Origin of the sequence: Synechococcus sp. R55.4 (genome assembly GCF_047461935.1) — a bacterium.
Taxonomy (GTDB): domain Bacteria; phylum Cyanobacteriota; class Cyanobacteriia; order Thermostichales; family Thermostichaceae; genus Thermostichus.
This window is the reverse complement of sequence record NZ_JANSIF010000003.1, coordinates 57672-107168: the sequence shown is the minus strand read 5'-3', so window position 1 is coordinate 107168 and position 49497 is coordinate 57672. Positions and strand designations below refer to the sequence as shown.

The following is a 49497-nucleotide window of genomic DNA, read 5'->3' as shown; positions in this document are numbered from 1 at the left end:
ATCCAAAGAACTGCTTCAATAAACTGTTTGCAGTTTGCTTCTTTCCCAATGTTAACTCTCTCTTCTGTCTGTAAAAAAGCCAATATCTTCTGCCATTTGTTTTCATCTAAAAAAACCAACTTCATCCTCTTTCCTCTATAAATTACTCTCTCTATCCTAACATAAGATCAACACGACCTAGATCCCAACCCGTTCCATAGCTCTATGGCATTGGGCGCAAAAGTGGAGTAAGACAAGAGCAGGTTCCTTGGCGTGCCAATGGGAACTTTTGGGGAGCGAGAGTGCCCTCCTTGGGTTTGCAGAAATACAGCAGTTCGATCCCTGATGAGCGTTGGGTGTGAGGAGTAGGAGTGAGCGTGAACATGGTGCGACAGTGGGTGAGCGCAGTACTCTGCGTGGTGGGTGGATCGTTGATGTCGGGGCTGTTGTCCGGCTGTGCCATCCCGATGCCTTCGGCATCTGCAGGGGTTTCTGAAGTGCAGGTGCGGTTGGTGCATGTGGCCCCCAATGCCCCTCGGATCGACTTGGAAGTGGGAGGGGTGAGAGCTGCTCGGGGCATAGCCTATGGCTCGGTGAGCGAGTACGTGCGCATACCGGCGGGCGAGTACGACATTGTTTTGTTTTCAACGCCTGAGAACCCTGGCCAGCCTGCGAGTTCTTTGGTTGCGGCCAGAACCGTAGCCAATCTCAGGGGCGGGGGAGTATTCTCGGTGGTTGCTGCCAACGAGCCGAATCGCATGACGGCCCTGGTGCTGGAAGACAACATCCATCCGCCCTTTGATCAAGCCCTGGTGCGGTTTGTCCACGCTGCCCCTGATGCGCCGGCCCTGCAATGGCAAGGGGAGCAAGGGCGGGTACTGCTGCCCCAGTTGGCGTTTGGACAAGTATCCACCTTTCAAGCTATGCGCCCCGGCTTTACCCAAATTCAAGTGGCCATAGCCCCTTCAGCCTCCGCGCCAGGTGTGCAGTCGGCTCCCAGCCGGAGCATTCCCCTGCAGCGGTTTGACCTGCAGCTGGAGGCGGGGAAAGTCTATACCCTCTACGTAGCGGGATTGTTGCGCAGCAATCCAGCCCTAAGCCTGGTGCTGGCAGAGGAAACTCGAGCTCGCAGGCTCCTATAGCCAAGGTGTTTCGGTCTCTCTTCTCCTTACACTGAGTTAAGGAATACCTCAGGGTGGGGGCAGATAGGGAATATGCTCTGTGGTGGAGCAGGCCAATGCCGTTGGCGTTCTCCGCTGCCAATATGATCTTACAAGGATCTCAGAATCCTAACATGCGGTGCGAAGCACTAGGGGATGCAGCCTGTGGATGCTTTGTTTCAAGTTGTGGTGCTGAATCAAACCCCAGATCCAGAACGGGTCATCTACCAGGCAATGCACCAGGATTACAGCCCTGATTTTGTCACCTCAGAAAGCCGGATCCCGGAAAAGTATGGAGAGGCCGTGGTGCGGCATTTGCTGGAGGGCAACCGTGGCCACTATGGGCCTCTAGAGCATCCTCAGATCACGTTTGGGGTAGGCTATTTTCCCCATGCTGTCATGCAACAGGCCCGTACTCATCGGGTGGGAATTTCTTTTGATGTTCAATCCTTCCGATATACAGGCCAGCAAATTGCCGATTTGGGCAAAAAGCTCTTGTTCGCGTCAGCGGTGCGGAGCACAACCGAGACTGCTGCTCCTGTTGGCGAGACCGGCTACGGTTGCGTCAGCGATCGCGTCAGCGGGCCGGAGGCCTATCGCGACAGCGGTGCGGAGCACATTGCGGAGCACAGTGGCGGGACAGAGTCCTCCTTGTCTTTGCAAGAGCTGGAAACTTTGTTTTACGTTCCTGCCAGCGTCAAAGAGGGCAAGGCCAAAACCCGCCAAGGCTTTAGGCCCATCTCCCCCGAAGCTTTGGATATCATTCTTGCGCAATATCGCAGCCAGGCCATTGCTTATTATCGCCTGGTAGAAGAGTGCGGATTGCCCTATGAAGATGCTCGCAACATCATTGGCTACGGGATCCGACAACACTTCGTGGTCTCTTTCAATTGCCGTAGTCTAATGCATTTTTTGGATTTACGAGCCAAAGAAGATGCTCAACGAGAAATTCAACATCTGTGTGAACTGATTTGGCCCCACTTTGAAGCGTGGTGTCCCCACGTGGCGGCCTGGTATCGTAAGCATCGCTGGGGAAAGGCTCGATTATCCCCCTAAACTTAGTTTAGATAGATATGCTCTGCTAACCCCTTCTGCGGCTAATCCTGTTTTTGATCTTTTGTTGGGTTACGGGTATGGATCCCAAAGCTTATGAGCAAATGGCAGGCTTGGAAGACCGGCATTGGTGGTTTTTGGGTCGCCGTCACATTCTGAGTCGGGTTATTGGATCCCTGTCGCTTCGCCCCTCTGCTTATATTTTGGAAGCTGGCTGTGGTAGCGGCGGCAACCTGGAGATGTTGTCCAGATTTGGCAAAGTTTGGGCTATGGAAAAGAGTGAAATTGCACTGCCGCTGGCCCAAGCTCGCGGTATTGGGATCGTGGCAGAGGGGGAGTTGCCAAACCGGATCCCCTTTGGTTCTCAACGATTTGATTTGATTGCTTTGCTGGATGTGCTGGAGCATCTGGAGAATGACAAAGAAGCTCTCCTAGCCCTCAGTCAAAGGTTAACCCCATCTGGCTACTTAGTTGTAACTGTTCCGGCTTATCCGTGGCTGTGGAGTTTACATGATGAGCTTAATCATCACAAGAGACGATATACCCGCGGGCAACTTTTGTCGTTGCTTAAAAGCTCAGGTCTAGAAGTTTATACCCTTGTTTTCTTCAACAGTTTTCTTTTCCCAATCATTTCAGGGATCCGCATAATGCAGAATAATGCAGAAAGTGCTTCGCCTGAGGGAAAGCCAAGATCTGAAAATGCCGCCGCTTTGGCTCAATCGACTGCTGACGGGTATTTTTGCTGCAGAAGCCTATCTGATACCTAAGTTTTCTCTGCCCTTTGGTGTATCTCTGCTGGCAGTAGCCGGCCCGGCAACGAAATCGTAGTATCCTGTCATCATTGCTGTTCTCAGACTGCACTTTGATCATTGCTTAAACTCTCATGTTTCGACATCCAATGTCTGCAATTCTGGTAGTTTCTACAACAGCCTTTTCCGACGGTACTTAACTCACTCAACAGGGATTTTTATCTCTTGCATGATGAGGATCCCAATTACTTAAAGAACTTATTTTGTGTCAGCAGCATGAAGTCCTTTGAAGCTGGGAAGGGCCGTCAATAGAATTATCTGGTGAGGGCTACCCATTCAAGTTTTGGTCAACACTGATCTTGTCCAATAGCCTCAGATGCACAATCTTTTCTGTAAGATTGTCAACAGTCTTGATGCCGAAGGAGATAACCCTTGGCCGAACGCGGCTATAAAACTCGTCTGGATCTACATCGTTTGTGGGTGCCCTTGGCCTGTTTTGGCGATGGCCTTTGTATTTGGTTGGCCTTTGGGGCGGGCTACTGGCTGCGCAGCTTGCGTCCTCATCAGCTCTTGCCTTGGGATGTCTACGCGGCCTTGGGATTGTTGACCGCCCTCAGTTATTGGGGCATTCAGGCGGGCTTAGGCGGATACGGTGAGTCGAAGCGCTTGTCTCGCTTTGAAGAATGGGCCAGTTTGCTGGTGGGGTTGGGATTGACGTTTGGTTTGGTGCTGGCAGGGGCCTTTTTCGTTCGCTCGGTCTCTTTGTCGCGGCTGGTGGTGGGCTACGCCGGCTTGTTGGCTCTGCTGAGTTTGACTTTGGTACGGGTGGGGTTGCGGCTGGGCATGGGCTGGTTGTGCTCTAGGGGCTACGGTCGGCGGCAGGTCATCTGGGTGGGATCCTGGTCGGTGTTGGCGGAAGTGTTGGAGCGATTGCAGCGATCCCCGCAGTTGGGCTTCCAGGTAGTCGCCTGGGCAGGCGTAGAGCAAGGCTCTTTTGAGGAAGATCCCCCATCTCAAAATGGGGATCCCCGGCCAGACTCATATCCAGTACTGAACACCGCCCGCCCTACCTCTGACGGGGTTAAGTCTGCCGCCAGGACTCCGCCAGGAACCCTCTCCCGCTTGTGCAGTCAGCCTGAACCTTCCTGGTCAGCTCTCGAGCGGCTGGATCTGGCCCATTTGATCGCCTATCTGCAAGCTCACCCAGAAGTGCAAGAGGTGTGGTTTGGGCAACCGGAGCTGGCAACTGCTCCTCTATTGCTCAGTTTGCAAGCGTTGTCGGTGCAGGTGCGCTTGGTGCCGGATATCTTGAGTTTTTTAACGGTAAACTTCAGCCTACAGTCTCTCGACGGGATCCCTCTGCTGACTCTGCGCCAGCCTCCCTTACGCTATGCCCACAACCGTTGCATCAAACGGGCCATCGACATTCTCGGCGCCTCTCTAGGGCTTGTGCTGCTGAGCCCCCTGTTGTTGGTGATTGCCCTGTTGGTAGCCTGCACTAGCCCTGGCCCCATCTTGTACTGGCAGGAGCGGGTGAGCTTGGATGGCCGCCGCTTTTGGATTGCCAAGTTTCGCACCATGCGGGTGGATGCCGAGGGATCCGACCGGCCCGGCTGGACGCGCCCTGGGGATCCACGGCGGACGGCGGTGGGGGCCTTTTTGCGCCGCGCCAACTTGGATGAGCTGCCCCAACTGTGGAACGTGTTGAAGGGAGAAATGAGCTTGGTGGGGCCTCGCCCAGAGCAGCCCTATTTTGTGGAGCAATTTAGCCAGGAGATCCCCAAGTATCCTGATCGGCATTTGGTGAAAAGCGGCCTGACTGGCTGGGCCCAGATCCACGGCCTACGGGGGGATACCAGCATTGCCCGCCGCACCCAGTATGATCTCTATTACGTGCAAAACTGGTCGCTGTGGCTGGATCTGCGCATCTTGGCCATCACCTTCTGGCAAGGGATCCGCGGACGGCTGGCCGGATACTAGGGGTTAGCGTATGCCATTCTCCCCCCAAGAGCTGCTCTACGAGGGCAAGGCCAAGCGCATCTACCGCACTGCCGATCCCAGGGTTTATCTTTGCCAATACAAAGACGACGCCACGGCCTTCAACGCCCAAAAGCGGGGATCCATCGCCGGCAAGGGAGAGGTGAATTGCACCGTCTCCAGCCATGTGTTTGCCTACCTGGCGCAGCAAGGGATCCCCAACCATTTCTTGGCCCAAACCGGCCCCACCGAGATGCAGGTGCGAGCCTTGCACATCCTGCCTTTGGAAGTGGTGGTGCGCAACCGCACAGCGGGTAGCCTCTGCCGACGGCTGGGCCTGGAGCAGGGCCTTCCCATCGAGCCGCCGCTGGTGGAGTTCTATTACAAAAACGATGCCTTGGGGGATCCCTTGGTGACCCCAGATCACATCCGCCTATTGCAGTTGGCCACGCCGGAGCAGGTGGAGCGCTTGGGATCCCTGGCTTTGGCCATCAACAACCATCTGCAGGCTTTCTGGCGAAGCTGCCGCCTAGAGTTGGTGGACTTTAAGCTGGAGTTTGGCCTGGACGAGAAGGGAGAGATCCTGCTAGCCGACGAGATTAGCCCCGATACCTGCCGTCTTTGGGATCGGGGGGGATCTGAGCCGCGGGTGCTGGATAAAGATCTCTTTCGCTTTGATCTGGGGGATCCGGTGGCTGGCTACCAGGAGGTGCTGCAGCGAGTGCTCCAGGCTACTCTCCCCTCTCCGTCTGGGAGAGGGGCCGGGGGTGAGGGACTATAATCGCCTCAGCGATCCCACTCCTTTAACGCCCGAGCCTCCTTTCGCTTGTCGGGATCCCGCCATGACCTCTCCCCGCCCCCCCTACCCCGGCGAGCGTTTCCGCCGCCAACTGGCCGACCTGCTGAACACCTGGGTGGAGCAGGGGTTGATCGAACCTGCCCAACGGGATCGCCTGCGGGAGTATTACCAACTGGAGAGTTTGCAACGCTCAGCCGGCGGGCGATTTGCCCTGGTGCTGCTGCTGTTTGGCGCAGTTCTGGTGGGCCTAGGGGTGATCTCCTTTGTGGCGGCCAACTGGGCTGCCATTCCCCGCTGGGCAAGAGCCTGGGGGTGCTTGGCCCTCATGGTAGGGCTGCAGGTGGCTGGCTTCCAGGTTTGGCAGCAGGGATCCCAGCGTCTGGGTAGCGCCCTGCTGATAGCCGGTGAACTGACCCTGGGAGCCTGTATTGGCCTGATGGCCCAGTGGGTTCAGCTTGGGGGATCTGCGGCAGGCTTGTTTTGGGCCTGGGGGATGGGCAGTTTGGCCATGGCCTACAGCTTGCGTCACAGCCCCAGTGGTGTACTGGCCTGCCTTCTGCTGGGCTTGGGGATGGTAGCCGACTTCGTGGATTGGGGGACTGTCAACTTCCTCTATCCTTGGTTGACCCTGGGCCTGCTGGTTCCTCTGGCCTATTGGTGTTGCTCTCGCTGGGTTTTTGCCCTGGCCGTGGTGAACTTTGGCCTGGCGTTGCAAGGGTTAGCCGAGCGTTTGGGCAGCTCTTTCCAAGGTTTAACCCTTTTGCATCTGCTTGGTGTTGCAGTTGTGTGGGGGTTGGGTCTGTGGCACCAACGCCATAAGCCTTGGCTAAGCCGGGTTTTAACTGAAGGAAGGGATCCAGAGCTTCCCGGCGAGCTGGAGCAAGGCTTGGATTTGGCCCCGACAGCCCAGAACTTGGCTCTGCTGGGGCTGGGTGTCCTGCTCTATGTCTGGAGCTTTGTCGGGACGTGGGTCGATCTTTCCGAGGATCCCCTCTGGAACGCTGGGGATCCCTGGGCGAGCTTGTCGGCAGTGGGGTTGCTGCTGCTGACGGGCTGGGGCTGGTGGCAGGGTTGGCAGGAGAAGAGATCCCAGCCCGTTTCGTCTTGGCTGAAGGATGCTGCTGTTCTGATTTCTCTGGTTGCCTTGGCGCTTTTGCTGGGGATCGGCAGCGCTGTGCCTTTGAACGTGACGGCAGGAGCAGCCTTGGTCCTCTTTGCCCCCTGGATAGTGACCTTGCTGTTGCTGGGGCTGTCAGCAGTGCTCTGCTGGGAAGGGCTACAGCAAGGGCGGCGGGGGCGCTTCTGGCAGGGACTGTTGGGGCTAACCCTGGTGGTGCTGACCCGCTTTTTCGAGTACCCAACCGGCCTGTTGGCCAAGTCGGCGGTGTTGGTGGCCTGTGGGATCGGGGTAATCTGGCTGGGGCTGAAATTTGAGCGGCGGATTTTCTCCCGTCTCTAATTCTTGCCCTTCTAGGAAGCCAAGCCCCGCTACATGATCAAGCAAAGGAAAAAGCTGGAATTGAGCTGGAATTCACAAGAATTTACAAAGTTTAAGGAACCTGCTTGTATTCCCCAATGTCTTTGCTAGTAAATTCTCAGCTTTGGCTTGAGCTGAGAAGGAAGTGGGCATCTCTATCAAGATTTGGAGAATACAAATGAGAAGTAGGACTGCGTTTGGGCATTTTGGCTTTGCTACTTACGCCCCTTTGGGAGAGTGGTTCTCTTTCGGGTGTTGCCTTGGCTGAAGATCATCTTTTAGTGGCTCAGGCCCCGGAGCCAGCTAGGCAGCCTATGCCTTCTGTGCCTAGATCGATACCCTCCCCAGTTCCCATAGCTCCGGCAGAATCCTCAGAAACTGTAGATGAGCTATTCCGCCAGGTTCCTTTCCCCCCTTCGCCAAGACCTCTGCCTGGCCTTCCGTGCTCGAGACCCATGGTGTTGCGCTCAGTAACCCTCAGCGCTCCTCCGCCAAACCCTGCTTCCCCCCTGCCATCGGAGGTTCCACCCCAAATTTGGACAACTCTCCAGGGCCCTTTCGGGACAGTCAACTGGGGAGAGCCCCAAGCCAATAAACTCTTTGCTCATACCTTCCAATGGAGCCCCCCTTGTAAAACGGGCTGCCGGATGGGAGGCACCCTTACGTTTACCTATCGCAATAACTTGCAGGCAACAAGTAACACAACTCCTAATGCCGGGAACGACAAGTACTACCTATACAACGGCGGGACTTTAACTCAAGCGGGGTTTTTGTATACTTCCCCAAGTCCGCCTGGCCAAACCTTCACCAAAACTCTAACCCTCTCGCCGGCAGAGATTGCCAACAACCGAGTGACCTTAGTAGCTCAAGATGATACGGCGGTTTTGCAAGCTAAGCTAGAGCTTAGATACTGCTGCTGCGAATGCGAATTTCCCATTTGAGTGCAATTCACGTAGGGGGGACTTCATTGTTCCCCCTTTTCTTCAACTCCCCCTGGCTGCAGACCTCAAAGCTTACTCAGAAAGGGTGGAAAAGCCTAACGGCGGGCCTGGGCAAAAATGGCCTGCAAAATCTCGTCGGCCCCCTGCCGTTTTAGCTTTTCTGCCAAAGCTACCCCCACCGCTTCCGGGTCGGCTACGGATCCCATTTGGCTGTCGCGGATGAGCCGCCGGCCATCCAGGTCGGCCACCATACCGGTTAGGTGCAGCGCCTCCCCTTGGACTTGGCTGTGAACGCCAATGGGCACTTGACACCCTCCTTCCAAAGCCCGCAGGAAAGCTCGCTCTGCCAAGCAGCGGGCTGTGGCCTCCGCATCGGCCAAGGGTCGGATAAGCTCCAGAATCCGCTCATCTCCCTGCCGACACTCGATTCCCAGGGATCCCTGGCCAACCGCGTACAGAGACACGCCGGGATCCAGCACCTCGTGGATCCGGTCGGCTTTGCCCAGGCGCTTCAACCCGGCCACTGCCAAAATAAGGCCGTCGTACTCTCCCCTCTCCAGCTTGGCCAAGCGGGTGTTGAGGTTGCCCCGCACATCCTTAAAGTGCAAGTGGGGAAAGGCATGGCGCAGTTGGGCCAGCCGCCGCAGCGATGAAGTGCCGATCACCGTCCCCTCTGGCAGGGTGGCCAGTCGGTAATCCCGGAACTTTTCCCCCACCACCAAAGCATCCAGGGGATCCTCCCGCCGCGTGATCGCCCCCAACACCAAGCCCTCCGGCAGGCGAGTGGGCAAGTCTTTAAGGCTGTGTACCGCCAAGTCGCTGCTGCCGTTGAGCAGGCTAACCTCCAATTCCTTGGTAAAGAGACCTTTGTCCCCAATTTTGGCCAGTGCCACATCCAGGATGATGTCTCCCTGGGTGGAAAGGGTGTTGAGCTCCAGGGGTAATCCCGGATGGTGTTCTTGCAACTGACCCATCACCCACTGGGTCTGCACCAAAGCCAACTCGCTTTTTCGAGAGGCAATCCGCACCGGCTCGGTGATCCCAGCAGAGGGCTTGGAAGGGGTCGAGGCCCGTTCGCTCATGGCTGCCGCAAAAAAGAACACTGTTTCTCACGCTAGCCGAATCTGTGCCAGGGCAAGGCGGCGGCCTTTAAGATCCTTAACCAAAATTGCAGTTTCCCGAAATCAAGACTTTACCGCAGGGATCCCAGCCGGTAGGATAAGTAGATGAATTCTCCGGCTCGGCGGGGGAGGATCCGGTCTGTCAAGCTCCTCTTCCCCAACCCCAGAGCTTTTGAGGGGAGCTTTCTACAATGGGCACAAGCCCCTGGTTTGGTTGGTCGTCTGCCTGGATGAGTCTTATGGAAGAAAACAACGTCAGCAACGGCACTCAGTTACTGCTCAAGCGCAACATTCCCGTTAAGGTGGTGGTCACACCCCTTTGGAAAAAGGAAATGCAGGAGCAATTAGAGCGGCAGATCGAAGCCACCGATGCTCAGATGCAACAACTGGAGTTTCAGGGCAAGCGGGCTATTGCCGAACTGGAGAAACAGAGCCCCAACCCCAACAGCCCCCAAGTGCTCCAACAGGTGGAAGCGGTGAAAAGCCGCGTGAACGAGCAGAAAATCCGCCTCTTGGATCAGAAAAACCAATTGTTGCAGCAGATCAACCAACTGAGCACCCTGGAGCTTAACCAAGAAGTGCTGCAGGGCAATGTGGAGAGCTTCTTCCGAGTCCAAAAAGGAGACAACCTGATCCAGAAAATGCAGGTCGAGATCCTTCTGGAAGATGGGGTGATCAAAGAGATTCGCGGTAACCCATAGGCCGCTCACCCCCTTGCCGGAGAAGCGGCAGTCGGGATCCCCAATTTTTCTCGCCTGTAGGTTCTCGAGAACTCCGTTTCGCCAACACAATGGGTGACAATAGGTAACAACCTCTTAACAGCCTTTGGGTTAACGCTCGCACAGGCTGGCGAGGTTGGGTAACATTGCCGCCCGGGGGAGGATTCCCATGTCTGAGTTCGTCTGGTCAGAGCCAGAGCCTCTCGAGGATCTTCATCTTCCCGATTGGTTGCTCACCTCGGCCCAGCGCCGCCGTCTCAAGGCTCTGCTGGTTCTGGCCATGGTGTGGGGGTTGGTCAGCCTGATGCATGTGGTGCCGACGGCCCGTTGGATCACCGTTGGTTTGGCCACGTTCATGGTGATCCACATTAGCCGCTTATTTCGCCTGCAACCGGCGACCTCCCTGCCCCCTCTGAGACTTCCTTCTGCCGACACGACCCGCCAGGATCCCAGGTCAGCAGATAACAGCAATGACTCCGTCCTGCCGATGCAACCGGATGGGCAGAGCGGTCTTGCTAAGTTCGGTGACGAGTTGGGGGGGCTGGCCTTGCCCCGTGTGGCTGTGTTGATCCCGGCCAAGAACGAGAGCGCAGTGCTCCCACGGCTGTTGCACAGCTTGACCCAGCTCCGTTACCCCACCAGCCATCTGGAGCTGTGGGCCATCGACGACAACAGCAGCGATGCCACCCCTGAAGTTCTGCGGGAAGCCCAAAAGCGGATCCCGCATCTGCGGGTTTACCGGCGGCAGCCAGGACGAGGGGGGGGCAAGTCCGGTGCCCTCAACGAGGTACTGCCCCTGACTCAAGGGGAGATCATCCTGGTCTGCGATGCCGATGCTGTGGTGCCCTCGGATTTTCTTGCCCGCACTCTGCCCTTGTTTGTTCAAGTGGGAAGCCTGCGCAGCCGTTTCAGCAGACGGATGGTAGGGGCTGTCCAGGTGCGCAAGGCCCTGAGCAACCCCAAGGTCAACTTCTGGACTTTGGGGCAGGTGGCGGAAATGGCCTCCGACGCTTATTTTCAGCAGCAGCGCGTGGCCGTGAGGGGCATTGGCGAGCTACGCGGCAATGGCCAACTGGTGCGGCGAGATGTCTTGGAAAAGTGCGGCGGCTGGAATGAGAGCACCCTCACTGACGACCTGGATCTCACCTTCAAGCTGCACCTGGCGGGCGTAGATATCGCCTTTCTGACGGAGCCGGCCATCGTCGAAGAAGGGGTCACCTCTTGGAAAAGTCTCTGGCACCAGCGCTGCCGCTGGGCGGAAGGGGGCTACCAGCGCTATCTCGACTACTGGCCAGGGATCCTCAGTCGCCGCATGGGGATGGCCAAAACAGTAGATCTCTGGGCCTTCTTTATTTCTCAGTACTTGCTGCCGATGGCCTTGGTTCCCGATACCCTCTGGGTGCTGTTGACGGGCCACTCCTCGGTGCTGCTCCCCTTGAACGCTCTGGTGATGGGCTGCCTGACGGTGGCCTTTTACCGGGGGCTACGCCAGGTGGAGGGCTTGCGCGGACGGCGACTTTGGTGGCACACCGCCCTGGGCTTGGTCTACATGCTCCACTGGCTGCCGGTTATGATCGCCACAACCGCTCGCATGTGTGTACAGCCCAAGCGCCTAAGGTGGGTGAAAACTGTTCATCACGGCGCTTGAGGTCAGCAAGTTGGATCCAATCCTGCTATCCTAGTCAAGCACCTGCTTACGCCCCGCTCGACCATGGCCCGCCTCTACTACGACACCGACGCCAACCTGGAGCCTTTGGCCGATAAAACCGTTGCCATCATCGGCTATGGCAGCCAAGGCCACGCCCACGCCCTCAATTTGCGCGATAGCGGTGTCCAGGTCATCGTTGGCCTTCACCCTGCCAGCCCTTCCTGGCCCAAAGCCGAGCAAGACGGCTTAATGGTCAAAACGGTGGCGGATGCTGCCGCTGCCGCCGACTGGGTGATGATTTTACTGCCCGATGAAGTGCAAAAGGCCGTTTTCCAGGGCGAAATCCGTCCCCACCTGCAGCCGGGGAACGTGCTTCTCTTTGCCCATGGCTTCAACATTCACTTCGGGCAGATCCAGCCGCCGGCAGACGTGGATGTCATCATGGTTGCCCCCAAAGGCCCTGGGCACTTGGTGCGGCGCACCTACCAAGCGGGGGAAGGGGTGCCCTGCCTGTTTGCCGTCTATCAAGATGCCTCGGGAATGGCACGGGAGCGGGCCATGGCTTATGCCAAAGCCATCGGCGGCACGCGGGCCGGCATTTTGGAAACCACCTTCCGGGAAGAGACAGAAACCGACCTCTTTGGCGAGCAGGTGGTGCTCTGCGGTGGGCTGACGGCTCTGATCAAAGCGGGGTTTGAAACCTTGGTGGAAGCGGGCTACCAGCCGGAACTGGCCTACTTCGAGTGCCTGCATGAGGTGAAGCTGATCGTGGATCTCATCGTCGAGGGCGGCCTGGAAAAAATGCGCCAGAGCATCTCCAACACGGCAGAATACGGCGACTACACCCGTGGCCCCCGCATCATTACGGAGCAAACCCGCGCTGAAATGAAACGGATCCTCGCCGAGATCCAAAGCGGCCAATTTGCCCGTGAGTTTGTCTTGGAAAATCAGGCCGGCAAGCCGGGGTTCACAGCGATGCGGCGGCGCGAGGCCGAACACCCCATCGAACAGGTGGGCAAGGAGCTGCGGGCCATGTTTAGCTGGCTAAAGAAATAGTCGGGTATCTGGAGCTAAGTGTAGGCCGTCTCTGTGCTGGATCTGAAGCTGCTGCGGGATCGCCCTGAACAAGTACGCCAAGCCCTGCAAAATCGCCGGGCCACAGTCGATCTGGACGGGATCCTGCAGTTGGATCGGGAGCGGCGGCAGTTGGAGACCCGCAAGGGATCCCTGCAGGCTGAAAGCAACAGTCTCGGCAAAAAAGTCGGCGAGATCCTCCGCCAGGGGGCGGATCCCCAGGGCCCCGAAGTGGCTGCCCTACGGCAGCGGGGGGTGGATCTCAAGGCCGAGATCGCCCAACTGGAGCAGCGGGAACGAGAGCTGGAAGAGGAGATTCGCGCTCGGCTGCTCACCCTGCCCAATTTGCCCCTGCCCAGCGTGCCAGTTGGCCGAGATGAGGCCGACAATGTAGAGGTGCGCCGCTGGGGTGAGGAGCTAAAGCCGGCCCATCCTGTCCTTCCCCATGACGAGATTGCCGAAAAACTGGGGTTGCTGGAGATTGGCCGTGCGGTCAAAGTGGCCCAAAGCCGCTTTGTGGCTATGGTAGGGGCGGGCGCGGCCCTGGAACGGGCTTTGATTGCCATGATGCTGGAGCGCCACATTGCAGCCGGCTACACCGAGGTGATCCCACCCTTTTTGGTCAACAGCGCCGCTTTGCAGGGGACGGGGCAGTTGCCCAAGTTTGCCGAAGACAGCTTTCGCTGTGCTGATGACGACCTGTGGCTGATCCCGACGGCGGAAGTTCCCCTCACCAACCTGTACCGGGATGAGGTGATCCCTGCAGAGTCTCTTCCTCTCTACTTCTGTGCTTACACCCCATGTTTTCGCCGCGAGGCGGGCAGCTATGGCCGCGACACCAAGGGGCTGATCCGATTGCACCAATTTCAAAAAGTGGAGCTGGTTAAGGTCACTCGCCCAGATCAATCGGAAGCCGAACACGAGAAGCTGGTGCAGGATGCCGAGGCCATTTTACAGATGCTGGAGCTGCCCTACCGGGTGGTGGAGCTGTGTAGCGGCGATTTGGGCTTTGCGGCAGCCCGCTGCTTTGACCTGGAAGTGTGGTTCCCCTCCCAAAATCAATACCGCGAGATCTCCAGTTGCTCCAACTGCTGGGACTTTCAGGCCCGCCGTGCTAACCTGCGCTACAAAGAAGCCGGCCAGAAAGGCACCCAGTTTGTCCACACCCTGAACGGATCTGGCTTGGCGGTGGGGCGCTCTCTGGCTGCCCTGCTGGAAAATCACCAACAGCCGGATGGCTCGATTCGCATTCCCAAGGCGCTGCGTCCCTTTCTCAGCTCCCGCTTTCTCTCGGAAGACGGGATCCTCATTCCTGCTGCCTGAGCTCAAACTCAACCCAGTTTGATTGAGACTCGATTGAGACGCTCCTGCCCACCCGGCAGACGCCCTTATCTTTTCTGCAGTTTGGAAATGAATCAGCTTGACCTGCTCCTCGCTCTACGAGGATGAGGATCCCTAACACTTCACAGAGACGATCCACCTGACGGTAGCCTCAATCTTTAGGGTCATTTCAAGTTAGGTTGAGACACTTCCCAAGTGCTCTGCGGTACCGCTTCCGCTATGCAAAAGGGGAGAGGAGCTAGGAAGCAATGCATTCCTACCTTCCTGCCGGGCTGTCCTTCCGCTCAAGATTTGCCCTTGAGGCGATCCAACTCAGCTTGCAATTCGGCGATCTTCTGGCGCAAACGGGCCGCTTCTGAAAGTTCGATGGCCGTGCCTGCCTCGCCCTCGGCATTGCTAATGTCGTCGATGGTGATCTTGCGGGGACCGGCAGTTTGTCTGTCTTCTCCCTTGCGGTTGGCGTTGGCGGCGATGGCATCCATGTAAGCCCGCGCCTCTTCAGCGGTCATCGCCCCCCGCTCCACCAGCTCGTCCACCAAAGCTTGCGCCTGCTTGCGCAACTCCATCAGACGGATACCCGCTTTGCTGGCCACCTTGGCAGCATTATCCGCCGCCACAGCCGCCAAACCCATGCCGAAGTAAAAGGCTTTTTGAGCCCAGTTGGCGAGGGGATTGTCTGTTTCGGACATAGTGTAATGCGCTGCTAGGGCAAGGAGGAGAGAACCCAGCAGAGAGAAGTAGGGCTGCAAAGGGCGACCCGGGTTGACGCGCCTGCTCAGAGCATCCCGTGGTGCTGCTATCTTCCGATCCTGACACGGTTTGGGCGTCGGAGCTGCACGGACCCAGGTCTTCCAGTAGCCTAGCATTTTTCCCCTCTGCCCTGCTCGGCTTTCTTGGGCAACAGATGGGTTTCTCAGGGGGCTAGGGAGTTTCAGGCGGCTCCAGATAAACAGGGATCCGCTCTACGGCTGTATCGCTGCGCTGCACCTCCTGTTCCTGAACTTGAGGAAGGGTTACCGGCAGGGTAACCGGTTGAGCAACAAAACAACTGGCCACGGGCAGCGCTTGCTCCAGTTCGTCCAGAGGGCGGGGGATCACTGCCACCGCGTGCAATTCCCCAATGCGCTCTGCTTCGTACATGCCGGCATCGATGGCAATGGCCACGTTGGCCACTGTACCGCGGATAATGGCCGTACATAGGCCATCCCCAATGGTCTCGTAGGCCGCCAGTTGGACATCCGCGGTTTTGAGCATGACATCGGCAGCTCCCACCATTGCCGGGAAGCCGCGAGTTTCCAGCAGGCCCACGGCCAAGTTACTGAGGCGGCTGTAGCCGCGGTTTTGTGCCAGTTGAGACAGCTTGCTGCTGATCGGCAGTACCACTTCCAAGTTGGGCAGGGGGCGCGGGATCACCAAACTGGAGATCTCCTCTTGGTCAAACTGGCGGGCCAGCTCAATGCCCTCCTCAATGGCAATGCGCACATCGGCAATTCCCCCCCGCACAATGGCTGTGCAGTAGCCCCCCGAGGTTTTCTCAAAGCCGATCAGCGTCACGCCTGCCGACTTGGTCATAGCGTCGGCAATGCGCACGATGACCGGAAAGCTGCGCGTCTGAATCAGGCCCAGGGAGGTTGACATCGGCATCCTAACTACTCACGCCAGTTTAGCCATCAGAGCCGGCCATCCCCAGAGGAGAGCACCTGTCGATAGGGATAAATCTTGCCCAAGAGGCGATCCAATTCCGAATGGCCAGGGATCCCGTTGAGGTTGCGCGTTTTGGTCCTTGGGGAACCGGACTTTTCTTGGGTTTGCTCGGCAGCTTCCTGCCAACGGCGGGTTTGCTTTTCAACATTGGCCACCGGAGAACTGGGTGGGGGAGACGGCTCAGGCGACATCTCTGGAGCCATTTCCACTGCCGCCGGCGAGGGCTCTGCCGGGATGGGCTTGCTGCCGCCCGCCTCCTGGAGATCGAAACCATAGGTGGGATCCCCGATCAGCGAGCCGGGGGGAATGACTGCTTGGCTGAGCACCGAACAATTCAGCACTGTGGTTTCTGAGCCGATGCAGGCGTTTTTGCCGATGGTGCCCTGCCCGATCACCAGCACCCCCATTCCCAAGGTTGCTCCCGCCTCCACGATGAGGGATCCCCCACAGGCGTGCAGGACGGATCCCATGCCGATACACACGCCGCGCTCGATGTAGATCCGACAGCCGGGGTTAGCCCGCAGCAGCACCCCTGCCCCAATCCCCACCCCAGCTTCCACCTGCACCTCACCACTGACAAAATAGCGAGTTTCGCCGTTTTGGCCGAGCAAGGTGCGGAGCGTCATGGAGTTGGGCAAAGTAGAGGCCAACAGGGTGCTCCTCATCGCTGGGGGGTTGGACTTGAACCAACAGAGGTCAAAAAAAGCTGGGATCCCTCAAGGGGTTTGGATGATCTGCTCCAGCACTCGCCGTTTGGCCTTGGGATCGATCCCCAGCAGGCGAACGTATTCTCCCTGGTGTTCCGCCAGGCAGGCTTCTAGAGCCGCCACCACTTGGGGCACTTGGGTGGCCTCGATGGGGCTACAGCTTTGCCAAGAAGAGGTGCGAAAACGGCGCTTGTCCGCATGTTCGGTGCCGATGCGGTAGCCTTGGCTGAGCAACTGCTGCACCTGAGCCACCACCTCGGCGCTGAGGCGGGTGCCAGAAAGGGATCCCTTGGGGGCAGAAGCAGGAGCCGCGGCAGCAGCAGCAGATTTTCCGCTAGGGGTTTGGATTATGCGCTCATAGACCCGCCGTTTGCCTTTGGGATCGATCCCCAGCAGGCGCACATATTCTCCCTGGTGCTCCGCCAGGGCAGCCGTCAGCTTGGCCAACACCTCTGGCCCGCGGGTGGCGCGAATGGCCGGCCCACTCTGCCAGGAAGAGGTTTTGAAGCGGCGCTCGTCGGCATATTCGTAGCCGATGCGATAGCCCTGAGCCAGCAGCCGATGCACCTCCTCCTGCACCTCCAGATCCAGGCCGGCACTGCCCCCTGCCGCAGGAGCCGTATCTGCCACCACGCCGGTTCCTGCAGGACTGCTGCTCACCTGGCCTTGCGGGGTTTGAATGACCTTCTCCAGCACCCGCCGTTTGCCTTTGGGATCGATCCCCAACAGGCGCACATATTCTCCCTGGTGCTCTGCTAGGGCAGCCTGAACAGCGGCCAGGATCTCCTGCGGCTGACCGCTCAAATTGCTCAAGGTCTGCCAAGAAGAGGTGCGGTAGCGTCGGGCATCAGCCACCTCCAGGCCAACGCGATACCCCTGCGCCAACAAAGTCCGGATCTCCTCCTCCAGCCCTGAGCCAGAGCGAGAGCCGACCGCCCCAGAACCCGGGGCAGCGGCTGCCGAGACGCGGCTGGGCATCCCAGAAACCAGCGCCGGCCCATCGGGGGTTTGGATGATTTGCTCCAGCACCCGCCGTTTAGCCTTGGGATCGATCCCCAGTAGGCGCACATATTCTCCCTGGTGCTCCGCCAGGATGGCCCCCAGCGATCGCACCACCTCCGCCTCGTGGGTGCTGGCGATTGGGCTTTCGCTTTGCCAGGAAGAGGTTTTGAAGCGGCGAGCATCGGCATACTCTAGCCCCACGCGATAGCCTTGGGCCAACAGGGCACGAATTTGCTCCACCACCTCCGGCTTGAGAGGGGATCCGCCGCCGTTCCGGCCATTGCCGCGATGGGAAGAATGAGTCATGGGTGCCGTCTCCGTAGCCGTTGAGTTAGAGGTGCGCTGCAGTTCGTTGCGGATGGGAGCGATACAGACGAGGTTTTCGCTGCACTGGTAGCCCTCTCGCAGGGCTTGGTTGATGCCGATCACGTGTTGGGCAAACTTGGCATCGCTATCCTGGACGTCGGGCAGCCGGTCGGCCTCGGCCTGGGTGGTGATGATGGATCCAGAAGGCACGTACTTGCCTGGGGGGATCTCCACATCCTGGATCAGGCAATGCAACATGATGATGCAGCCATCCCCAACCCGAGCGTTGAACACCGTCGAGCGGAAGCCAATAAAGCAGTCGTTGCCCACGTAGGCCGGCCCGTGGATCAGAGCCATGTGGGCGATGGAAGTATTTCTGCCGATCCAAACGGAGTAGGGTTGGCCGTCTTCTCCTATCACCCGCCCCTGTTCCAGGCCGTGGATGACCACCCCATCCTGAATGTTGGATCTGGCGCCAATGTGGAAGGGGGATCCCTCGTCAGCGCGAATGGAAGTTCCCGGGGCGATCAGCACCTCCGCTTCCACCCGCACATCCCCAATGAGGTTGGAGAAAGAATGCACGTAGGCTGTGGGATCGATCTTGGGCTCCGCCAGTCGGCGAGACCAGGGCGTTGGCGGTGCAGCATAGGTGTGAGCAGGCATAACCGTGAGCCTCTAGAACGCAGTAGGGCGGACAAGGGCAGCAAGAGAGATGAGAAGGGAAGGGATCCCAGCTAGCGTTGATCGCGCTTGTTGTAGAGAGAGCGACCGCCAACGCTGACGGTATCGATGATCGCCATCACCACTGCATCCAGCGGGCGAGTCTGGTTTCCTTGCGGCTGGCGAGCGGCACTGCCTTGGCTAACCAGCACCCACTCGTCAATGCCGGCCCCCACCGGATCGGCAGCCACAGCGTAATCGGGTTGCGGCTGGCCCTCGAGATCGACGTACTGCACCAACAAAAACTTCACGCCCGTCAAGCTGGGATCCTTTTGAGTGCTGGTGACGGTGCCCCGCACAATGGCAATACGCATCAGGGACGGGTGAAGGGACGGATGGCATTGACCCCTTCGCGGAACTGAGCCACATCCTCGGTGTAGCGAATGGGCAACACGTACTCCAGGTTCTCGTGGGGACGGGCGATAATGTGCCAAGACAACAACTGGCCGCCGTTCACCCGCTTCACCGAGTCAATGCCGGCAGCCACCGAGGCTTGCACCTCCGAGACATCCCCCCGCACGATCACGGTGACCCGACCGCTGCTGATTTTCTCGTAACCCACCAGGGTAACGCGGGCTGCCTTGACCATGGCGTCGGCAGCTTCTACCACTGCCGGGAAGCCCAGGGTTTCGATCATTCCAACTGCAATAGCCATAGGTACTCCTTACGCTGAAAGTGAAAGTGGGGTGCGAACTTTACTGAAGTGGGGACTAGGTGCGGAACTGCTCTACCGCCTCGGTATAGCGGATGGGCAACACAAACTCCAGGTTCTCGTGGGGACGGGCAATGATGTGGTGGGAGAGAATCTCACCCCCGCTCACCCGCTTGGCAGACTCCAAACCGGCAGCCACCGAGGCTTGCACCTCCGAGACATCCCCCCGCACGATCACGGTGACCCGACCGCTGCCGATTTTCTCGTAACCCACCAGGGTAACGCGGGCGGCCTTGACCATGGCGTCGGCAGCTTCTACCACTGCCGGGAACCCGCGGGTTTCGATCATTCCAACTGCAATAGGCATATCAACTCTCCACTTTTGAACACACTCAGTTCCTGAACGTTGTCGAACCCAGCAACAAGGCAAAGTGATCTCGCTTATTGGGTTCGCTCATGCAATCTCCTTTCGATTTCATCAGAGAGATCCTCTGCCCAAATCTCGATTGACAGCTTTTCCCGGCGACACCTACCCCAGCCACCAGAGACCCCCCTCTGAGGGGAGAAGGCTCTGCCCAGCCGCAGACCTCAGACTGAAGTCGGAAAAGGTTGTAGGAGCCATCAGGGTTAAGCGCAACTGTCACTCAGGCGGGCAAAGCTGCCAACTCTGAGCTAAGTCCACATCTTTCTTGTACAAAATCGATCATACAAAATTGACTAGGACAGCTCAGAGAAGGGATCCCCGACTTAACAAAATGATATCCCTATTTAATCCTGGACGAAAATCAATATTTTTAATTAGCACGATAGCTTTTTATTAAGAGAGGCAAAATTGTTATCAATTCAAAAATAATTCTTGACATCTTTTCAACTTTCACCGCTCATCGACTCCTGGATCATCGGCGCAGTGAGGGGGGCACTTCCAGGCCGTGGGCTTCCATGAGGTCGGCTTGGCCCATCAGGTGGGCCGGGGATCCCTGGGCCCAGATCCGACCTTGATCCAACAGGATGACCTGATCGCACACCTCCAGGATCAGCTCCAGATCGTGGGAAGCCAGCAGAAAAGTGTGGGCGGCCTGTTGCAAAAAAACTATCAACCGGCGCCGGGCTCGCAAATCGAGGTTGGCTGTCGGCTCATCGTAGAGCACCAACTGGGGCTGCATCGCCAGGATCCCGGCAATGGCAACCATGCGCTTTTCCCCACCAGAGAGGTGATGGGGGGGACGATCGGCCAAATGGAGGGTGCCGGTCATCTGCAGGGCGGCCTGAACGGCAGCCGCAATCTCCCCCTCAGGACGGGCCAAATTGCGCAGTCCGAAGGCCACATCTTCGGCCACCGATGGGGCAAACAGTTGGTCGTTGGGATCCTGAAACACCAACCCCACCTCAGGGCGAAACTGGCCGGGCCGCAGCGGCTGGCCAAACAAACTCACCTGGCCAGAGCAGGGGGGCAACAGGCCGCAGAGGGTGAGGAACAGGGTAGTTTTACCCGCGCCATTGGGGCCGATCACCCCCAGATGTTGCCCAACCTCGACCCGCAGATCCAGCCCTTGCAGCACCGGCGGATGACCGGGATAAGCTGTCCACAATTGGTTCACCTCCACCGCTGGCACCGGGTTCATAGCAAAGCTAGGGCATCCGCACGTCTTTCCAGCGCTCCTGGGTGGCCGTGGGGGTAAGTTGCAAGGTGGGCACACTGGGGCTGGTGAGGTCAATGTGGACGATGTCGTCGGGCGTACACTCGCAGTAGCGGCGCAGATCCCGCATTTGGTTGAGGGTCTGAATTTGCAAGGGCAAGCGGTCGGAAATCGGCCCCAGGTAGACGTTGCCCAGCTCAGTATGCAGGGTGATCCCCGCTCCAGATTGCCAATCCACTGCCCTGATCTGAATTTCAGACTGCTGTAAAGCCCTGAGCAACAGCGCCCATTGCTCTGGGATGTGGTTCTCCCAGCCCAGCAGCTCCAGCTCAGGCCAAGACTTGGGGGAACGGTAGGGATCGGGAGACAGCCAGTTGCCCTGGACATCCACCCAGCCCATCTGGTCGCCCCATCGCGCGCGCGCCACAGGTTGCCGTTCCCGCACCTGGACGATGACACCCACCGGCAGCAGCCGTCGCTGCACCTGGACGCTTTCGATGGGAGAGGGGCGGGTCGGGGATCCCAGCAAAGCCCTTTCCAAAACAGCCGGTTGCACCTGCCAAATGTTGAGGGGATACTGCAGGGGCAATTGTGCCCGTATCCAGGCGGGATCGACCCAGTGGGCACCCTTTACCTGAATCTGTTCTGGCTGACGAATTTGCCAGTGGGGCTGCCGTAGGCCCAGCACCAGCAGCGCCAAGAGGGTCATCGAACCGGTCAGGCGCCAGGATCCCTGCCAGAATCGGCTGCGCCGTTGCCGACGCAAAAGCTGCCTACGCTGCAGGATTTGTTCACGGTTGGGAGCAGCCAGGAGTGCCATGGATCCCCCTTCACCCCATCACGGGGTATGCAGATGGGGAACATTCCGTGCTTCTACTCAACCCGCCATCTCCTGAACCTGATCCGCCCGCAGCCAAACCGTAGGGGTGGGAACAGCCCCAAACTTAATCTGCAGGTAGTCACCTTTGATATCCACGACTTCTCCGGGGGTCTCGAAAACGTAGTTGGGAATAAAAGGATCGCTTGCCTGCGCTTCTAAGCTACCCTCCAGTTTCTCGCGGATAGCCCGCACCAAGGTGCCTCGCTTAATCGCCATTGCTCCTCCTCAGTTCAGTCGCAGATTAGCCGGTTCGATAGCAGTTGTATCACGCCTGTCGCTGCTGCGAAGAGGAAAGCTGGGATCCAGCCTCTGGCTCGGCTCTGACGGGGATCAACCTGAGTTTGGCTTATTTGCGTTTTAGGCTGCGGGCCATATTGCGGAAGGTATCCATGTCCGATCCCCCCTGACGGCGTGGGCTTGCTCCGCTGCTGCTTGAAGCGGAGGATCCCTGCTCAGCAGCAGTTTCAGGAGTTTTGGCTTGCTCTGTGGACAACTTAACTTTGCTGAGGGAAGAGACCTGCTCCACCACCTCCACCTTCTCCTTGCTGCCGAAATCCTGGAAGGTGTGCTTCACGATCCTGGGGGTGCGCATATACTCGATGTTGCCAAGGGTTTTGGCTTCATCTGGGTCGAGAAAAAAAGTATTGTCGTTTTTCGCTTTCTTTGGGGTTGGCTTAGCAACAGTTTCCGGTGAGGACGTGGCCGCAGCTTTGCCGCGCGAGCCGAACAAGCGCTTGAAGATGCCTACCATGGTCGTTTTGCCTGCAATGGGAAGGAAGTTGAGCCGGATCCCTAGGCACTGATATTGACCACCCGCCCTTGGCAAGGTGAGGGCCAGGCCCGGTCATGAAATAATGTTAAGCCAACTTAGAGCACCCTGCCCTCCGGGGCAGAAGGGTTTCTGGATCCCGCACCTCAGAGGGAGAGAGTTTCAACCTCTGGCAAAGGGTTTGGCCGATGGCAATGTAACTCATCCCCAAAGCATCTCAGGATCAGGAAGTTCAGGGATCCCTGTAGCCGACTGCCATACAACCTTCTGGCCGAGAAATTGGCTTACGCTCGCTCCTCTCTTCTAGAGAGCCAGAGGAGTTTCCTCATACGCTAGATGCGTTGTCTTAGCTAGCAGTGGCTATATGGCTATACAGTGAAGTAAGAAGTCCAAAAACTCACTCCAGGCTCAGATAAGTAAAAACTGCAGTATGAAGCTGTGCCTCCAGATCGGCCTGGTAAGAAAACCTTACTGCTGCACTTTTGAGGTGTAGTGTACTTCAACCCTGAGGGGAGCGCCCAGGTTCAAGGCACTGCCGATGCAACGGGCCAGGATTTGAACGTTAAGCCGCTGATCCAGCGATTCTAAACTGGTTGCAAGGCGGCCTTTGCTTGATCTGACTATAGGTGAACGCTGTATACTCATCTTAACAAAATCCCGATTTGGTGAGGGCAAAATAACCGACTGGCCTTCGGATGATCCAAACAGTGATCCAAAAGCTAAAAAGCTATCGAGGAATATCGAAGAAATATTAATCAGCACTATCTAAGAACCTGCTCTTTAAGGCTAGGATGATTTGCCCTTCTTGTGCATCGGCAACCCTACGGATTGGTTAGACAAAACACTCTTAGACTTTAAGGGATCCCACGGAAAAAGAATCTCTACTTTGCGAAGTGCCCTTGGGTAGAGATGAGATCAACCCAGAAAACTTGCTCTCGGTCACCTGCGCACGCTCACCAACCGCCAAAACATCCTGCCCCAACTGGCCGGGGATCCAGCCGCATCGGATTGCCTGGCAACAGGGTTGCCGTAGGTTTCTAGAAGAGCTGTGCTGTTTGGCGGGTTCGGTCTGCCGCGGCTCCCTGTAAAGGATGGATGTTGCCGCCCCGCAGTTGGGCATTGCTCTATTCTGGGATGAGCCCTCTTATAATGAGCATTGGGAATTCAACTGTCCCTGCTGCCCATCCGCCTGGCTGGGTGCTCTTCGTAACCTGGAAAGGGGCAACCGAGCCGCAAAGTCTGGGATAACTGCTGTTACGTTTTGAGAGGAATCCATGTCTCTAGTTTTTAACCTGGTGAAGCGTTTGCAGCTCATCCTGCTCAGCCTTGTGGTTGGGGGGGTAGCTGTGGCGCTCTTGTCCAACCCTGCTGCTGCCGAGACCTACATTGTCAAAATGGGATCTGACAAGGCCCAGTTGGTCTACGATCCGCCTTCTCTCACCATCAACCAAGGGGATACCGTTCAGTGGGTGAACAACAAGGTCTACCCCCACAATGTTGTCTTCGACAAGGTGCCCGGTGGAGATGCGGCTCTGGCCGCCAAGCTCTCCCACAAGGCACTGCTCACTGCTCCTAAGCAGGTGGTGGAGTCGGCTTTTGTTGATGTTCCTCCAGGTGAGTACACCTACTACTGCACGCCCCACCGTGGGGCCGGAATGGTCGGCAAGATCATCGTGAACGGCTAAATCCGCACCCTATCTGCTAGGGATCCCACTTTTGGTTTTGCCTTGCTGGACAGGGATCCCTGCCTTTAGCATAAAAGTTAGCCCTCTCAGGAGTGGGAGGGCTTTTTAGCGAATGAATACGCATCTAACCGGCTTGTCTTCGAGCCGCACAAGTTTAGTCCACAAACGGGTTCTCTATGACCACCAGCGTTAAAGGTTACCTGCTCTTGGCCGTTTCCTGCCTCAGCGCCATTGCTGCTGTTGGCTCAATTTTCGAGTTGGCTTCTGGCGAGCCGGATTTTGGCGTCGGCCCCACCAGCATCATCTTGGTTGTCGCTGCTCCATTGGCTGTTTGGCTGTTTCAGGCTGCGGTTGGAGCGGCACGGGCCGGCAATACGGCCGGAAAGGGGAGCAAAAAGAAAAAGTGAGAAGATGGTGAGAACCCTAGGCAAATGGATATGGAGTCAGCGGGTTTGCTTCAAAGAGACTTCTGACTCCCTCTCGATTTCAGTCAGTTGGTGAAACTCCGGCAAGAGCTCCCGGTTCTGCACAGTTCCAAGAGCTGATTCCAAGCCGGCAGTAGCTAGGGTACAACTGGAGCCAGAACCATTCAGTACGGTCTCGGCGACCCGTCCATCTTTGCCGATCCGATATTCCACCTTGATGTACTCAGGCATCCGCACTCCACTGGTTACCGATCAACAACAGGTTCTTCCCCATTCTAGTTCTTGCTTCCTTTTCCTGGGCTAGATCTGGCTGGGCTCTATGGCTTCTGCTCGTCCCCCCTTCCAGGCTGCCAAAAGGGATCCCGGGATCCGGCGAGACCTCGGCTTGGGTGTGGGGGCATTGGTGTGTGTGGTGCTGATCGGCACCCTCTGGTACCACGGGGTGGAGCAGTGGCCTTGGGTGGAAGCTTTTTACATGACCGTTATCACCCTAACCACCGTGGGCTTCATGGAGGTGGGGCCGCTGGGGGAGCGGGGGCGTTTATTTACGGTGGCCTTGATCCTGATGGGGGTCTTGAGCATCGGCTTCATGGTGAATCGCTTTACAGAGGCCCTCATCCAGGGACATTTTCAGGAAGGGATCCGGCAACGGAAATGGAAGAAACAGATGGAAGCGCTGAACAACCACTACATCATTTGCGGTTTCGGGCGCATTGGCCGGCAGGTGGCTCAAGAGTTTCGAGCAGAAGGGGTGCCATTTTTGGTGATTGATCAGTCTGCCGAGGCCATTCAGGTGGCTCAAGAGCTGGGATACGTGGCCCTCCAGGGGGATAGTACTCTGGATGCCACTTTGCTGGAAGCGCGGGTGCAACAGGCGGAGGGACTGATTGCCGCCCTATCTTCCGATGCCGAGAACCTGTACGTGGTCTTGTCGGCCCGCACCCTGAACCCCCGCATTCGCACTATTGCCCGCGCCAATACGGAAGAGGCTTTGCAAAAACTGCAGCGAGCGGGCGTTGCCCATGCCATTTCTCCTTACATCACGGGCGGAAAACGCATGGCGGCGGCTGCCCTGCGTCCTCGGGTTGTGGACTTTGTGGATGGCATCCTTGTCGGTCGGGATCGCACTTTCTACCTGGAGGAGTACGAGCTGGCAGCCCAAGAATGTCCTTATGTCGGGCAAACCCTACGGAAAGCCGATTTGCGCAACCGATCCGGAGCTTTGGTGGTGGCGATTCGACGGGCGGATGGCCAGTTGATTGGTGGCCCCAGCGGAGAAACCCTGTTGCAGCCGGGGGATCTGCTGCTGTGTATGGGCACTGCAGAGCAGTTGCGCCGGCTTGGACAGTTGCTCTATCCACGCCCGTAGCAGCTTGTTCTGGGTAGCCTGGCTCAAATCCGCCTCAGGATACTGGGGCCGTGAGAGTCGGTGCCGCAGGTTTTCAAAAGTCCGTAGGCCTCGGCCAACTCTTCCGCTTTCTCCGTCACTTCTGGGCTAGGGATCCAAATCTCCGGGTTTTTGTAGGCGTAGTAGACCTCAAGGCCATCTATTCCCAACTCCGCTGCTGCTGGGACAATTTCCTCTGCAGGCAGGCAATAGCGAAAGGGATGGGCCAACACCGCCAAGCCTCCTGCCGCTTGAATGGCCTGGATCGCGTCGGCGGCGGGCAAGCCGGGAACCTGCTCCCCTTGGGCAAAGGGATCCAGGACACCATCGGTGGGATCGAAGCCGTAGCCGAGAATATGCACTTCACAGCCCAACAGGTTTGCGGTGATCTCGATCCCCGGCCACAGGATGGGGTCGTCGGGACGATCCAAGTGGGTGCGTGCTCGTTCGTAGCCCTTCAGGGTGTGGTGATCGGTGATGGCCAGTCCCTTCAGACCGTGCCGGCGTGCTTGCTCCGCCAGATCCACCGGATCCATCTGCCCATCCGAACAGCGGGTATGCAGGTGAAAGTTGTACTGCAAGGGACAAGAATGGGGGCCAACCCTCTGCAGCACCTGCCGCAACTCCACAGCGGAAGCCACCACGCAGGGATCCCGTTCCAAGCTGACAGCCATAGCCACCCTTGGGTTCTGAAGTTTTATTAAGCATGTCCCCCCATTGTAGCCAGGGGTAGGGGTCAGTGCCATGTGTCAAAGGCCGCTGAGCTGAGGGTTCAGAAGGGATCCCTAGCCGTGGGCCAGTACTTCCTCAGCAGCACGAGTTCCTGCCCCTGGAGTGAAGTCGCTGTAGCCCGCCGTGTGTAAAGCCGACTCCAGAGCAGCCAAGGTCATCAGCACATCGCGGTCGCTGATAAAGCCCAAATGGCCGATGCGGAAGATCTTGCCCTTGAGGTGATCTTGTCCGGCAGCAGTGGCCAGATCAAATTGCTTCTTCAAGATGCTGCGAAGGGTATCGGCATTGATCCCTTCGGGAGCCAGCACGGCTGTCACGGCGGGGCTAGCCGCAGATTCTGGATCAACCAAGAGCTTAAGGCCCAGAGCCTTAACACCGGCGCGGGTGGCTTGGGATAACCTGGCATGACGCCGGTAAATGGCCTCCAAACCCTCTGCCCGCATCATCTGTAACGTCGTTCGCAGGGCATAAAACAGGTTCACCGCCGGGGTAAAGGGAGTGGTGCCCTGGTGCAGAGCCTTTTGCGCCAGCTTAAAGCTCCAGTAGTACTTGGGAAAGGTCGAACGTTGTGAAGCGGCCATGGCCCGTTGGCTCACGGCTACAAATCCCAAGCCCGGTGGGATCATGTAGCCTTTCTGGGATCCCGAGGCCACCACATCCAAGCCCCATTCGTCCATCAGCACCGGCATTGCCCCCACGCTGGTGACCCCATCCACCAGGACGAGGGCTTCCCCATGCTCGCGAGCAGCAGCAGCAATGGCTTGCACATCGTTGGCTACGCCGCTGGAAGTTTCCGAGTGGGTGAGGATAACAGCTTTGATGGTTTTTTCCCGGTCGGCAGCCAGCTTTTCTTGGAAGATCTCGACGGGGTAAGGGATCCCCCAGGGAGTTTCCACCCGCTCACACCGAAGGCCAAATTGCTCGGACATTTCCGCCCAGCGCTCCCCAAACTTGCCGTTCACCCCCACCAAAACCCGATCCCCAGGGCTGAGGGTGTTGAGGATCCCGGCTTCCATAGCGCCGGTGCCACTGGCGGAAAAGACAAACACATCTGAGGTGGTTTGGTGCAGCCAGCGCAACCCATCGGTGACCTCTTCCAAAATGGCGGTGAACTCTTTGCTGCGGTGCTCGATGGGCCCCCGTGCCATCGCCAGCAGAGCACTCTCGGGAACGGGAGTGGGGCCGGGGATCATCAATATCAGCTTGTCTTTCATGCTTGCCCTGCTTGGGATGCAAGTGAGGTTTGAAAGGTGGCGGCCAGATTCGAACTGGCGCATAGAGGTTTTGCAGACCTCTGCCTTACCACTTGGCTACGCCACCCCACAACTCAACCAGAAAACACTCGCCTAGAGAGAATATTCTAGCCGAAAACCGGATCCCACTTCCAAGCCTTAACGTGGTGTTCTGTGATTCTGCTTGGGCCGTGAGAATGGTTTTGGATAGAAGGTGACTGGGTTAACGCAATTCCCAATTGGCCATGCAACCGGCTGTACCTGCTTCGTTCAACCTCTGGAAGGGCCTGCTTGTTTGGAGAGACGAGATCTTCTACCTCTGGGGTCTGCTGGCTTTGGGGATCCTGCGAGGAACGGTACCAGAAGCAACGCCAAGCTGGTTTTTGCCGGCAGTTTTGCTGGCCGCCTGGATTGGGGGAACAGGCTGCTGGGGCTTGGGCCGACGCGGGCGGGGATGGGGGCCCCCCTTGCTGATTTTGCTGTTGGGACTACTGCTTACGGAGACATTGCTGGTGGGCTATCGGGTGCCGCCGGGATTAATGCCTACCCCAACGCGGGTGTTGCAGGCCGCCTGGATGGCGCGAGCTGCCCTGATGCGAGATGCAGTGCAAACTTTTGTGCGACAGGCGCTGGTGGGGTTTGGCTTGGGGGTGGGATCCGGCCTGTTGCTGGGGGCGCTCTTGGCCCGTTTTCCCAAGATCGAACAGGGGGTTTTGCCCTATTTGGCAGCCCTCTCCAGTATTCCCATTCCGGCTTTGGCCCCGGTCATGGTGGGGGCATTTGGCATCGACTGGCCCTCGAAAGCAGCAGTGGTGGCGGTGGTGGTGCTGTTTCCGGTGGTGCTCAACACGGTGCGAGGGTTGCGTTCGGTGGATCCCAGCCAATTGGATTTGATGCGCTCTTACGGGGCCGGTGCCGGGCAAGTGTTTTGGCAGGTGCGGATCCCTCAATCTTTGCCCTACATTTTTAATGCCCTCAAGCTGGCGCTCACCTTGGCGATGATTGGATCCATTGTGGGGGAATTCTTTGCCGCTCCGGGGCTTGGTCTGGGCTTCCGCATCCGGATCGAGGCGGCTCGCTTCAATTTCGACATCGTCTGGGCGGCCATCATTTATGCCACCGTTATCAGCGCCCTAGCTTATCAGTTGATTGTAATGGTCGAAAAGCGGCTGACTTTTTGGCACAGTTCCTTTCGCTCTGGGGGCCGTTAGCCCTTAGATTTCCTACATATTTAGCAAAAGGAACAGAATCAAAATATGGAAAGACCACCCTGAAGACTTTCGGCAGTTGGCTCCGACCGGGTTGTTATGCGGTGGCTTTACTCACCACATTGCTATTTGCAAGCGCTCTACTTCTTGAAAACGAGCGTCGCGTGTTACCAAAAACAGAGCATGTTACAGTGCAAGGGCTGCAATCCAGACACCATTCTCAGATAACGGACGCCCCTCGAGCCTTAACTTGTCTTTGACATCACCGTATTGCCGCGCAGTTTCAGCATCACATACCAAAAACTTCCTGCATGCTTAACAGCCGGGATCCCGCCAATCGCTGCAACCAAGGGGTGAGAAACTCTCGGTTGGCCATTTGCTGCTGGGGATCCTGAGTTTCCAGAGGGAAGGGGGCAAGAGCCCGCAGGGCGGCAGTGGTAACACAGAACATGGCCTTTTGGAAGCTAAGGCAGATTTTCACCCGCAGGTCATCATCCCCGCGAGGCTGGCGGCGGTAGTGCTCTCGCAAGTAGGGGGGCAGGTGGCGCATCATATCCTGCATCAACAGGGTAGGCGGGATCCCGGCGCTCCCCACCGGCAGTGGGTCGGCATACAGGGCCCCATAGGCAAAATCCGCCTGCTCTTGCGGAATCTGACCGGCCTGGGCGTTGTAGGAAACCGTACCCATGAAGGGAAAAGAGCGGAAAAACACCGCCTCCACATAAGGGATGGCCGTATCCGGCAGGAAGGTCAGGCCTGCTGAGAGAGGAATGATCTCATAGCGCCGGCCCCAGATGCAGGGAGCATAGGCGATGGGTTTGTCGGCGGCGGCCACCAGCCCTTGCTGAATGTGGGCCACTACCTCGGGGATGGTGAGGTGGGGTTCTGTCTCAGAGCGCTTGGACAGAGACAGGAAAATATCGCTCATCACCCGCCAAAACTGGCCCAAGCCGCTGTACATGGCCAGCATGCGCACCTGTTCCAGAGCAAAGTCGGGAAACAGGATCCCCAAGCCCTGCAAGAAGGGGTTAAAGCGGATTTTGGCTCGGATGGCGGCCTTGGCCCGTTGGACAAATTCGGGAGTATCCAGGTAGCGGTCTAGCCCCCCTCCCCCATGCCAGAGCATAGCCTTCATGCAGTATTCGGCAAACTCGTAGTTGATGCGGTCATGCCACAGGTAGCGCAGCCATTTGCCCAGGGTAATCTCGCCGTTGAAATACTTGAACGCCGGAAAAAGCTCCAAAAATTGGTGGTCGGCAATAAAGATCAAATTGCGCGAATAGGCATCCAGCACCTCGCCGTAGCTATGCAGGATGCCAATGACCTCTAGGCGATTGGCAGGGGCATCCGGCACAAGGGCTCCCCCTGCCTCTAGGCGCTGGACAATAGGAGCCAGTTGCAGTTGCTCCAGAGGAGATAAGCCGGCCAGAAAGAAGCAGGAAGGAGCAGGAGCAAGAGTGGCAGTCATGGGAGCAAAAGAAACTCCGTCGATCTCATCAAATCATCAAAAGGAAGACAACCCAAACTGAAAGGCAGTGACCAGTCCTGCAACACCAGCTAGGTTAGCCTTGGCCAAGGCCAAGGTGGTGGACTCCACCCAGCGGGTTGCCCAGCTAGGCTGCAGGCCCAGTAACACCACCAGCGTTGCCAAAACAACAGCAGGCAGGCGCTCTTCAGTGGCGTGGCGTTGCATGGCTATGGCCACTTGCGAGAGGCGCCCAAAAAAGACACGGTTCACCATCAGCAGAAAATAGGCCGCCGTCAATCCCGTCCCCACCATGCACAGGAGCGTTTGCAGGGGAAAGACGGCAAAGCTGCCCCGAAAGAGGGTGAACTCAGCTATAAAGCCCACCATGCCCGGTGTGCCGCCACTGGCCATCACCCCTAGCACCATCAAGCTGCCAATAAGCGGTAAGCCCCGCTCCGGGTTGAGCAATCCCCGCAGCAGCTTGAGATCCCGTGTGCCGGTGTTGGCATAGACGGCTCCCACCAGAAGAAACAGCAGCGAGGAGATGAGGCCATGGCTGACCATCTGAAAGATGGATCCCACCAGGGAGAGGGGAGTGGCTGCTGCTACAGCCAAGAGAATGTAGCCCATGTGGGCAATGGAGCTGTAGGCCACCAGCTTTTTCATATCCTGCTGCACCAAGGCGTTCAGGGATCCATAGAGCACGTTAACCACCGCCCAACCGGCCAGCCAAGGCCCGGCTTGATCCCAGGCATCCGGCAAGAGCTGCAGGCCAAAGCGCACCAGGCCGTAGGTGCCCAACTTCAAAAGCAAACCCGCCAGCAACACGGAAATGGGGGTGGAAGCCTCCACATGGGCATCCGGCAACCAGGTGTGGAAGGGCACCAAGGGGATCTTGATGGCCAGCCCCAGCAGAATGGGAATAAGCAACAGGGTTTGTTGCACCAGGGGCAAGGGGTGAGCCTGCAGGACGGTATAGGTAAAGCTGTGGGCATCGCTCAGCCAACTGAGGCCGAAAAAGCCAATCAAGAGGAGGATCCCCGACAGAGCGGTGTAAACCAAAAACTTGGTGGCGGCATAGGTGCGGCGCGGCCCTCCCCAGATGGCGATGAGCAAATACAGGGGGATCAGCTCCACTTCATAGAACAGGAAAAACAGCAGCAAATTCTGAGCCAAAAAAGCTCCGGCCACCGCTGCCGCCAGCATGAGCACCAAGCTGTAGTAGAGGCGGGGCCGCTCCACCTGGCCGCTGGCCCAAATAGCCATCAACACCAGTAGCCCGGTCATCACCACCAAAGGCAGAGAGATCCCATCCACTCCCACCTCATAAACCAAGCCCAACTGGGGGATCCAGGCCATCTTTTCCGCCAATTGCAGGGATCCAAGGTGGGGGTCAAAGATCAGCAACAGCCCCGCGCTCAGGCCAAACAAAACCCACCCAAACCCCAAGGCCAAAGCCCGGTGCAAGCCCTTCCCCGCCTGCTCGGGAATCAACCCAATCAAGATGCTCCCCAACAACGGGATCCCGATCAAAAGGCTCAACATGGCTCTCTCCCATCAATAGGCCAACCCCAGATGGAGCGAATGCAGCAGCCAAGCTGTAACCAACACCACCCCCATGACAATCACCAGCACATAGAGTTGCATCCGCCCCGACAGGGTGTACTTGAGGGCTTCGCCGCTGAAGAAAAAGGCCAGGCTCACCCCGTTCACCAAGCCGTCCACTCCGTTGCGATCCAGCCACTCCAATCCGCGGGAGAGGGCGCCGACCGGTTGCACCACCAGGGCTTGGTAGAGGTGCCCCGTGTAAAAGTCGTGGGCCAGCAGATCCTGCAACTCCGGCCAGGGCAGATATACCCTCCGTTGGTCCCCCCAGTACAGCCAGCCGCCAATGGCTGCCCCCACCAGCCCAGCAGCCGTCAGCAGAGCCGCCATCCACCTCAGCTCCGGGCTCCAGTCGGGATAGAGCCCCCAGCGCCCCAACAGCCAGGGCATGAGCAAGGTTTGCACCGTCAGGATGCCCATGGGCAGAGCCATCAGCCAGCCCACCTCAGGGGCCCGGCGGGTTTTGGGTTGAGGGGATCCCAAAAAGACCAGGCCAAACACCCGCGCCAGGTTGAGAGCCGTCAGCCCATTCACCAGCAGCAGCACCCCCACCAGGGCCGGCTGCACCCCGCTGTGGACCAGCGCCAGGCGGGTCAGCGTCCAAAAGCACCCTAGGGGCAGCAGAGCCACCATCCCCAGGGATCCCACCACAAAGGCGGCAACTGTGGCCGGCATGCGGCTGCGCAGGCCCCCCAGCTCTGTCAAATCTTGGGTAGAGGTGGTGTAGATGAGGGATCCCACCCCCATAAACAGCAACGCCTTAGCCAGGCCGTGCATCAGCAGCAACTCCAGGGCCAGCTCCGGCTGCTGCATCCCCACTGCCATAAACACCAACCCCAAGTAGGCACTCGTGGAGTAGGAGAAGGTGCGTTTGATATCGATTTGCGCCAAGGCCACCAGGGATCCGCCCAGGGCTGTGATCGTGCCGATGGCCACCAAGACCCCATTCGTAATCGGCGACAGGGCCAGTAGCGGTTGCAGCTTAATCAGCACAAAAGCCCCGCAGGCCACCACCGCCGAATTGCGCAGGATCGAGGCCGGGTTGGGCGCTTCCATCGCCTCGTCCAGCCACAGGTGCAGCGGAAATTGAGCGCATTTGCCCAAGGGACCCGCCATCAAGGCCAAGCCCATCCAAGCTGCCCAGGTGGGATCCAAGCTGGCCGTAGCCGCCCAGTCCCGCAGGCCGGAAAAGGTCAAGGCCCCAGAAAAGTTGGAAATTGCCACCACCCCCATCAGCAGCAACAGATCCCCTACCCGCTTGGTTAAAAACGCATCCCGCGCCGCCGTCACCACCAGAGGCTGGGCGTACCAAAAGCCCACCAGCAAATAGGTGGAAAGGGTGAGCATCTCCAGCAGGGCATAGCTGAAAAACAGCGAGTCGCTGAGGGCGATCCCTGTCATTCCCCCCTCGAAAAAGCCCATTAGAGCGGCAAAGCGACCCAGGCCCCAGTCCTTATCCAAATACCCCAGCGCATAGATCTGGGCCAGCAGGCTCAAACCGCTGATCCAGACGACGGCCCCCATTGTCAGAGGCGAGATCTCCAAAGACAGAGTCAAATCCAGATCGGCCACCCGAAACCAGAGGTAGTTCAAGATCTGGGGATCCCGACCCCAAACCTGCCGCAACAGCCAAAGGCCATGGGCAAAGGCGGCAAAAGTCAGAAGGATGTTGAGGTAAGCTGCCGGGCGCGGGCCACTGCGCTTGACCCACCCCGTTGCCCAGGGAATGGCCAAAGCTGTTCCCGCCCACCCATAGCAAGGGATCCACCAACTGCTCCCCAACCCCAAAAGGTTTGACATCATTATTAAATGCTATTAAATGCTAAATAAAACGGAAAACTGGATCCAACGGAAATCGGTCAGGCTTTTGAATCGCTCGTTCTCTATTTCACGATATACCTGGCTCGAACGGTTCCAAAACCGGGCCGGATGGCTTGAGCCAATCTCGAAGTTGAGCGGCAATGCGCCGGGCAGCTCCTGGGGATCCCATGCGGCGGCGTCCATGGGCCTGCAACTCAGCCGCGTAGTTGGGATCGGCGGCCAGGCGTTCCAGAATCCGGCCAACCACGGCGGGAGCCTGCTCCACTGAGGTCAGGTGGACGGCGGATCCCAAAAGACGGGTCTGCGCTTCAGCAAAGCGCGGGGTAAACTGGGGCCCTTCTCCCGGCAGGGTCACCACCGGTTTTCCCAAGCCCACACATTGCTCGGTGGCCGTTCCCGCCATGGCCAGCACCACCGTTGCTCGTTGGGCACAGGCCCCGAAGTCCCCCCAAACCAGAAGTACATCGCTGCGCTGAGATGGGATCCGAGCCTGAAGCGGGTCTCGTTCTAGGTTGGGGCTGAGGGCAGCATAGACTTGCAGCTCCTTTGGGAGCCGCTCCACCACCTGCATCATCAGAGCCCAGTTGCGATAGGCTTCCGGCGGACGGGATCCGGGCAAGAGCAGCAAGGCCGGTCGGTGGGGATCCAAAGGCAATGTCCCGCGTGGCTCTAGGCCATCCATCATCGGGTTGCCCAGGTAAAAGGCCCTTAGGCCCCGTTTTTGCAAAGCTGTAGCCGTCAGCTCATCCCGCAAAAAAGAACCCAGGCAGCGCTTGTGGGCCATCAGCCAGCGCTCCCAGGGCAGGTAATCGGAAATCGGCTGCCCAAAAGGGATCCAGGGGCGTCGGTAGGGCCCCCGTTCATCTCGCCAGTAATAGTCCGACTTGGCCGTGCCCACAAAGACGTAGGGGATCCCGCTCCACCACGCCATCAGCAAGGGCACAATATCCCCCACGGCCAGCACCAGGTTCCTCTGGGCTGCTGCCCGCCGAACCAACGCCAATTGCCGCCCCGTCAGCCCCAGCAAACCGGCCCGCAAATCCCGCCACAACTGCCGCCAATCCTGATAAATAAACCCCCCCGACGGCATCACCTGGGCAATGGGCAGCAGGGGGATCCCTTGGCGTTGGTAGGCTGTCCCTTCTCCCACAATCGGCAAGGCTTGCACCGGGATCCCCAGTTGGACTAGGGCAACAGCAAGGCGACTGCCCACCTCATCTTCCCCGTGTCCATTGCTCAGACACAGCACCTGCGGTGGGTTTGTCGGATTCCATTGGGTTCCCATAGCTTGCCGTAGGCGCAATCTGGGCTGAATCAAGAGGGATCCCCCAGCTCACCAGAAATCTCCTCATAGAATAGAGCCAATCCAAGAGGGGAACCCGGGAGATGATCCGAAATGAGCGACAACGAGCCGAGCTTATTGCAGCGGTAGAAGCCCTTCAGCTGGAAGGCCCCTACTTTATAGAAGAGCGCCTCGCCCGCCATCGCGGCCCTTTCTTGCGGGCAGTGAAAGATGTGCCTGTAGGGGGAACTTGGTGGGAGATCCGCTACTTTCCCGCCTGCGAGCGCTATGCTTGGGCCTACTTGCTGGAAGGGGCCGGCCCACGGGCCTTCGCCTGGGGACACACGCCGCAGCAAGCCTTTCTTAACGCCTTATGGCATCACCCTCTTTCTCCTCAGGGCCAAGGACAGCCTCAGGGAAACCATTCCGATTTACAGTGAATTGACTACTCTCCACCCTACTGACTTGCTTCCGGCTAAGGGTAGGACGGGGCTTTAGGCGCATTTTTTTGGTAAAAATTAAGCAACTCTCTTCCCACGTATAGGGAACATGAAACCCCAGGCCGTCGCCCGTATTCTGGATGCCAACCTCGATCGAGCTCGTGAAGGACTACGGGTATTGGAAGAATGGTTTCGTTTCGGCCTGGAAGAGGGAGAGCTCTCTGCCGAATGCAAGGCCATGCGCCAAGCCCTAGCCCGCTGGCACAGCGATCCCCTGCGTTTGGCCCGCGATACCCCCGCCGATCCAGGCACCCAGATCTCCCACCCCCAAGAGGAGCAACGGCGGGATCTCCGCCACCTCTTGCAAGCCAATTGCAGCCGTGTGCAAGAAGCCCTGCGGGTGTTAGAAGAATACGGCAAGTTGGCCGAATCCCACCACTGGGTGGCCCCTGGCCTGGCCAAGCTGGCCAAAGACATGCGCTATCGGCTCTACGTCCTGGAAAGTGAACTGCTGGGCGGATCCCTGCGGCAGCGTCTCCTGGCAGCCCATCTTTATTTGGTGACCAGCCCTGTGCCCCACTGGCTAGAGGTGGTGGAAAAATCCCTGCGGGGCGGGGTGACCCTGGTGCAATATCGCCGCAAAAACCTCCCCGACGGCGAGATGCTGCGGGATCTCAAACAGCTGCGGCAGCTGTGCGACCGCTACCAGGCGCTGATGATCGTCAACGACCGGGTGGACTTGGCTCTGGTCAGCCAGGCTGATGGGGTTCACCTGGGCCAGACGGATCTGCCGGTCGCCCAAGCTCGGCACCTCCTGGGATCCCAGCGGCTCATTGGCCTGTCCACCACCAACGCCGAAGAGCTGGCCCAAGCCCTGAACAGCGACGTGGACTACATTGGCGTCGGCCCCGTTTACCCCACCCCCACCAAAGCGGAGAAACCCCCCGCCGGCTTGGAGTATGTGCGCCTGGCTGCCGAGAAAGCCCACCTGCCCTGGTTTGCCATCGGCGGCATCGATCCCCACAACCTGCCCGAGGTGCGTCGAGCTGGGGCCACCCGTGTAGCTGTGGTGCGGGCTTTGATGGAAGCTGCCGATCCCACCCAGACAGCCCGCACCATGCTGGCCGAACTGCAAGGGATCCCTGCCCTATCCTAAAGATCAACCGTGAAGCTCAACCGTGAGCATTTTGCTGCTTATTGGCTGTTCCAATCCAAATGGTTTCTGAACAAGTGAGAGGAAGATGAAGTAAGGATGTTCTAAACTCCAGAGGCGATGACAGAAGCCGCAAGAAAAACAAATCCAGACAGCAGGGATCCTGCCCTGGTCGAGATCCCGGCGGAGCTGCAAGCAGGGCTGGTGACAGAGCTGGATTTGATGATCCGGGCCCGCTACCCCCTGGTTTACTTGGTCTCTCCAGAAGAAGAGCCTGCCGATGCCGTGCTAACCCAAGTAGCCAGACGGACAGACCCACCGCGGCAATTGTTGTTCTGGGACTTGGTGCGGGGCTGGCAGGATACAGGCGAGGATCGGGGCTCCATCATGGCAGCTCTGGGGCGGGTGTGGCGCTCTGCCCCCAACGAGGACACCCTGTTTGTGCTGCGGGATCTGCACTTTGTGTTGCGCAACGCCACCAGCGACAAAAACGCTCCCATCATCCGGGAGCTGAAAAACCTCAGCCGCGAGCTCAAGCGCACCCGCAAGATGCTGATCCTGCTCAGCCACACCCTGGAAGTGCCCAGCGACCTGACGGAGGAGATCACCGTCGTCGATATTCCCCTGCCCAACAGCGAAGAGATCAGCCGCCTCATCCAGCTCTACGTGGCCCCAGATAAACTCAAGCTCACCCCTCTGGCCCGCGAGCAACTGGTCAAAGCTTGTCAGGGACTGAGCCGAGAACGTATCCGCCGCGTTTTGGCCCGCGCTTTGGCCGCCAAGCAGGAGGTCAACGAAGCCGATATCGACCTGGTGCTGGAGGAGAAAAAGCAGGCCATCCGCCAAACCGGCATCCTGGAGTTTTTCACCGCCCGCGAGACCCTCAAAAGTGTGGGGGGCCTGGATAACCTCAAGGCCTGGGTGCGAGTGCGGCAAGAAGCCTTTACCGAAGAGGCGCGTCGCTATGGCCTGCCCAACCCCAAGGGCGTGCTGCTGGTCGGGATCCAGGGCACCGGCAAATCCCTCTCCGCCAAGACCATCGCCAATGAGTGGCGGCTGCCCCTGCTGAGATTGGATGCCGGGCGGCTGTTTGCCGGCATCGTCGGCGAGTCGGAAAGCCGGGTGCGGCAGATGATCCAACTGGCAGAGGCGATGGCCCCCTGCGTGCTTTGGATCGACGAGATCGACAAAGCCTTTGGCAACATCACCAGCAGTGCCGATGGAGATTCTGGTACCAGCCGCCGGGTGTTTGGCAGCCTGATTACCTGGATGCAGGAGAAAACCAGCCCTGTTTTCATTGTGGCCACCGCCAACAACGTGCCGCTGCTGCCGCCAGAGCTGTTGCGCAAGGGCCGCTTTGACGAGATTTTCTTCTTGAACCTGCCCACCCACGCTGAGCGCAAAGAGATCTTCCGGGTGCATTTGCAGCGGTTGCGCCCCAGCCGCCTGCGAGAATTTGACCTGGAAGCTTTGGCAGCCGCAGCTCAGGACTTCAGCGGGGCCGAGATCGAGCAAGCCATCGTAGATGCCATGTACAACGCCTTTGGGGGCAGTGGCAGCGGCGCCCGGCGGGACTTTACCCAAGAAGATATCCTGCAGGCCATCCGCGAAACCGTGCCCTTGGCCTCGATTGCCCGCGACCAAATCGAAAGCCTCAAGTGCTGGGCCGCCCAAGCCGGTGCCAGAACGGCCTCTCAAGATGCCCAAGTGCTGCAGGAGATGAAGCAGTGTTTTGCCTCTTCTTGAGATTCAAAATGGGTAAAATCCACCTCCCAGCCCAAATAAAGCAGCTAGTATGCCAATACCCACAGCAACTCCAGCCGCTATCTTCAAGTTTTCTTCTAGGCTTTTAGCATCTGCCTTTTCCTTCATTGCAGTTAGCAAAAATAGCTGATCCTCCCCACTCAGCCCACTTATAAAATGGGGATATAGATTCGATAGGGACAGCTTTAAAATGATCGATCCTACTTCTACAGTGAAGCTCAAGCTGGGAAAGCTTCGAGTTCCTATCTTTCTCTATCTGGGCTATTACTGATTTTGCCTCTTCCTGTAGCTTCTTAGCGCTCTCAACTTGCGACTTGCTATATCCTTTATCAAAAATGGCCATAAAAAGACTAATAACTGAGATTAGAAAGAGCACAAGCCCGATTGAGCTACTTAAGGCACCAATGAACAAGCTCAGGACTAAAAGCGAGAGGGCACCCAGTATAGTGTCACTTTTGGTGGCAAAGGTATGATCAATTTTAGCTTCCTCTTGTTTTATTCCGATAGAGATCAAGTTTCTCCTTAACTCAGACTTAACTTGCTCTACTCTTTGGTTATAGTTGGCCTCGATGTTTTTCTTACGACGTTCTATCTCTTCTGCAGCTTCCTTTATCTTGTCGAAGTCAAAGGGCCAAGGTTTGCCATCTTGTGTGCTGTAACCGCGTTCTGCTTTTAAGTCTTGGTCATACCCGCTCCCTTTTGTGGGCGAAGTCTGGGAAAGCCTTTGGGAGTCATAGGCTTTTCGCTTCACAGGATCGCTCAGGACCGAGTATGCTTCCTGAATAGACTTAAACTTTTCCTCAATGTACTGCCGCCCCTTAACAGGTGTATCTGGGTGAAGTTTATCGGGATGGTATTCTTTGGCAAGCCGCCTGTAGCTCTCTTTAATTTCTTCTAGAGTTGCATTGGGCTGTAATTCCAGCTCGCGGTAAAGGTCTTTCATGGGAGGATCCGGCGCAGGGGGCCTTGTGCCAGCTACTTTGATGCGGGGATCCTATTCCCTGAGGGGAAGCCTTGCAAAGTGCTACTCAATACCTAGACTCTTTTTTAAGCCTATTTTAGGGATCGGACAGCTCTAGCCAAGCAGCCCTTGGCTCCTCCCTCAGTAGATGCTTTTTCAAGGCCCAACGTCCAGAAAGGCGGGGTTATGAGCAAGCTGCTGCGGCTTGCCGCGCCAAGACCCACTCCACCAGGGTGCGCACCCCATAACCGGTGGCCCCTTTGTTGTTGTAGCCTGCATCCTTCTCTGTCCAAACGGGGCCTGCTATATCCAGGTGGGCCCAAGGGGTTTTCTCCACAAACTGCTTCAGGAACAGGGCAGCGGTGATGGATCCCCCTGAGCGGGGACCAGTGTTTTTCATGTCGGCCACAATGGAGCTGAGACCCTCGAAGTAGCCTTCTTCCAGCGGCAGGCGCCAGATTTTTTCGCCGGAAAGATTGGCAGCCTGCTGTAGCTCCTGGGCCAGCGTCTCATCTGGGGTGAACAAGCCGGCAATTTCTTCCCCCAGAGCAATCACACAAGCACCGGTCAGGGTAGCCAGATCGAGGATGGCATCAACGCCCAGCTTTTCCGCAAACACCAGGGCATCTGCCAAGGTGAGGCGGCCTTCTGCATCGGTGTTGTTGACCTCAATGGTCTTCTGGTTAGAAGCGGTGAGGATATCCCCTGGGTGGATGGCATGGCCGCTGATCATGTTTTCCGTGGCAGCGACGATGAAGTGCAGCTCCACTTGCGGCTTGAGGGCGGCTAGGGCCCGTGCAGCTCCCAAAACTGCCGCTGCTCCCCCCATGTCGGTTTTCATCATGGCGATGCTGCGGGAGTCGGTTTTGATGTTCAACCCACCGGAATCAAAGGTCAGCCCCTTGCCCACCAGGGCCAATTTGGTAACAGGATCCCCTTGTGGCGGCTTGTAGGTGAGGTGAATGAACTGGGGCGGCAGGTCAGAGGCTTTGGCCACACCCAAAAAAGCCCCCATCCCCAGAGCCTCGCATTCTTCCTGTCCCAAAATCTCCACCTCTAGACCATATTCCTGGGCCAGTTGGCGGGCGGTATCGGCCAGGGCGAGAGGAGTCACAATGTTGGCGGGGGCAGCCACCAATTCCCGAGCCAAGATGGTTCCTGCCGCCATCTCAATGGCCCGCTGCAGCGCGACTTCGTAATCGGGGCGAGCCTGGGCCAGCCCCGGCACCAAAAGGGTTACTTCCTGCACAGAAAAGCTGTTTTCCTCTTCCCCTTTGGCTGAGGATTTAAACCGATTGTCCCGGTGCGCCACCAGTAGGCAGGCTTCGGCCACCGCCTGAACCCCACGCACCCGATCCAACCCCGTCTCCGGCAAAGACAGCATCACCTGCTTGGCTTTTAAGCTGTGAGCCTGGCGCAGGCCGTTGGCTGTGGCCCGTCGTAGGGCTTCTAGCGTTAGGGCCGCGGGATCCCCTAGCCCCACCAACACCAGTTTGCGGATCTCTCCTGTCAGGCGCAGGGCAACACTGCTATTCGGCTTCCCCTGAAACCCCTGCTCCTGAACGGTTTCCGCCACCAGCCCTGACCACGCCTTTTCATCCCAAGAGGCGATCTCAGGGGGCAGAGGAAAGCGGCCATTCCCGCCGGAAGCGGCAAAGCAATAGACCAGGGCACATTCCCCTTGAGTGAGTGGCGGCTCGCTAAGATGAAGCTGCATGAGAAACCCTTGACCAAGCTGTTGACAGCAGATCCTCAGTCTATCTAATTTTGCCGGCTCTTAGGGCAAGGGATCCCCCCTCTAGTGGGCGGGCCGGAAGATCCCGAAGCAGGAAGTGTAGCCGTGTAAAAAGGTGGATCCCCCAACGGGGCCGATCTCACCATTGCAAAAGAACCCCCCCAAGGGCAGCTCTCCAAGCAATTCCCGAAACCGTTGCGAGTCAAAATCGGGAGTGCCGTACAGGCCCTTGCCTCGCCCCAAACAGGAGAACATCAACGCCCCACAAGGCTCCGGCCTCGGTTGAGAGGGGCTTTGCCTCAAGTTGCGCTCGGCACAATAGCGGCTGAGGGCCCAACGCAGATCTTCTGCCGAAGTCTGGGCATCCCGCAGATGAAATTGCACCGTCTGGCCAGGGCGCACCTGATCCCCGATGGCCAGCGCCCCCACGCGCGGATCAACGCCCAAGATTACGCGAATGAGGAAATCTCCCGGCGTCGGCTCCGACTTGAACTCATCCATCAGCAGGCCGATGAAGAGAGAGTGGCGGGCCAATCGCTGATCCACGGGACTGAGCCGCTCTGCCAAGTCCTGCAAAACCGCTAGAGGAGGGCGACCCTCCAAGCCAAGAATCACATTCCCCTCTGCTTCCGTCACCCGCAAGGGATCCCCAATGGGGCGACACCCCTGGGCCACCACTGCATCCAGCACCACATTGCCGTAGAGCGCTAGCCCCACTGTGCCCTCTCGATACAGCTCCCGCCGAGGTGTGAGGGTACGCGCATCCAGCAAAAACAGAGCATTGCCCCGAGGGCCGCGGCCCCCACTGGCCAATCCCCCCACTTTGACGGATCCCGGATAGGCGAAATCCAACCCCTGCAGCAACTCTGAGATGCCAGAGGAAAATCCATCGGCCAAGAGCAGAAAATGAGGCTTGCTCTGCGGCGAAACCCCAACACAATCGACCCAGGCAGAAGGAGCCGCATCCAAGTCTGGCAATTGGTTCCCCCGCAGATGAAAAGGATGCAGCACCACCTCCGGCATGACCGCCAAAGACAAGGAGAGAGCCGGGCCATCCTCAATTTCATGCCCGCCACCCACAATGCCACCCCCGGAGCAGCCGATCAAAACGTCCACCTCCAGCAGCCCCGACAGCAATGGCAACACCCGGATGTATTCGCTGGCAAAGGCCGCCGACACAAACAAAACCCCCAGGTTGGGCCGCAGAGGCTGAGCGGGAACATACCCTGTCAGCAGCCCCGGCAAGCTGCCGGATCCCACCGTCTGCACCTGCCGACTCAAGGCACTTTTCAGCTGGGCCGCCTGAAGCTTGGCCTTGGCTTCCTCCACCACCTGCCGCAGAGCCGCTTCTAGGGAAGGGAGCTGGGAGAGCGCGTTCACCCACTGCATCGGCGTGTTCCTACGGTCTGGAGTTTGCTGTTTTTAGGCTAGCAATTTATGGCCAGGCTGGCTGTTCTGTGTAGTCTCGCTTTGGGACAGGATCAGGGCAGATAGGGCCGGGGATCCACAGGCGCGCCCCCGCCGGGGCGGACTTCAAAGTGCAGATGCGGCCCTGTGCTCCAGCCAGTGCTGCCGCGGCTCATGATTGTCTGCCCCTGCTGCACGTACTGGCCTGTGGAAACGTAAATCTGATGGCCGTGGGCATAGCGAGTAACAATTCCGTTGGGATGGCGAATGTCCACTCGATTGCCGTAGCCATCCCCAGCATTCCCCGCGAAGATCACCACTCCCTCCTGAACGGCTACAATGGGGGATCCCACGGGGCCAGGAATATCTACCCCTGCATGAAGGCGACCGCGACGGTAGCCAAAGCCAGAGGTGATTTGCCCGGAGACCGGCCAGACAAACCCACTGCTGCGAACCTGGGGAGGGGCTGGAGGGGGCGCTGGCGGAGCCTGTCGGGCGGGAGCTGGGGTGGGCTGCGTACCCGGCGCCGGAATCGTAAGGCGTTGGCCAATGCGCAGCCAGTGGGGATTGCGCAAGTTGTTGGCTTGAATAATGGATCGCTGAGTTACCCCATAGCGGGCGGCGATCCGTTCGATGGTGTCACCAGCTCCAACTGTGTGGGTCAGGGATCCACCGGCCAAGAGGGCCTGCCGTTCTTGTTCCATTTGCTGGGCCCGGCGTTGCTGCTCCGCCTGTAATCGAGCTTGGGCTTCGGCTTGGCGTTGGGCTTCCTCCTCTTGCTGGCGGCGCTCTTCCTCTTCGCGAGCTTTCTGGGCAGCGATCATCTCCTTCTGACGCTGGATCAACTCGCCCACATCGCCGGGGATGAGCAGGCGTTGGCCAATGCGCAGATATTCCGGGCGCTCCAGGGGAGTCGCTTCGATGATCCGCTGCTGGGGAACTTGGTAGCGGTTGGCAATGTCCTCCAGCGTGTCTCCCTGCTTGACGGTGTAGATCAATCCCGGTTGGCTGGGGATCAGCAGCTTCTGCCCCGGCTTCAGCTCAGTACTGGCCTGAATACCGTTGGAGACGGTGATGGCAGCCGCGTCGAGCTGATACATCTGGGTCAGTTGCCAGAGGGTTTCCCCCGGCTGAATTTCATGCTCCAGGATGCCTCTAGGCCCTTCTCCTGTCGGGATCCGTCTTTCTGCGAAAGCTTGGCGCAGTTGCTCCCTTTTCTGCTCGTAGTTTTGCTGCAGAGCGCCAGATAGCGTATGCACAGAGGGTGGGATCGGCTCTACAGCCGGAGATAGCGATCCCCAAGGGTGGCGGCTCAACTGTCGCTGCTGTAGGGTGGCGACCCCGGCTAAGCCCAGCATCAGCAAAAGACCGGTGGCCCAAGCCGGATATCCCCGACGCGCAGGAGCAGAATCCCCCGGCTCTGGATGGGCTGTCTCAGGCTCGGTTGGGCACCTGGGGGTGGCCGGCAGCTGCTCTTCCCCAGCTTCTGCGCAGGGATCCGCCTCCAGCTTCAGAAGCCATACCAGGCCCGTTAAGCTGAGAGAGAGGGCCAAACCAACCCATCTTGGCTTCGACCGCCCAGAGATAGGGGCTGGAGCCCACTCCAGAAGATAGGCTTCCTCGGCAGATGAATCCGCAGAAGTCCAGGACTGTTCTGAAGGGATCCCCTTTGGGGGTGGGGGGAAAAGGGTGCTCACGGCAGCACCGCGGAAATCCGGCTCCCCCTTTTGGGGACTTGGGAAAGTGGGTTTTAAAGGCATCCTCACACCAACAGGCTGACACTAGAGTGCAAGAGAAGAAGATGTCAAAATGAGGGGCACAAGCCCCTTGGCACCGAGCACCCCTGGGGTGACTCAAGCCGGAGTGGAGTTCGCTAATGAACAGGCTGACTCGCACTCAGGTTAGAGTACCGTAGTTAACAAATCTAGACAAGTCTTGGCAGATAATTTCAGCCAAAATGCTTGTCCCACAATGGTTCCAGCCCTTGGCCCGTTGAGATTTTGTCGAGCCTTATCCGATTCAGGATAAAATGTGCCATCGTACTTTTTTGGAAGACAAAGCCTGTTTTGCTGTAGCTGAAACTACAAACTAGGGATATCAATGGATTTGGTTGTCTACAACACATTGACTCGCCGCAAGGAAGTGTTTCAGCCGCTGGCAGCAGGTGGATCTCAATCCGTTTCCGTCGGCAATTCCCAGGGATCTGCAGCTCCAGTTGCGGAGGAGAAGCCCCTGGTGCGGATGTATGTCTGTGGTGTAACGGTTTACGACCTCTGCCACCTCGGCCATGCGCGTACCTACGTGGTTTGGGACATGGTGCGTCGCTACTTGGAGTGGCGCGGCTACCGAGTGAAGTATGTGCAGAACTTTACCGATGTGGACGACAAGATCCTCAAGCGGGCGTTGGAACGTGGCGAATCGATGCAGGCGGTGGCGGAGCGCTTCATCGCCGAGTATTTCCGAGATATGGATTGCCTGAACATCAAGCGGGCCGATCTCTACCCGAGGGCAACCCAATCGCTGCAAGCCATGTTCCAGTTGATCCAATCTTTGGAGCTCAAAGGCTTTGCCTACCGGGTACGGGATCCGATTCGACACCAGACCGACCCGTCTTCCCTCCTGCAAGCGGGACACCAGCCAGAGACCCCCACCTCTATTCAGTACTCTGTTTACTACTCTGTCCGCAAGTTCCCGGATTACGGCCAGCTATCCGGTCGAAAACTGGAGGAGATGGAGGCGGGAGCCAGTGGCCGGGTAGGAGAAGAAGGAGCTGAGAAACAGGATCCCTTCGACTTTGCCCTTTGGAAAGCGGCCCCCCCTTCTGAGCCGGGGTTTGCCTCCCCTTGGGGTTGGGGGCGACCGGGCTGGCACATCGAATGTTCCGCCATGGTGCGGGAGACCCTGGGAGATCACATCGACATTCACGCCGGCGGGGCAGATTTGATTTTCCCCCACCACGAAAATGAGCTGGCCCAATCGGAGCCAATCACCGGCAAGCCGATGGCCAAGTACTGGATGCACAACGGTTTTCTCAACATCAACGGCGAGAAAATGTCCAAATCTTTGGGCAACTTCACCACCCTGCGACAGGCCCTCGCCGTCTATCACCCCATGGCCTTGCGGCTGTTTCTGTTGCAGACCCACTACCGTAGCCCCATAGATCTCACCGAGGCAGCCATGCAGGCAGCCAGCCGTGGCTGGGAAACCCTCCAGAAAGGGATCCACTGTGCCCAGCAATTCTGCAAAGGAGAAAAGGGATCCCCTGATGCTGAGGCCATGCAAGCCTTTCAAGCTGCCATGGACGATGATTTTGGCACCCCTGGAGCGCTGGCTGTCGCCTTTGAATTGGCCAAAGAACTCACCCGCGAACACAACCTGCTCACCCATCAAGGCCAAACCCACCTAGAGCCTCAGGCCCTGAGGCAAAAAAGCGCCGCTCTGCTGGAGATTTTGGCTACTCTGGGATTCTGTTGGCCCTCATTCTCCGAATTCGAGGGATCCACAGAAGCAGCTACAAACGGGGAACTTCACTTTGAAAAGGGAGAGAACCAACTCATCCGAGAAGAGCAGATCGAGGAGCTGATTGCGCAGCGCTCGGCAGCCCGTAAGGCGAAAAACTTTTCAGAGGCAGATCGCATTCGGGATCAGTTGAAAGCCCTGGGCATCACCCTCATCGATCAAAAAGATGGCACCACCCGTTGGCTGCGAGAATAGGGGTTGCGGAGCACTTCTCAGACCTATAGTCACTTCAAGTCAAGAGTGAAACTGTCCCGTTGCCTTGCTTCCCAGCTTTTCTCTTCCTTGGGCCGGGGGTGGTTGCGGAAGCGGCGCAGAGCAGTCGGGAAGTGTCTCAACCTAACTTGTAACCATAAAAGTGAGCCCGTTGGTTGGGCTGTCACTTTCAGGCTATGACTTGTAAGATCTTTCCAAGAAATCCAAGGCGTGATTCCTCAGTTCGTGATAGGTTTTCATCTCGCGCAAATCATGACGACTGGGGCGTGGACGCGGCAGGTTGACATTTAAAATCTCGGCAATCCGGGCCTTGGGGCCATTGCTCATCAAAACAATTCTGTCTGACATATAGACGGCCTCATCGACATCGTGGGTAATCATGATAACAGCCTGGCGGTGTGTTTCCCAAATACCCAAAACCTCTTCCTGAAGTCGGCGTCGAGTGAGGGCATCCAAAGCTCCAAATGGCTCATCCATGAGCAATAACTTTGGCCGAATTGCTAAAGCCCGAGCAATTCCTACCCGCTGTTTCATCCCCCCAGAAATTTGATCGGGATATTTGTCGGCAGCCGCCTCCAGATGAACCAAGCGGATGTGCTCTTCGGTGATCTGCCGCCGCTCTTGACGGGATTTGGTTTTGAGCACCTCATCCACCGCAAGCTGAATGTTGTCCCGCACCGTTAGCCACGGCAACAATGAATATTGTTGAAATACCATCATCCGCTCGGCTCCCGGCTTGCGAATCGGCTTGCCCTCTAGGGTCAGGGATCCCTCCGTTGGTTGCTCTAGCCCTGCCACCAGTTTGAGCAAGGTGGATTTACCGCAGCCGGAATGTCCAACAATCGAGACATATTCAGTTTCACCTACGGTGAGATCAATGCCATCGAGCACCACCAAATCCTGCCCACGCGGATTCCGATAAGTTTTCACCACCCCTCGGATATCTAAGAAAGTATCTGATTTGGTTTGGAGACTTAAGCCCTGAGTAGCAGAAACTGGGTAATCCATGAAAAACCTCTCCTGATCGATCAATCAACATTGACAAGTAAGCCACGGGTCTGAACAAGATATAGCTTTTCCAATAGATCCCCATTGCAAGAAACGGGCAGCCGGAAAAGATTGAGGTGGATAAAGATTTGGATTCGATTGAGTTGACTTATCTTTTGGCTGTTGCAAAGTCGATCGTAAAAAAGAGAAAATGATAATAACTGCTGGCCTCTCATGGCAAAATCTCCGGTGGTAGAAAATTACAGGAAACATTCATAGGTTAAAGGCTGGGTTTTGTGAAAAAGGCTTGGCAAATGATGCTTGCAGAGCTTATCCCCTAAGCTGTTTTGTGGCTTTATCGAGAATGGGGTTTGTTAGACATCAGGATCGGCCTCCATAAGCTGTAGTGCGTATCCCCGGAAAAAACTGTAAAGGACGATTGGCGCGGATTTCGAAGCTATTGAGGTAACCCACGGGATCGCCGGGATCAAAGGCTTTGCCATCGATAAATACCTCCTCTGGCTCCACCTTAAAATCCTCAGCAGGGCAAGGGATCCCCATTTCAGCGGCGATCTCCCGATACAGATCGGTGCGCCATGCTCGCCGGATCTGCTCCTCCACATCAGCAGGGATCTCGGCGATTTGGTTCCAACGGGCCGCTTGAGTGACCAGCCAGAGTCCCTGAGATTGCCACAGAAACGTGGAGTGATCATGCTCTGGGTGAGGTAGATCCTCAGGCATCCGAAAAAACAAGGTACTGTCTGGCATCTGGCGAGTCCGGTCTTGCCCATCAAAGCCGCCATAGTTGTAGTTCCCCACAATGGCAGGTCTGGTGTAGCGCAGGGGAGCACCTGTGTAGGCGCGGGCCGAAATCAACTCCGCCACCTCCTCCCGGTGGTCATCGCAATACCGACAGGCTTCGATCATCGCCATCACCAACGAGCGGTAGGTGCGGGGGTTCTCCTCGATAAAGCTCTCCATCACCGCCAATACTCGGTCGGGATGTCCACGCCAGATCTCTTTGCCGTGGGCGAAGGTGAACCCCACTCCCTCATTGCCCGCAATGGCACGGGTATTCCACGGCTCTGCCACCATGTAAGCTTGCATGGATCCAATGCGGATATGAGTCACCATCTGTGGCGGGGGAATGATAATGATGCGGAACTCGGCCATGGGATCGATCCCGGCTGCCCCTGCCAGATAGCGAATGAAGTACTCGTAGATGGCGGAACTGAGCACTGTTGCCCACAGTCGCCGCTCGACGGGCAAGCTCTGGAAATACCCACGAAAATCCCGTCCGAAGAACTCCAGATCGCCGTCGTATTCATACCAAGGTCGTAAGCCGTAGTCCCACATAGCGCGGTTCATGGTCATGGCGTTGCCATGGCGATGAATGGTCATGGCCGCACACAGGGGAACCCGCCGCGCCCCTTCTGCCCCTAGGCGGGCATTGGTCACTGCTCCCGCCACCACCGGTGAGGCGTCCAAGCGTCCGAAGATCACCCCATCGCGAGAGTTGGCCCAACTGGACTCGCGGCTCAAGCGCACATTCAACCCATATTTGCGAAAGAAACCTTTCTCATAGGCCACGGCAAAGGGCGCACAATCGTTGACCGGCACATAGCCCACCGTTAAATTGGGTTTTTCCAGGGATCCAGGATCCACCACCGGCTCGATATCGGCAGCCTCCACGGCTCTGTATCCTTTGGCCGCTAGGATCCCGGCCCCCACAGCCCCCAAGCCCTGCAAGACTTTTCGGCGGAAATACAGTTTTGCACCACCTTCGGCCAGAACTTTCATGAAAAACCCTCCGATGGATAAGTCTGGTCAGGCAAGCGTCGCGTAGCAGAGATGGAGCAATGTGCAGATCTGACAAACAAACTGATCTAGGTCTGAAAATTTCTAAGAGCGAAGCTCATTATTGACATCAAGAAGAACCGAAAAAGAGAAAATCACCCGGCTTTAGGTCTGGGTTGCCGGTCGGTGGGTCACCCAGGTTTGAATTCGTCGCAAAGCCAGATCCAGCACCAGCCCCGTTGCTCCAATCAGCAACACCGA

The 49497-nt window shown here is 57.7% G+C and carries 44 protein-coding genes, 1 tRNA gene, 1 other RNA gene and 1 pseudogene (1 of these 47 cut by a window edge); 18 read left to right on the top strand and 29 right to left on the bottom strand.

Annotated elements, in window-relative coordinates:
- Window positions 1–125, bottom strand: a pseudogene (locus NW842_RS01465) (IS5/IS1182 family transposase); the annotation flags it as partial.
- Between the two features lie 225 nt (window positions 126–350).
- On the opposite strand from NW842_RS01465, the gene NW842_RS01460 reads away from it, so the two are divergent.
- The 6 genes from NW842_RS01460 to NW842_RS01435 all read left to right on the top strand — a co-directional run bounded on the left by NW842_RS01460 (window position 351) and on the right by NW842_RS01435 (window position 7176).
- Window positions 351–1121: a DUF4397 domain-containing protein gene (locus NW842_RS01460; protein ID WP_414351985.1), complete on the top strand. Its 771-nt coding sequence runs from the start codon at window positions 351–353 to the stop codon at window positions 1119–1121.
- 183 nt (window positions 1122–1304) lie between these two features.
- Window positions 1305–2195, top strand: coding sequence for an FAD-dependent thymidylate synthase (locus NW842_RS01455; RefSeq protein WP_414373723.1), 891 nt, complete (start codon window positions 1305–1307; stop codon window positions 2193–2195).
- A 77-nt stretch (window positions 2196–2272) separates the two neighbouring features.
- On the top strand, window positions 2273–2959 hold the full coding sequence (locus NW842_RS01450) for a class I SAM-dependent methyltransferase (RefSeq protein WP_414373725.1): 687 nt from the start codon (window positions 2273–2275) through the stop codon (window positions 2957–2959).
- Window positions 2960–3373: 414 nt separating this feature from the next.
- Window positions 3374–4921 (top strand): sugar transferase, encoded by a 1548-nt coding sequence (locus NW842_RS01445; protein WP_414373727.1) that lies wholly within the window; start codon window positions 3374–3376, stop codon window positions 4919–4921.
- Between the two features lie 10 nt (window positions 4922–4931).
- A complete protein-coding gene (purC, locus tag NW842_RS01440) occupies window positions 4932–5699 on the top strand; it encodes a phosphoribosylaminoimidazolesuccinocarboxamide synthase (RefSeq protein WP_414373729.1) in 768 nt (255 codons plus the stop codon).
- 61 nt (window positions 5700–5760) lie between these two features.
- Window positions 5761–7176 carry a DUF2157 domain-containing protein gene (locus tag NW842_RS01435; RefSeq protein WP_414373730.1) on the top strand — a complete coding sequence of 472 codons (1416 nt, stop codon included), beginning with the start codon at window positions 5761–5763 and terminating at the stop codon, window positions 7174–7176.
- Between the two features lie 1054 nt (window positions 7177–8230).
- On the opposite strand, the gene hemC is transcribed toward NW842_RS01435, so the two are convergent.
- Window positions 8231–9217 carry a hydroxymethylbilane synthase gene (gene hemC / locus NW842_RS01430; protein ID WP_414417329.1) on the bottom strand — a complete coding sequence of 329 codons (987 nt, stop codon included), beginning with the start codon at window positions 9215–9217 and terminating at the stop codon, window positions 8231–8233.
- 278 nt (window positions 9218–9495) lie between these two features.
- On the opposite strand from hemC, the gene NW842_RS01425 reads away from it, so the two are divergent.
- The 4 genes from NW842_RS01425 to serS all read left to right on the top strand — a co-directional run bounded on the left by NW842_RS01425 (window position 9496) and on the right by serS (window position 14020).
- A complete protein-coding gene (locus NW842_RS01425) occupies window positions 9496–9957 on the top strand; it encodes a YlqD family protein (protein WP_011433386.1) in 462 nt (153 codons plus the stop codon).
- Window positions 9958–10144: 187 nt separating this feature from the next.
- Window positions 10145–11623 (top strand): glycosyltransferase, encoded by a 1479-nt coding sequence (locus tag NW842_RS01420; RefSeq protein ID WP_414417328.1) that lies wholly within the window; start codon window positions 10145–10147, stop codon window positions 11621–11623.
- A 63-nt stretch (window positions 11624–11686) separates the two neighbouring features.
- Complete coding sequence (gene ilvC / locus NW842_RS01415) at window positions 11687–12679, top strand: ketol-acid reductoisomerase (protein WP_414417327.1); 993 nt, start codon at window positions 11687–11689, stop codon at window positions 12677–12679.
- A 33-nt stretch (window positions 12680–12712) separates the two neighbouring features.
- On the top strand, window positions 12713–14020 hold the full coding sequence (serS, locus tag NW842_RS01410; RefSeq protein ID WP_414356981.1) for a serine--tRNA ligase: 1308 nt from the start codon (window positions 12713–12715) through the stop codon (window positions 14018–14020).
- Window positions 14021–14322: 302 nt separating this feature from the next.
- Here serS and NW842_RS01405 read toward each other — a convergent pair whose 3' ends face one another.
- The 12 genes from NW842_RS01405 to NW842_RS01350 form a co-directional block, all read right to left on the bottom strand.
- Window positions 14323–14727: a hypothetical protein gene (locus NW842_RS01405; protein WP_414329207.1), complete on the bottom strand. Its 405-nt coding sequence runs from the start codon at window positions 14725–14727 to the stop codon at window positions 14323–14325.
- A 62-nt stretch (window positions 14728–14789) separates the two neighbouring features.
- An RNA gene (gene ffs, locus NW842_RS01400) (signal recognition particle sRNA small type) lies at window positions 14790–14887 on the bottom strand.
- A gap of 72 nt (window positions 14888–14959) precedes the next feature.
- Window positions 14960–15682 (bottom strand): carbon dioxide-concentrating mechanism protein CcmK, encoded by a 723-nt coding sequence (locus tag NW842_RS01395; protein ID WP_414329208.1) that lies wholly within the window; start codon window positions 15680–15682, stop codon window positions 14960–14962.
- 26 nt (window positions 15683–15708) lie between these two features.
- Window positions 15709–16392, bottom strand: coding sequence for a hypothetical protein (locus NW842_RS01390; RefSeq protein ID WP_414373736.1), 684 nt, complete (start codon window positions 16390–16392; stop codon window positions 15709–15711).
- Between the two features lie 66 nt (window positions 16393–16458).
- Window positions 16459–18420: a ribulose bisphosphate carboxylase small subunit gene (locus tag NW842_RS01385; RefSeq protein WP_414373738.1), complete on the bottom strand. Its 1962-nt coding sequence runs from the start codon at window positions 18418–18420 to the stop codon at window positions 16459–16461.
- Window positions 18421–18491: 71 nt separating this feature from the next.
- The gene (locus NW842_RS01380) at window positions 18492–18791 is read right to left on the bottom strand and encodes a EutN/CcmL family microcompartment protein (protein ID WP_011433394.1); all 300 of its coding nucleotides are present in this window, start codon (window positions 18789–18791) and stop codon (window positions 18492–18494) included.
- Window positions 18791–19132, bottom strand: a complete 342-nt coding sequence (locus NW842_RS01375) for a carbon dioxide-concentrating mechanism protein CcmK (RefSeq protein ID WP_011433395.1) — start codon at window positions 19130–19132, stop codon at window positions 18791–18793. Before NW842_RS01375 ends, NW842_RS01380 begins: the two co-directional genes overlap by 1 nt.
- A 55-nt stretch (window positions 19133–19187) precedes the next feature.
- The gene (locus NW842_RS01370; protein WP_011430450.1) at window positions 19188–19496 is read right to left on the bottom strand and encodes a carbon dioxide-concentrating mechanism protein CcmK; all 309 of its coding nucleotides are present in this window, start codon (window positions 19494–19496) and stop codon (window positions 19188–19190) included.
- Between the two features lie 529 nt (window positions 19497–20025).
- A complete protein-coding gene (locus NW842_RS01365; protein ID WP_414407987.1) occupies window positions 20026–20751 on the bottom strand; it encodes an energy-coupling factor ABC transporter ATP-binding protein in 726 nt (241 codons plus the stop codon).
- Window positions 20752–20758: 7 nt separating this feature from the next.
- Window positions 20759–21586, bottom strand: a complete 828-nt coding sequence (locus NW842_RS01360) for a cell division protein FtsQ/DivIB (RefSeq protein WP_414417326.1) — start codon at window positions 21584–21586, stop codon at window positions 20759–20761.
- A 57-nt stretch (window positions 21587–21643) separates the two neighbouring features.
- The gene (locus NW842_RS01355) at window positions 21644–21862 is read right to left on the bottom strand and encodes an NAD(P)H-quinone oxidoreductase subunit O (RefSeq protein ID WP_011433398.1); all 219 of its coding nucleotides are present in this window, start codon (window positions 21860–21862) and stop codon (window positions 21644–21646) included.
- Between the two features lie 130 nt (window positions 21863–21992).
- The gene (locus NW842_RS01350; RefSeq protein WP_414373742.1) at window positions 21993–22397 is read right to left on the bottom strand and encodes a hypothetical protein; all 405 of its coding nucleotides are present in this window, start codon (window positions 22395–22397) and stop codon (window positions 21993–21995) included.
- A gap of 1292 nt (window positions 22398–23689) precedes the next feature.
- Here NW842_RS01350 and petE point away from each other — a divergent pair.
- Both petE and NW842_RS01340 read left to right on the top strand, forming a co-directional pair.
- Window positions 23690–24100 carry a plastocyanin gene (gene petE, locus NW842_RS01345; protein ID WP_414373743.1) on the top strand — a complete coding sequence of 137 codons (411 nt, stop codon included), beginning with the start codon at window positions 23690–23692 and terminating at the stop codon, window positions 24098–24100.
- Window positions 24101–24276: 176 nt separating this feature from the next.
- Window positions 24277–24507, top strand: a complete 231-nt coding sequence (locus tag NW842_RS01340; RefSeq protein ID WP_011433402.1) for a hypothetical protein — start codon at window positions 24277–24279, stop codon at window positions 24505–24507.
- A gap of 36 nt (window positions 24508–24543) precedes the next feature.
- Here NW842_RS01340 and NW842_RS01335 read toward each other — a convergent pair whose 3' ends face one another.
- Window positions 24544–24756 (bottom strand): DUF2997 domain-containing protein, encoded by a 213-nt coding sequence (locus NW842_RS01335; protein ID WP_414373745.1) that lies wholly within the window; start codon window positions 24754–24756, stop codon window positions 24544–24546.
- An 88-nt stretch (window positions 24757–24844) separates the two neighbouring features.
- Here NW842_RS01335 and NW842_RS01330 point away from each other — a divergent pair, with 88 nt between their 5' ends.
- Entirely contained in the window at window positions 24845–25894 is a 1050-nt protein-coding gene (locus NW842_RS01330; RefSeq protein ID WP_414373746.1) for a potassium channel family protein, read from the top strand.
- 23 nt (window positions 25895–25917) lie between these two features.
- Here the strand turns inward: NW842_RS01330 and NW842_RS01325 are convergent, their stop codons facing one another.
- The 3 genes from NW842_RS01325 to NW842_RS01315 all read right to left on the bottom strand — a co-directional run bounded on the left by NW842_RS01325 (window position 25918) and on the right by NW842_RS01315 (window position 27964).
- Window positions 25918–26586: a PHP domain-containing protein gene (locus NW842_RS01325; protein WP_414373748.1), complete on the bottom strand. Its 669-nt coding sequence runs from the start codon at window positions 26584–26586 to the stop codon at window positions 25918–25920.
- Between the two features lie 111 nt (window positions 26587–26697).
- Window positions 26698–27858, bottom strand: a complete 1161-nt coding sequence (locus tag NW842_RS01320; RefSeq protein WP_414373750.1) for a pyridoxal-phosphate-dependent aminotransferase family protein — start codon at window positions 27856–27858, stop codon at window positions 26698–26700.
- 34 nt (window positions 27859–27892) lie between these two features.
- Window positions 27893–27964, bottom strand: a tRNA-Cys gene (locus tag NW842_RS01315).
- A gap of 157 nt (window positions 27965–28121) precedes the next feature.
- Between NW842_RS01315 and NW842_RS01310 the strand changes: the two genes are divergently transcribed.
- Entirely contained in the window at window positions 28122–29087 is a 966-nt protein-coding gene (locus tag NW842_RS01310) for an ABC transporter permease (RefSeq protein WP_414357663.1), read from the top strand.
- A 286-nt stretch (window positions 29088–29373) separates the two neighbouring features.
- On the opposite strand, the gene NW842_RS01305 is transcribed toward NW842_RS01310, so the two are convergent.
- From NW842_RS01305 to NW842_RS01290, 4 genes are all read right to left on the bottom strand, one after another.
- A complete protein-coding gene (locus NW842_RS01305; protein WP_414417325.1) occupies window positions 29374–30552 on the bottom strand; it encodes a CO2 hydration protein in 1179 nt (392 codons plus the stop codon).
- A gap of 36 nt (window positions 30553–30588) precedes the next feature.
- Complete coding sequence (locus NW842_RS01300) at window positions 30589–32097, bottom strand: NADH-quinone oxidoreductase subunit M (RefSeq protein WP_414417324.1); 1509 nt, start codon at window positions 32095–32097, stop codon at window positions 30589–30591.
- 12 nt (window positions 32098–32109) lie between these two features.
- Complete coding sequence (locus tag NW842_RS01295; protein WP_414417323.1) at window positions 32110–33960, bottom strand: NAD(P)H-quinone oxidoreductase subunit F; 1851 nt, start codon at window positions 33958–33960, stop codon at window positions 32110–32112.
- Window positions 33961–34045: 85 nt separating this feature from the next.
- Window positions 34046–35296: a lipid-A-disaccharide synthase-related protein gene (locus NW842_RS01290; protein ID WP_414417322.1), complete on the bottom strand. Its 1251-nt coding sequence runs from the start codon at window positions 35294–35296 to the stop codon at window positions 34046–34048.
- A 68-nt stretch (window positions 35297–35364) separates the two neighbouring features.
- On the opposite strand from NW842_RS01290, the gene NW842_RS01285 reads away from it, so the two are divergent.
- The 3 genes from NW842_RS01285 (at window position 35365) to NW842_RS01275 (ending at window position 38599) form a co-directional block, all read left to right on the top strand.
- Window positions 35365–35700, top strand: coding sequence for a hypothetical protein (locus NW842_RS01285; protein WP_414417321.1), 336 nt, complete (start codon window positions 35365–35367; stop codon window positions 35698–35700).
- A gap of 109 nt (window positions 35701–35809) precedes the next feature.
- A complete protein-coding gene (locus NW842_RS01280; RefSeq protein WP_414350712.1) occupies window positions 35810–36856 on the top strand; it encodes a thiamine phosphate synthase in 1047 nt (348 codons plus the stop codon).
- Window positions 36857–37075: 219 nt separating this feature from the next.
- Window positions 37076–38599 (top strand): AAA family ATPase, encoded by a 1524-nt coding sequence (locus tag NW842_RS01275; RefSeq protein WP_414407588.1) that lies wholly within the window; start codon window positions 37076–37078, stop codon window positions 38597–38599.
- 103 nt (window positions 38600–38702) lie between these two features.
- On the opposite strand, the gene NW842_RS01270 is transcribed toward NW842_RS01275, so the two are convergent.
- The 4 genes from NW842_RS01270 to NW842_RS01255 form a co-directional block, all read right to left on the bottom strand.
- Window positions 38703–39560, bottom strand: a complete 858-nt coding sequence (locus NW842_RS01270; RefSeq protein WP_011433414.1) for a DnaJ domain-containing protein — start codon at window positions 39558–39560, stop codon at window positions 38703–38705.
- A gap of 202 nt (window positions 39561–39762) precedes the next feature.
- Window positions 39763–41295: a leucyl aminopeptidase gene (locus NW842_RS01265; protein WP_414356823.1), complete on the bottom strand. Its 1533-nt coding sequence runs from the start codon at window positions 41293–41295 to the stop codon at window positions 39763–39765.
- An 81-nt stretch (window positions 41296–41376) separates the two neighbouring features.
- Entirely contained in the window at window positions 41377–42702 is a 1326-nt protein-coding gene (locus NW842_RS01260; RefSeq protein WP_414373761.1) for an FIST N-terminal domain-containing protein, read from the bottom strand.
- 92 nt (window positions 42703–42794) lie between these two features.
- A complete protein-coding gene (locus NW842_RS01255) occupies window positions 42795–44273 on the bottom strand; it encodes a LysM peptidoglycan-binding domain-containing protein (protein WP_414373762.1) in 1479 nt (492 codons plus the stop codon).
- Window positions 44274–44820: 547 nt separating this feature from the next.
- On the opposite strand from NW842_RS01255, the gene cysS reads away from it, so the two are divergent.
- On the top strand, window positions 44821–46434 hold the full coding sequence (gene cysS, locus NW842_RS01250; protein ID WP_414373763.1) for a cysteine--tRNA ligase: 1614 nt from the start codon (window positions 44821–44823) through the stop codon (window positions 46432–46434).
- A 192-nt stretch (window positions 46435–46626) separates the two neighbouring features.
- Here the strand turns inward: cysS and NW842_RS01245 are convergent, their stop codons facing one another.
- The 3 genes from NW842_RS01245 to ntrB form a co-directional block, all read right to left on the bottom strand.
- Complete coding sequence (locus NW842_RS01245; protein ID WP_414356827.1) at window positions 46627–47460, bottom strand: ABC transporter ATP-binding protein; 834 nt, start codon at window positions 47458–47460, stop codon at window positions 46627–46629.
- A 360-nt stretch (window positions 47461–47820) separates the two neighbouring features.
- Entirely contained in the window at window positions 47821–49239 is a 1419-nt protein-coding gene (locus NW842_RS01240; protein WP_414356818.1) for a CmpA/NrtA family ABC transporter substrate-binding protein, read from the bottom strand.
- Between the two features lie 162 nt (window positions 49240–49401).
- Window positions 49402–49497: the 3' end of a nitrate ABC transporter permease gene (gene ntrB / locus NW842_RS01235; RefSeq protein ID WP_414356816.1), read on the bottom strand. It continues 744 nt past the right edge of the window; only the last 96 of its 840 coding nucleotides appear in the window; its start codon lies off the right edge, out of view — the gene reads right to left on this strand; it ends in the stop codon at window positions 49402–49404.

Bases quoted from the DNA above. Each gene is read 5' to 3' on its own strand.
- NW842_RS01310 (WP_414357663.1), top strand. From the start codon at position 28,122: ATGCAACCGGCTGTACCTGCTTCGTTCAACCTCTGGAAGGGCCTGCTT.
- NW842_RS01405 (WP_414329207.1), bottom strand. From the start codon at position 14,727: ATGTCCGAAACAGACAATCCCCTCGCCAACTGGGCTCAAAAAGCCTTT.
- NW842_RS01285 (WP_414417321.1), top strand. From the start codon at position 35,365: ATGATCCGAAATGAGCGACAACGAGCCGAGCTTATTGCAGCGGTAGAA.
- NW842_RS01395 (WP_414329208.1), bottom strand. From the start codon at position 15,682: ATGCCGATGTCAACCTCCCTGGGCCTGATTCAGACGCGCAGCTTTCCG.
- NW842_RS01350 (WP_414373742.1), bottom strand. From the start codon at position 22,397: ATGGTAGGCATCTTCAAGCGCTTGTTCGGCTCGCGCGGCAAAGCTGCG.
- NW842_RS01355 (WP_011433398.1), bottom strand. From the start codon at position 21,862: ATGGCGATTAAGCGAGGCACCTTGGTGCGGGCTATCCGCGAGAAACTG.
- NW842_RS01420 (WP_414417328.1), top strand. From the start codon at position 10,145: ATGTCTGAGTTCGTCTGGTCAGAGCCAGAGCCTCTCGAGGATCTTCAT.
- cysS (WP_414373763.1), top strand. From the start codon at position 44,821: ATGGATTTGGTTGTCTACAACACATTGACTCGCCGCAAGGAAGTGTTT.
- NW842_RS01340 (WP_011433402.1), top strand. From the start codon at position 24,277: ATGACCACCAGCGTTAAAGGTTACCTGCTCTTGGCCGTTTCCTGCCTC.
- NW842_RS01325 (WP_414373748.1), bottom strand. From the start codon at position 26,586: ATGGCTGTCAGCTTGGAACGGGATCCCTGCGTGGTGGCTTCCGCTGTG.
- NW842_RS01375 (WP_011433395.1), bottom strand. From the start codon at position 19,132: ATGGCTATTGCAGTTGGAATGATCGAAACCCTGGGCTTCCCGGCAGTG.
- NW842_RS01435 (WP_414373730.1), top strand. From the start codon at position 5,761: ATGACCTCTCCCCGCCCCCCCTACCCCGGCGAGCGTTTCCGCCGCCAA.
- NW842_RS01360 (WP_414417326.1), bottom strand. From the start codon at position 21,586: ATGGCACTCCTGGCTGCTCCCAACCGTGAACAAATCCTGCAGCGTAGG.
- NW842_RS01240 (WP_414356818.1), bottom strand. From the start codon at position 49,239: ATGAAAGTTCTGGCCGAAGGTGGTGCAAAACTGTATTTCCGCCGAAAA.
- NW842_RS01275 (WP_414407588.1), top strand. From the start codon at position 37,076: ATGATCCGGGCCCGCTACCCCCTGGTTTACTTGGTCTCTCCAGAAGAA.
- NW842_RS01320 (WP_414373750.1), bottom strand. From the start codon at position 27,858: ATGAAAGACAAGCTGATATTGATGATCCCCGGCCCCACTCCCGTTCCC.
- purC (WP_414373729.1), top strand. From the start codon at position 4,932: ATGCCATTCTCCCCCCAAGAGCTGCTCTACGAGGGCAAGGCCAAGCGC.
- NW842_RS01270 (WP_011433414.1), bottom strand. From the start codon at position 39,560: ATGAAAGACCTTTACCGCGAGCTGGAATTACAGCCCAATGCAACTCTA.
- NW842_RS01385 (WP_414373738.1), bottom strand. From the start codon at position 18,420: ATGCCTGCTCACACCTATGCTGCACCGCCAACGCCCTGGTCTCGCCGA.
- NW842_RS01300 (WP_414417324.1), bottom strand. From the start codon at position 32,097: ATGTTGAGCCTTTTGATCGGGATCCCGTTGTTGGGGAGCATCTTGATT.
- ilvC (WP_414417327.1), top strand. From the start codon at position 11,687: ATGGCCCGCCTCTACTACGACACCGACGCCAACCTGGAGCCTTTGGCC.
- NW842_RS01330 (WP_414373746.1), top strand. From the start codon at position 24,845: ATGGCTTCTGCTCGTCCCCCCTTCCAGGCTGCCAAAAGGGATCCCGGG.
- NW842_RS01265 (WP_414356823.1), bottom strand. From the start codon at position 41,295: ATGCAGCTTCATCTTAGCGAGCCGCCACTCACTCAAGGGGAATGTGCC.
- NW842_RS01380 (WP_011433394.1), bottom strand. From the start codon at position 18,791: ATGCGTATTGCCATTGTGCGGGGCACCGTCACCAGCACTCAAAAGGAT.
- hemC (WP_414417329.1), bottom strand. From the start codon at position 9,217: ATGAGCGAACGGGCCTCGACCCCTTCCAAGCCCTCTGCTGGGATCACC.
- petE (WP_414373743.1), top strand. From the start codon at position 23,690: ATGTCTCTAGTTTTTAACCTGGTGAAGCGTTTGCAGCTCATCCTGCTC.
- NW842_RS01370 (WP_011430450.1), bottom strand. From the start codon at position 19,496: ATGCCTATTGCAGTTGGAATGATCGAAACCCGCGGGTTCCCGGCAGTG.
- NW842_RS01365 (WP_414407987.1), bottom strand. From the start codon at position 20,751: ATGAACCCGGTGCCAGCGGTGGAGGTGAACCAATTGTGGACAGCTTAT.
- NW842_RS01295 (WP_414417323.1), bottom strand. From the start codon at position 33,960: ATGATGTCAAACCTTTTGGGGTTGGGGAGCAGTTGGTGGATCCCTTGC.
- NW842_RS01245 (WP_414356827.1), bottom strand. From the start codon at position 47,460: ATGGATTACCCAGTTTCTGCTACTCAGGGCTTAAGTCTCCAAACCAAA.
- NW842_RS01335 (WP_414373745.1), bottom strand. From the start codon at position 24,756: ATGCCTGAGTACATCAAGGTGGAATATCGGATCGGCAAAGATGGACGG.
- NW842_RS01280 (WP_414350712.1), top strand. From the start codon at position 35,810: ATGAAACCCCAGGCCGTCGCCCGTATTCTGGATGCCAACCTCGATCGA.
- NW842_RS01260 (WP_414373761.1), bottom strand. From the start codon at position 42,702: ATGCAGTGGGTGAACGCGCTCTCCCAGCTCCCTTCCCTAGAAGCGGCT.
- NW842_RS01305 (WP_414417325.1), bottom strand. From the start codon at position 30,552: ATGACTGCCACTCTTGCTCCTGCTCCTTCCTGCTTCTTTCTGGCCGGC.
- NW842_RS01425 (WP_011433386.1), top strand. From the start codon at position 9,496: ATGGAAGAAAACAACGTCAGCAACGGCACTCAGTTACTGCTCAAGCGC.
- NW842_RS01450 (WP_414373725.1), top strand. From the start codon at position 2,273: ATGGATCCCAAAGCTTATGAGCAAATGGCAGGCTTGGAAGACCGGCAT.